At 65.2% G+C, this 54,951-nt stretch carries 57 protein-coding genes, 2 tRNA genes, 1 other RNA gene and 1 pseudogene (1 of these 61 only partly in view); 27 read left to right on the top strand and 34 right to left on the bottom strand.

The window, feature by feature from the left end:
* The 4 genes from J7I79_RS21675 to J7I79_RS21660 form a co-directional block, all read left to right on the top strand.
* Positions 1–419 carry the 3' portion of a helix-turn-helix domain-containing protein gene (locus tag J7I79_RS21675; protein WP_214956909.1) on the top strand. The gene continues 13 nt to the left of window position 1, outside the view, so 419 of the gene's 432 nt are visible here — the last part of the coding sequence; the start codon falls outside the window, past its left edge; its stop codon occupies positions 417–419.
* Positions 420–706: 287 nt separating this feature from the next.
* Positions 707–1,294, top strand: coding sequence for a hypothetical protein (locus tag J7I79_RS21670; RefSeq protein ID WP_214956907.1), 588 nt, complete (start codon positions 707–709; stop codon positions 1,292–1,294).
* 27 nt (positions 1,295–1,321) lie between these two features.
* Positions 1,322–1,996: a hypothetical protein gene (locus J7I79_RS21665; RefSeq protein WP_214956905.1), complete on the top strand. Its 675-nt coding sequence runs from the start codon at positions 1,322–1,324 to the stop codon at positions 1,994–1,996.
* A gap of 201 nt (positions 1,997–2,197) precedes the next feature.
* Positions 2,198–3,652, top strand: coding sequence for a GDSL-type esterase/lipase family protein (locus J7I79_RS21660; protein WP_214956903.1), 1,455 nt, complete (start codon positions 2,198–2,200; stop codon positions 3,650–3,652).
* 71 nt (positions 3,653–3,723) lie between these two features.
* Here the strand turns inward: J7I79_RS21660 and J7I79_RS21655 are convergent, their stop codons facing one another.
* The 4 genes from J7I79_RS21655 to J7I79_RS21640 all read right to left on the bottom strand — a co-directional run bounded on the left by J7I79_RS21655 (position 3,724) and on the right by J7I79_RS21640 (position 6,341).
* Complete coding sequence (locus J7I79_RS21655) at positions 3,724–4,218, bottom strand: hypothetical protein (RefSeq protein ID WP_214956901.1); 495 nt, start codon at positions 4,216–4,218, stop codon at positions 3,724–3,726.
* A 207-nt stretch (positions 4,219–4,425) separates the two neighbouring features.
* Entirely contained in the window at positions 4,426–5,100 is a 675-nt protein-coding gene (locus tag J7I79_RS21650) for a DUF3800 domain-containing protein (protein WP_214956899.1), read from the bottom strand.
* 424 nt (positions 5,101–5,524) lie between these two features.
* The gene (locus J7I79_RS21645) at positions 5,525–5,905 is read right to left on the bottom strand and encodes a hypothetical protein (RefSeq protein WP_214956897.1); all 381 of its coding nucleotides are present in this window, start codon (positions 5,903–5,905) and stop codon (positions 5,525–5,527) included.
* Positions 5,906–5,909: 4 nt separating this feature from the next.
* Positions 5,910–6,341 (bottom strand): DUF732 domain-containing protein, encoded by a 432-nt coding sequence (locus tag J7I79_RS21640; protein ID WP_214956895.1) that lies wholly within the window; start codon positions 6,339–6,341, stop codon positions 5,910–5,912.
* Between the two features lie 275 nt (positions 6,342–6,616).
* Here J7I79_RS21640 and J7I79_RS21635 point away from each other — a divergent pair, with 275 nt between their 5' ends.
* Both J7I79_RS21635 and J7I79_RS21630 read left to right on the top strand, forming a co-directional pair.
* Positions 6,617–6,991, top strand: coding sequence for an HK97-gp10 family putative phage morphogenesis protein (locus J7I79_RS21635; protein WP_214956893.1), 375 nt, complete (start codon positions 6,617–6,619; stop codon positions 6,989–6,991).
* The gene (locus J7I79_RS21630) at positions 6,988–10,005 is read left to right on the top strand and encodes a phage tail tape measure protein (protein ID WP_214956890.1); all 3,018 of its coding nucleotides are present in this window, start codon (positions 6,988–6,990) and stop codon (positions 10,003–10,005) included. Before J7I79_RS21635 ends, J7I79_RS21630 begins: the two co-directional genes overlap by 4 nt.
* On the opposite strand, the gene J7I79_RS21625 is transcribed toward J7I79_RS21630, so the two are convergent.
* Positions 10,002–10,418, bottom strand: coding sequence for a hypothetical protein (locus tag J7I79_RS21625; RefSeq protein ID WP_214956889.1), 417 nt, complete (start codon positions 10,416–10,418; stop codon positions 10,002–10,004). The genes J7I79_RS21630 and J7I79_RS21625 overlap by 4 nt on opposite strands.
* Before the next feature lie 133 nt (positions 10,419–10,551).
* On the opposite strand from J7I79_RS21625, the gene J7I79_RS21620 reads away from it, so the two are divergent.
* A complete protein-coding gene (locus J7I79_RS21620; protein WP_214956887.1) occupies positions 10,552–10,728 on the top strand; it encodes a helix-turn-helix domain-containing protein in 177 nt (58 codons plus the stop codon).
* 405 nt (positions 10,729–11,133) lie between these two features.
* A complete protein-coding gene (locus tag J7I79_RS21615; protein ID WP_214956885.1) occupies positions 11,134–11,535 on the top strand; it encodes a lipopolysaccharide assembly LapA domain-containing protein in 402 nt (133 codons plus the stop codon).
* Between the two features lie 46 nt (positions 11,536–11,581).
* Here the strand turns inward: J7I79_RS21615 and J7I79_RS21610 are convergent, their stop codons facing one another.
* The 5 genes from J7I79_RS21610 to J7I79_RS21590 form a co-directional block, all read right to left on the bottom strand.
* Positions 11,582–11,758, bottom strand: coding sequence for a hypothetical protein (locus J7I79_RS21610; protein WP_181038806.1), 177 nt, complete (start codon positions 11,756–11,758; stop codon positions 11,582–11,584).
* An 82-nt stretch (positions 11,759–11,840) separates the two neighbouring features.
* Positions 11,841–12,272, bottom strand: a complete 432-nt coding sequence (locus tag J7I79_RS21605; protein WP_214956883.1) for an SRPBCC domain-containing protein — start codon at positions 12,270–12,272, stop codon at positions 11,841–11,843.
* Positions 12,273–12,483: 211 nt separating this feature from the next.
* A complete protein-coding gene (locus J7I79_RS21600) occupies positions 12,484–13,341 on the bottom strand; it encodes a sugar phosphate isomerase/epimerase (protein WP_214956881.1) in 858 nt (285 codons plus the stop codon).
* Positions 13,338–14,552, bottom strand: coding sequence for a dihydrodipicolinate synthase family protein (locus J7I79_RS21595; RefSeq protein ID WP_214956879.1), 1,215 nt, complete (start codon positions 14,550–14,552; stop codon positions 13,338–13,340). The genes J7I79_RS21600 and J7I79_RS21595 overlap by 4 nt, the downstream gene beginning before the upstream one ends.
* Positions 14,552–15,721, bottom strand: a complete 1,170-nt coding sequence (locus tag J7I79_RS21590) for a Gfo/Idh/MocA family protein (RefSeq protein ID WP_214956877.1) — start codon at positions 15,719–15,721, stop codon at positions 14,552–14,554. The genes J7I79_RS21595 and J7I79_RS21590 overlap by 1 nt, the downstream gene beginning before the upstream one ends.
* 161 nt (positions 15,722–15,882) lie before the next feature.
* Between J7I79_RS21590 and J7I79_RS21585 the strand changes: the two genes are divergently transcribed.
* From J7I79_RS21585 to J7I79_RS21575, 3 genes are all read left to right on the top strand, one after another.
* The gene (locus J7I79_RS21585; protein WP_214956875.1) at positions 15,883–16,977 is read left to right on the top strand and encodes a LacI family DNA-binding transcriptional regulator; all 1,095 of its coding nucleotides are present in this window, start codon (positions 15,883–15,885) and stop codon (positions 16,975–16,977) included.
* A gap of 14 nt (positions 16,978–16,991) precedes the next feature.
* Positions 16,992–17,729 (top strand): alpha/beta hydrolase, encoded by a 738-nt coding sequence (locus tag J7I79_RS21580; protein ID WP_214956914.1) that lies wholly within the window; start codon positions 16,992–16,994, stop codon positions 17,727–17,729.
* Positions 17,730–17,875: 146 nt separating this feature from the next.
* Positions 17,876–18,370: a GNAT family N-acetyltransferase gene (locus tag J7I79_RS21575; protein ID WP_251043137.1), complete on the top strand. Its 495-nt coding sequence runs from the start codon at positions 17,876–17,878 to the stop codon at positions 18,368–18,370.
* A 37-nt stretch (positions 18,371–18,407) separates the two neighbouring features.
* Here J7I79_RS21575 and J7I79_RS21570 read toward each other — a convergent pair whose 3' ends face one another.
* A complete protein-coding gene (locus J7I79_RS21570; RefSeq protein WP_214956868.1) occupies positions 18,408–19,646 on the bottom strand; it encodes an ROK family transcriptional regulator in 1,239 nt (412 codons plus the stop codon).
* 141 nt (positions 19,647–19,787) lie between these two features.
* On the opposite strand from J7I79_RS21570, the gene xylA reads away from it, so the two are divergent.
* Positions 19,788–20,975 carry a xylose isomerase gene (gene xylA / locus J7I79_RS21565; protein ID WP_214956866.1) on the top strand — a complete coding sequence of 396 codons (1,188 nt, stop codon included), beginning with the start codon at positions 19,788–19,790 and terminating at the stop codon, positions 20,973–20,975.
* A gap of 86 nt (positions 20,976–21,061) precedes the next feature.
* Positions 21,062–22,489, top strand: coding sequence for a xylulokinase (locus J7I79_RS21560; RefSeq protein WP_214956859.1), 1,428 nt, complete (start codon positions 21,062–21,064; stop codon positions 22,487–22,489).
* Positions 22,490–22,496: 7 nt separating this feature from the next.
* On the opposite strand, the gene J7I79_RS21555 is transcribed toward J7I79_RS21560, so the two are convergent.
* Positions 22,497–23,402, bottom strand: a complete 906-nt coding sequence (locus J7I79_RS21555) for an aldose 1-epimerase family protein (protein ID WP_214956858.1) — start codon at positions 23,400–23,402, stop codon at positions 22,497–22,499.
* 87 nt (positions 23,403–23,489) lie between these two features.
* Entirely contained in the window at positions 23,490–24,257 is a 768-nt protein-coding gene (gene map, locus J7I79_RS21550; RefSeq protein ID WP_214956856.1) for a type I methionyl aminopeptidase, read from the bottom strand.
* A gap of 129 nt (positions 24,258–24,386) precedes the next feature.
* On the opposite strand from map, the gene J7I79_RS21545 reads away from it, so the two are divergent.
* Entirely contained in the window at positions 24,387–25,076 is a 690-nt protein-coding gene (locus J7I79_RS21545; protein ID WP_214956854.1) for a DNA alkylation repair protein, read from the top strand.
* Positions 25,077–25,103: 27 nt separating this feature from the next.
* On the opposite strand, the gene mptB is transcribed toward J7I79_RS21545, so the two are convergent.
* Positions 25,104–26,660: a polyprenol phosphomannose-dependent alpha 1,6 mannosyltransferase MptB gene (gene mptB, locus J7I79_RS21540; protein ID WP_214956852.1), complete on the bottom strand. Its 1,557-nt coding sequence runs from the start codon at positions 26,658–26,660 to the stop codon at positions 25,104–25,106.
* Between the two features lie 157 nt (positions 26,661–26,817).
* On the opposite strand from mptB, the gene orn reads away from it, so the two are divergent.
* The 3 genes from orn to def all read left to right on the top strand — a co-directional run bounded on the left by orn (position 26,818) and on the right by def (position 28,389).
* A complete protein-coding gene (gene orn / locus J7I79_RS21535; protein WP_214956851.1) occupies positions 26,818–27,453 on the top strand; it encodes an oligoribonuclease in 636 nt (211 codons plus the stop codon).
* A 131-nt stretch (positions 27,454–27,584) separates the two neighbouring features.
* Positions 27,585–27,657: transfer RNA gene (locus J7I79_RS21530), tRNA-His, on the top strand.
* Positions 27,658–27,816: 159 nt separating this feature from the next.
* On the top strand, positions 27,817–28,389 hold the full coding sequence (def, locus tag J7I79_RS21525) for a peptide deformylase (protein ID WP_214956849.1): 573 nt from the start codon (positions 27,817–27,819) through the stop codon (positions 28,387–28,389).
* Between the two features lie 33 nt (positions 28,390–28,422).
* On the opposite strand, the gene J7I79_RS21520 is transcribed toward def, so the two are convergent.
* The 4 genes from J7I79_RS21520 to rnpB all read right to left on the bottom strand — a co-directional run bounded on the left by J7I79_RS21520 (position 28,423) and on the right by rnpB (position 31,755).
* A complete protein-coding gene (locus J7I79_RS21520) occupies positions 28,423–29,220 on the bottom strand; it encodes an HNH endonuclease family protein (protein WP_214956847.1) in 798 nt (265 codons plus the stop codon).
* Between the two features lie 92 nt (positions 29,221–29,312).
* Positions 29,313–29,522, bottom strand: coding sequence for a hypothetical protein (locus J7I79_RS21515; RefSeq protein ID WP_214956845.1), 210 nt, complete (start codon positions 29,520–29,522; stop codon positions 29,313–29,315).
* Positions 29,523–29,599: 77 nt separating this feature from the next.
* Positions 29,600–31,081, bottom strand: coding sequence for a glyceraldehyde-3-phosphate dehydrogenase (locus J7I79_RS21510; RefSeq protein ID WP_214956843.1), 1,482 nt, complete (start codon positions 31,079–31,081; stop codon positions 29,600–29,602).
* Positions 31,082–31,363: 282 nt separating this feature from the next.
* Positions 31,364–31,755: RNase P RNA component class A (gene rnpB, locus J7I79_RS21505), an RNA gene on the bottom strand.
* A 119-nt stretch (positions 31,756–31,874) separates the two neighbouring features.
* Between rnpB and J7I79_RS21500 the strand changes: the two genes are divergently transcribed.
* The 3 genes from J7I79_RS21500 (at position 31,875) to J7I79_RS21490 (ending at position 34,398) form a co-directional block, all read left to right on the top strand.
* Complete coding sequence (locus J7I79_RS21500) at positions 31,875–32,690, top strand: slipin family protein (RefSeq protein WP_214956842.1); 816 nt, start codon at positions 31,875–31,877, stop codon at positions 32,688–32,690.
* A 43-nt stretch (positions 32,691–32,733) separates the two neighbouring features.
* Positions 32,734–33,570, top strand: coding sequence for an alpha/beta hydrolase family protein (locus J7I79_RS21495; protein ID WP_214956840.1), 837 nt, complete (start codon positions 32,734–32,736; stop codon positions 33,568–33,570).
* Between the two features lie 63 nt (positions 33,571–33,633).
* Entirely contained in the window at positions 33,634–34,398 is a 765-nt protein-coding gene (locus tag J7I79_RS21490) for a YaaA family protein (protein ID WP_214956838.1), read from the top strand.
* 64 nt (positions 34,399–34,462) lie between these two features.
* Here J7I79_RS21490 and J7I79_RS21485 read toward each other — a convergent pair whose 3' ends face one another.
* Together J7I79_RS21485 and J7I79_RS21480 are read right to left on the bottom strand one after the other, a co-directional pair.
* Positions 34,463–35,200 carry a zinc ribbon domain-containing protein gene (locus J7I79_RS21485; RefSeq protein ID WP_214956836.1) on the bottom strand — a complete coding sequence of 246 codons (738 nt, stop codon included), beginning with the start codon at positions 35,198–35,200 and terminating at the stop codon, positions 34,463–34,465.
* 60 nt (positions 35,201–35,260) lie between these two features.
* Positions 35,261–36,193 (bottom strand): Nif3-like dinuclear metal center hexameric protein, encoded by a 933-nt coding sequence (locus J7I79_RS21480; protein ID WP_214956834.1) that lies wholly within the window; start codon positions 36,191–36,193, stop codon positions 35,261–35,263.
* A gap of 99 nt (positions 36,194–36,292) precedes the next feature.
* Between J7I79_RS21480 and msrA the strand changes: the two genes are divergently transcribed.
* The 3 genes from msrA to epsC all read left to right on the top strand — a co-directional run bounded on the left by msrA (position 36,293) and on the right by epsC (position 38,456).
* Positions 36,293–36,817, top strand: coding sequence for a peptide-methionine (S)-S-oxide reductase MsrA (gene msrA / locus J7I79_RS21475; RefSeq protein ID WP_214956823.1), 525 nt, complete (start codon positions 36,293–36,295; stop codon positions 36,815–36,817).
* Between the two features lie 77 nt (positions 36,818–36,894).
* On the top strand, positions 36,895–37,830 hold the full coding sequence (gene cysK / locus J7I79_RS21470) for a cysteine synthase A (RefSeq protein ID WP_104173157.1): 936 nt from the start codon (positions 36,895–36,897) through the stop codon (positions 37,828–37,830).
* A 41-nt stretch (positions 37,831–37,871) separates the two neighbouring features.
* Entirely contained in the window at positions 37,872–38,456 is a 585-nt protein-coding gene (gene epsC, locus J7I79_RS21465; protein WP_011692289.1) for a serine O-acetyltransferase EpsC, read from the top strand.
* Between the two features lie 13 nt (positions 38,457–38,469).
* Here epsC and J7I79_RS21460 read toward each other — a convergent pair whose 3' ends face one another.
* Positions 38,470–39,303 carry an oxidoreductase gene (locus J7I79_RS21460; protein ID WP_214956821.1) on the bottom strand — a complete coding sequence of 278 codons (834 nt, stop codon included), beginning with the start codon at positions 39,301–39,303 and terminating at the stop codon, positions 38,470–38,472.
* A gap of 133 nt (positions 39,304–39,436) precedes the next feature.
* A complete protein-coding gene (gene gndA / locus J7I79_RS21455; protein WP_028268949.1) occupies positions 39,437–40,873 on the bottom strand; it encodes an NADP-dependent phosphogluconate dehydrogenase in 1,437 nt (478 codons plus the stop codon).
* 262 nt (positions 40,874–41,135) lie between these two features.
* On the opposite strand from gndA, the gene J7I79_RS21450 reads away from it, so the two are divergent.
* Positions 41,136–41,864 (top strand): FadR/GntR family transcriptional regulator, encoded by a 729-nt coding sequence (locus tag J7I79_RS21450; protein ID WP_214956819.1) that lies wholly within the window; start codon positions 41,136–41,138, stop codon positions 41,862–41,864.
* A gap of 62 nt (positions 41,865–41,926) precedes the next feature.
* On the opposite strand, the gene J7I79_RS21445 is transcribed toward J7I79_RS21450, so the two are convergent.
* The 3 genes from J7I79_RS21445 to J7I79_RS21435 are packed head-to-tail and all read right to left on the bottom strand — an operon-like array spanning position 41,927 to position 44,725.
* Complete coding sequence (locus J7I79_RS21445) at positions 41,927–42,994, bottom strand: L-idonate 5-dehydrogenase (protein ID WP_214956818.1); 1,068 nt, start codon at positions 42,992–42,994, stop codon at positions 41,927–41,929.
* Complete coding sequence (locus J7I79_RS21440) at positions 42,994–43,764, bottom strand: SDR family oxidoreductase (protein ID WP_214956811.1); 771 nt, start codon at positions 43,762–43,764, stop codon at positions 42,994–42,996. The genes J7I79_RS21445 and J7I79_RS21440 overlap by 1 nt, the downstream gene beginning before the upstream one ends.
* Positions 43,765–43,777: 13 nt before the next feature.
* On the bottom strand, positions 43,778–44,725 hold the full coding sequence (locus tag J7I79_RS21435) for an NAD(P)-dependent oxidoreductase (protein WP_214956809.1): 948 nt from the start codon (positions 44,723–44,725) through the stop codon (positions 43,778–43,780).
* A 70-nt stretch (positions 44,726–44,795) separates the two neighbouring features.
* On the opposite strand from J7I79_RS21435, the gene J7I79_RS21430 reads away from it, so the two are divergent.
* Positions 44,796–45,860: a D-2-hydroxyacid dehydrogenase gene (locus tag J7I79_RS21430; RefSeq protein WP_214956807.1), complete on the top strand. Its 1,065-nt coding sequence runs from the start codon at positions 44,796–44,798 to the stop codon at positions 45,858–45,860.
* A 98-nt stretch (positions 45,861–45,958) separates the two neighbouring features.
* Here the strand turns inward: J7I79_RS21430 and J7I79_RS21425 are convergent, their stop codons facing one another.
* The gene (locus J7I79_RS21425) at positions 45,959–46,582 is read right to left on the bottom strand and encodes an FMN-binding negative transcriptional regulator (RefSeq protein WP_214956805.1); all 624 of its coding nucleotides are present in this window, start codon (positions 46,580–46,582) and stop codon (positions 45,959–45,961) included.
* 4 nt (positions 46,583–46,586) lie between these two features.
* The gene (locus tag J7I79_RS21420) at positions 46,587–47,564 is read right to left on the bottom strand and encodes a DMT family transporter (protein ID WP_214956803.1); all 978 of its coding nucleotides are present in this window, start codon (positions 47,562–47,564) and stop codon (positions 46,587–46,589) included.
* Here J7I79_RS21420 and J7I79_RS21415 point away from each other — a divergent pair.
* Positions 47,563–48,975 carry a PLP-dependent aminotransferase family protein gene (locus J7I79_RS21415; RefSeq protein ID WP_214956801.1) on the top strand — a complete coding sequence of 471 codons (1,413 nt, stop codon included), beginning with the start codon at positions 47,563–47,565 and terminating at the stop codon, positions 48,973–48,975. The two genes, J7I79_RS21420 and J7I79_RS21415, sit on opposite strands and share 2 nt — an antisense overlap.
* Positions 48,976–49,083: 108 nt before the next feature.
* On the opposite strand, the gene J7I79_RS21410 is transcribed toward J7I79_RS21415, so the two are convergent.
* The 7 genes from J7I79_RS21410 to J7I79_RS21380 all read right to left on the bottom strand — a co-directional run bounded on the left by J7I79_RS21410 (position 49,084) and on the right by J7I79_RS21380 (position 54,141).
* A complete protein-coding gene (locus J7I79_RS21410) occupies positions 49,084–50,439 on the bottom strand; it encodes an MFS transporter (protein WP_396020233.1) in 1,356 nt (451 codons plus the stop codon).
* A gap of 172 nt (positions 50,440–50,611) precedes the next feature.
* On the bottom strand, positions 50,612–51,412 hold the full coding sequence (locus J7I79_RS21405) for an IclR family transcriptional regulator (protein ID WP_104173168.1): 801 nt from the start codon (positions 51,410–51,412) through the stop codon (positions 50,612–50,614).
* Positions 51,413–51,714: 302 nt separating this feature from the next.
* Complete coding sequence (locus J7I79_RS21400) at positions 51,715–52,005, bottom strand: hypothetical protein (RefSeq protein WP_214956797.1); 291 nt, start codon at positions 52,003–52,005, stop codon at positions 51,715–51,717.
* A gap of 103 nt (positions 52,006–52,108) precedes the next feature.
* Positions 52,109–52,184, bottom strand: a tRNA-Val gene (locus J7I79_RS21395).
* 112 nt (positions 52,185–52,296) lie between these two features.
* Positions 52,297–53,217 carry an NAD-dependent protein deacetylase gene (locus tag J7I79_RS21390; RefSeq protein ID WP_214956795.1) on the bottom strand — a complete coding sequence of 307 codons (921 nt, stop codon included), beginning with the start codon at positions 53,215–53,217 and terminating at the stop codon, positions 52,297–52,299.
* A gap of 4 nt (positions 53,218–53,221) precedes the next feature.
* Positions 53,222–53,725, bottom strand: coding sequence for a peroxiredoxin (locus tag J7I79_RS21385; protein WP_214956793.1), 504 nt, complete (start codon positions 53,723–53,725; stop codon positions 53,222–53,224).
* Positions 53,722–54,141 (bottom strand): DUF3052 domain-containing protein, encoded by a 420-nt coding sequence (locus J7I79_RS21380; protein WP_214956791.1) that lies wholly within the window; start codon positions 54,139–54,141, stop codon positions 53,722–53,724. Before J7I79_RS21380 ends, J7I79_RS21385 begins: the two co-directional genes overlap by 4 nt.
* Positions 54,142–54,539: 398 nt before the next feature.
* On the opposite strand from J7I79_RS21380, the pseudogene J7I79_RS21375 reads away from it, so the two are divergent.
* Positions 54,540–54,951 (top strand): annotated as a pseudogene (locus J7I79_RS21375) (pyruvate dehydrogenase (acetyl-transferring), homodimeric type); the annotation flags it as partial.

The following is a 54,951-nucleotide window of genomic DNA, read 5'->3' as shown; positions in this document are numbered from 1 at the left end:
GGCCCCCGAGGTTCAGTGGACTCGGCGCGCACGTTTCCGGCGTCAGTGCGTGGGTGCTGATGGCGGTCCTGGAGCGGGGCCGGGCAGTCGACAGCATCCAGAGCCTTCCGGCTGAGCCGAGAGCGGAAGTCCTGGCAACGCTGGACACGCTGAAGGCGGCCGCTATCCATTGGAGCGATCAGACGAAGGCCGAGGGCTTCCCCGCCCGGGCCAAGCCCCAGAAGGACGCTCAGGCGACGGAGACGGCCACGGATGGGCGCAAGACGCCAGCGCAAGCTGCGCAGCTTCTGGGGTGCAGTGAGCGGCGCGTACGCCAACTGCTGGCAGCGGGGCGACTGAATGGGCAGATGGTGGCCGGTCGTTGGCTCGTGGACCCTGCAAGCGTCGAGGATTACCTGCTTGCCCGGGACGTCGCTTAGCGACTGAGAAGAGGCTGTTCTGAGGCCGGAGACGGCCTGATCCCTGCCAGCAAAGCGAAGGAGGCACCCAACCTGGTGCCTCCTTTCTGGCGTCCACCGCTTACCCACCGCCTATTCCTACTTCCGCCGCCGGAAACGCGGAAACCAGCAAGATGCGTGCGGGCAGAGACTGATGGTGGAAAGTTCCTCCGGGAACCCAGCCGGGTTGCACGAAACGCCTGGCCCGTCAGTGGAAAGCGGGCCAGGCGCGACCGGGCCCAACGAATTCCCATCACGAGGAGCCAACCATGGCACGCAACATTACAGACCAAGACATCGTAGAAGCGCTCAACGGCACTCCGGCCAGGTCGGCCCGCACGAATGACCGCGACGTCGTAGAAGTCCTGCGCACGGGAACAACGTCGGTGAAACGAAACATGGACACGGCAATCGTGGAAGCCCTCCACGGCAACCCGACCGGCCACATCGCCGCCGAGGGGGAGCTACCGCTGCAGCGTCGCGGGGACGACATAGAAGCCGTAGCCATCTGGGCATCGAAGGAAGCTGCCTCCACTGCAACGTCTGCACTGGCGCAGGCCCTCATGCGAGCCGATGGCAGCAAGGGCATCTACGCCGCTGAGTCAGAAGCCCGCGCCATTGCGGCGGAGGCCTACGCGGAGGTGGCCAAGACGAGCCCCTACGAAGACCACAGGCAGGAAGCCGTGAAACGAGCCGTCACGAAAATGGCAGACATCGTAACTCGGGATCGCAGTAGGGAATCCCGCGCCACACCTGCCGCCATGAAGCCCGCAAACGTCGCCGAGGCCAAACCGACGCTGACGCCGAGAGTCACCACCAGCAAAATGACCGGGCAACCCATCACTCACTACTCGTAGACCACCAGCAACCAGGAGCACATCAGCATGGCACTTTTCAGCAAGAGCATCGAATCAGCACAGAACGCGGTCACCAAGGCCGAGTCAGTAGTCAGTGAGTGGGAGGCCAAGGCGGCGGCCGCACGTGCCGAAGCGGCCCGCCTTGACGCGGAGTCCGGCGCAGCCATCCTGGAGGATGAATCGGCGGCCGAGCGCGTCACCCTCAACATCCAGGCGCACGAGCGAAGGGCCCGGGCGTTTGATGGTGCGGCCGCGGAGGCCCGGCAGAAGCTCCACAAGGCCCGGAAGGAAGCCCTGGAAGCTGAGGCGCGGGAAGAAGACAAAGAGTCGGCGACACTCCACAAGCAGTCCGAGGCTCATACCGCAAAGGTCGCTGTCCTGCAGAAACAGCTCGAAGACCTCGACGATTGCCCATGGGCTCGCGCTTCCCTCACCGACTCGGTAACCGGCCGGCAATATGGCGAGCACATGGGCCGCACGGGGTATCTCGACGCTGAGTCGGAGCGCCACGCCGTCCGCGCCGCTGTGATCCGGACCTTCATCGCAACTGGGAGCGTCCCCAATGACTACTACGACATCAACAACGCAGTTGGGACCAGCTTCAACGGCTTCGCCCGCAGCATCCACGACCGCGACAACATCCCCGCGTCGGTACTCGCCGCCCGTGACGCCGGCCTGAGTTTCGCGGCGGTCGAAGCGTGACCGGGCAGCAAAGCGGTGGGTATCCGGTGGATGGCGAGAACGCCGCTCCCCCACCGGCGGCCGCAGAGCCCGAGATTAAGGGCGCTGAGGTATTCGACCCTCAGAACCTTGGCTTAGCAAGCCCCGGAATCGAGACCTTCGACGGTGGAGATCCGGACAGCAATCACGACGACAAGCACAACATCGATGGAGGCATGCCAGATGGCCAATAGGATCCAACTGCGCCGCGGCACGGCCGCCGAGTGGACATCCAGCAACCCGGTACTTGGCCAGGGTGAGCCCGGTGTCGAGACGGACACGGGCAAGATCAAATTCGGTGATGGAGTCGGCACATGGACCAGCCGGCCCTACGCTTCCAAGGGCGACCAGGGCATCCCTGGCGTGGCCGATGACGCCTCCGTGGCGGACCTCGTCGCGACCCTGGGCACAGACACGCAGGTGGCGCTTTCTGCCACGATTGCTACGGGCATCGAGGATAGCGAATACCTGCCCGCAACCTTCGCGCCGCAGCCGGTAAACAGCATCATCCCCATTGGAACCTCATTCACCGAAGGCAACTACGGACCCGGCACGTCCAAGCCCCTCGGCTATCAGGCACGCGGATACTTTGTGTGGGCTGAGGCGTTCCTGGGGCAGCGGCTCAAGTGGGTACGGAATGCCGGCGTCCCCGGCAACACGACGGCTATGATGCTTGCCCGCATCGACGCCGACGTGATCGCCTACGCCCCCGGCTGGTGCCTGATCGAAGTCGGCCCGAACGACGCAACGACCAACGTCACCGCCGCAACGACTCAGGCCAACATCGCCGCGATGGTGGACAAACTCACCAAGGCCGGTATCCGTGCAGCCGTGACCACCCCCACCACCACAGTGGCACACACGACCGGGCAGCGACAGGCTGCACTTGCGGTGGGGGCGTGGCTCCGCACATGGGCTCAGACCCAGCCGAACGTCGTCCTTGCTGACTTCGCTTCCGTGTGGGTCAACCCCGCGGACGGCGCCCCAGTGACCAATCTTGCGGACGACGGAACGCACCCGTCACCGGATGGTGCCATCGCCCTAGGTAAGGTGCTGGCGGACGCGCTGGCACCACGTGTCCCTGCCATCCGTGACCTGCCAGTGTCCAACATCAGCACCGGTAACCTGCTCACCAACGGCATGGCAACCGGAAACGTGTCCGGTCTGGCAACGGGGTTCGGCGTCAATGGTTCCGGGGCCACCCCCGTCCACACGGCATCCAAGGTGACACGGACTGACGGTATCCCCGGGGAATGGCAGCAGCTCGCCATCGGTCCCGGCAACGTCGCGGGCCGGACGATGAACTGGCCCACGATCAGCACCGGCTTTGTAGTCGGTGACGTTGTCGAGGCCTTGGTCGAATGGAAGCGTGTCGCGGGGGCCGTTGTCGTCTACGGCACTACCCAGCAGTTCCTCCAGGCGAAACTCATTGCCATCGGAGGCTCAGCCGAAACCGTATGGTGCGACCGTATTTCTTCCGAGAAGGTCTGGACCGCGTGGCCGGAAGGTGGCGTCGCGAAAACCCCGCCGCTGACGATCCCTGCGGGGACGACATCCCTGGTTCTCCAGTTCACCGCCCAGGGCGTGGACACCATGACCTTGCAGTTCGGCGCGGCCGTCGTCCGCAAGGTCACATAAATCCGGAACTGCACCACCAGCAACAGGGCCCCGCGCTACCTGCTCCCAGGCCCAGCGCGGGGCTCTGATTGTCATGCCGCCCTGGGCCGTTTCTCCTTGGCTGGGGCCGTGGCCACTCCCGCTGGCGGGGTGATGTCTATGTCCTCGTAAGTGAAAAGCTGTGGGGCGCCAACGATGAGAAGGGCGCCGCCGAAGAAGCCGACAATGCCGACAAATATGTAGGCTGGCCACCAGATGATCCCCCACGCGATGAGCGGATACAAGATGCCGGCGGTGACAACGGCGATCATGATGAAAGCCGCCCAACTGCTGGCGTTTGGTTTCCGGCTGGTCTTACGCATCCGGGACTGTGCGTACTTGGCCGCCTCGTAATTGATCAGCTGGCTAATGGAGTCGCGTGCTGCTTCGGGAAGCGCTTCATACAGCTTGGCATGCTGCTTCATGACCCGGATCGCGGCAGGGTCTTGCCTATCGTTCCTAAGTTTGATCCAGAGTGTGCTGAGCGGGATCAGCAGGGAGCCGACGAGCGGTGCGAACTTCTGCAACCAGTCAATAATTTCATTCACCGAAAGATTTTACCGGTGGGTAAGCGGTGGATCATGCCAAGAGAGGGCCGGGTGAGCCACGTCCATCCGGGGATTTCCCCATCTGAACAGTGACAGTCTGGGAGTAATAAGCACTACCTCTGTTGACACCGCGAGGAACATTCGGTTGTATGGGGAGTGCCGGTGACAAGACATCCCAGGGAAGTCTTCCGCGTAGGATAGCCGGCACTAAACTTCTTGGTCACTCCTTGCGCGCCTTCCCCATGGGTGAAATTCCGTTATAAGTGTTGGTTGAATGTACGGTTCCAGCCACCTGCAACTCTTACCCTCCAGCCTGCGTTGCACGGCCCACAACCCGTAGTCAGCCACTTGAAGGCCCCATGAGGACGACGACTTCCACACGCAGAGCTTGATATCTCGGTTTACCTGTCGACACACATCCTCAAGCGCCATTTTCGCTGCCGTTTGCCGAGCTGCTGTCCCAAAGGTTCCCGCCACGACATACAGCGTGTCCCCACGGTTGGTCACTTGTAGTGCCACCTCTTTGAGGTGCAGAAACCAAGCCATCTTATAGAGGTAATTTTGGCCCTTGCGCTTGACTGAATCGTATGCTTGGGCTTTGTAAAGAAACGTGCTGTCAAAGCGCGGCGCCTGGTCGCCAATCAACTGGAAAACCTGATTCTTCGTGTGGATCTTGTCGTTGACGGCGTGGAAGCCCTCGGGGAGATAAATGCCCGAACTCGATATTTCTGCCCTGAGTCTCATTCCTCCGAAAAGAGCATCAGCGTGGTCCCCATTGAATACTGCGGTACCGAAGCCGAAGTAAGTAGACGCGCCACTCTTACCCTCGCCGTCGTAATCTAGGTTCCCCGTCTCGTCTGCGTACAGGAACACCTCGGCCATACCTATTTCTTTCTCCCGGCAAATATGAACTTCCACAGCCTAGCGCCCAGGCCGTCGCCGGCGGGGGCGGTCGAGGTCTGCAGCGGTGGCATTCCCGAGGACGGCTGCCCAGGGCGGGAACACTAGGGAATGCCCGAACGGGAACATTTGTGTCCATATGGAGTATTTACGTTGCCATCGGACACGAAACGTCCCATATGGGTTCCAGAGGTGGTCCCGGAGTGTTCCCCGAGATTGGCGGACATTTGTCGTAGACATGCACGCAACAAAGAGCCACACTGCCGTAACAATGTCTTTCCCGGTGGGTAAGCGGTGGGCCGGACAGATTTTCCGGCCGATTTTTCCTCCGCTGGTCAAAACCGACGCCGTTCTCGTCACGAGCGACCTTAGAACCATCAGTTAGCAGCCCTCTGGATGGGCTCCGCTACTGCTTGGGCGGAACGAATCGCTTAACCGGTCCCTTGCTTTCCCCGCGATGGGATACCCAGGAGATCACGAGTTGCGAAGAGCCCCTCCGGATCCCCATAAACGTATCCACTTGCCCGACTTCCAACTCAGTGGGGAATGTCGCTTGGACGAGCTGAAACGCCTCGGTGTCAAACTCCAGTTTCGTTGCTGCCGCCGTGCCAACGTTCTTTATCGACCAGGTGTCGCCTGCCTCCCACTTGACCTCAAAATCGGCAGTTTTTGCAGCTTCGACGTCGGCGGCCTTCCGTCTGCGCTCAAGCAAAACTGCGCCCTGGCCTCCACCAAATCCCAAGCCCGCGGCGAGCAGCAGCTTACTGACCTCCCAGATCCACTCCATCGCGCTACAGACCCATCTTTTCTATGTGTTCGGGGCAGTACGCGCCGACCGCGGCCCCGTGCACGGCCACGAGCTGCTTCACGGTGTAAGCCCATCCGGCGGCCGTAAGGATGTAGTTGTTGATGTCGCTACCCTTGGCCCCGCCGTCGTACATGTCGCAGAAGCCTTGGCCAATGGCGACCAGGTCTTCGCCCGCGCCGGCGCTTCGCAGAGCAGGCTCCGACTCGTAGATGCCGTCGAGGTAGATCTTCTTTATCTGTTCCTCGCGGCTGGGAGTCTTCGTTGCTGCTGCGGCCGCCGTGGGCGCCTTGGAAGCCGCCGAGGGGCTAACATTCCCGGCTGTGGCTGTTGGAGCCGCCTCGGGATTGGAAGTGGCCGCGGAACAACCTGTGAGTACAAGCGCGGACAGCGCGAGTAGCGCTAAAGACTTATTCATGTGTTCCCCCAAGTAGTGCGACCGGATCCCCTGCCCGGCGTCAGTTCCCTGAGTATAGGACCCTCGGTGAACGCCGGTGGTACATGACAAGCGAGGGACCGCGCTCTGAAGGTTCTACTTGTTCGGCTGCCGCCAGATTTTCGGCTCCTTCACGCGCCAGAGAAGTTTTAGCTTGTATTTGAGCACCTGTCATTCTGGTGACAAGTAAAACCACAGATCTTCCGCCAACGGAAACCCGGAAGCCGCACCGGTGCCGGCCGTCATAGCCTCAAGGCATGACCAGCTTTGAGATCGACGCCAGCGAGCTACGAGCCTTCGCGGCCGGGCTCGAACGCAAGGCGGAGGCCGCCACGTTCCTGATCCGGGGAGCTGTCCGCAAAACAACTGCGGACATCGCAGCCGACGCCAAGCGGCTCGCGCCCGTCGATACGGGTTTCCTGCGGAGCAGCATCCAGACATCCTCAGCCGGCTCGAACGCCAACGTTGCCCAGGGAACAGTCCAAGCACAATCGGAATACTCGAAGTACGTCGAATTTGGTACGTCCAGGACGGCGCCACAGCCGTTCATGGGGCCGGCCGCTGACGGGCAGGAACAAAATCTACAACAGGCTGTCTCCCAAATCCTAGGGCAGCTAGGAGAAGGACTATGAGCGACAAATTCCTGACCATCCGGCTACGCGCCGAGGTAGCCGACTTTCAGAGGCGGATGGCCGAGGTATCGAAGCTGACACGTGACACGGCGATGACCTCGGAAGAGGCCGCTTCCAAGACGTCCAAGGCTTCCGAAAAGTCGGCGGAAGCGTCGAAGAAGGACGCTCAGGCGAAGGCTGAACAGGCCGCAGCAGCTGAGAAAGCCGGCGCAACACTCATGACCTTCGGGACTGCCGCTGTGGCCGGGCTGGGCCTCGCTGGTAAGGCCGCCATGGATTGGGAGTCCGCATGGGCTGGCGTGACCAAGACCGTCGACGGCACCCCGGAGCAGATGAACGCCCTGGAGGAATCCTTGCGCGGCTTGGCCACGACATTGCCGGCAACGCACGAGGAAATCGCTGGAGTGGCCGAGGCCGCTGGTCAGCTGGGTGTGAAGCGTGAAGACGTTGTCGGCTTCACTGAGACGATGATCGCCCTTGGCGAGACGACGAACCTGACCGCTGATGATGCAGCCACGGCGATTGCTCAGATCAGCAACGTCATGGGCACGATGGAACGGGACGGTTCCGAAGGCGTGGAGAGGTTCTCAGCAACGCTTGTGGCACTGGGCAACGCGGGGGCCTCTACTGAGGCCGAGATTGTGTCCATGGCGCAACGGCTGGCTGGTGCTGGCAAGCTGATCGGCGCATCGGAGTCTGATGTCCTGGCGCTGGCCAACGCGATGGCGTCCGTTGGTATCGAAGCGCAGCTCGGCGGCGGCGTGATGTCCCGCGTCATGCAGCGCATGTACGGGGACGTCATGAAGGGCGGCGAAGGCCTTGAGAACCTGGCCAAGGTCGCCGGCGTCAGCTCCAAGGACTTCGCCGCGGCGTTTGAGAATGACCCCGTCCGCGCCGTCGACATGATGGTCCAGGGCTTGTCCCGGGTGAAGGACGAGGGTGGCAACGTCATGGACACCATGGACGGCCTCGGCATCAAAGGCACGGAAGAAACCTCCGTGATCCTCCGACTGGCCGGCGCTGGGGATCTCCTGTCCGACTCGCTGAAACTCGGCGATGAGGCATGGAAGTCCAACTCCGCACTCGCTGCGGAAGCCGCCAAAAGGTATGAGACGACCGAAGCGAAAGTCCAGATCGCGTGGAACAACATCAAGGACGCTGCCATCGACGCCGGCGCCGTGCTGCTGCCTCTCATAGCCGGAGCAGCTGAGGGAGCTGCTGATCTGGCGCAGGCCTTCGGGTCCCTCCCCGACCCAGTTAAGGGCGCATTGACGGTGCTCGGCGGGGTGGGCGGAGTTGCCGCCCTTGGAGCGGGCGCGTTCCTTACCCTCACGCCGAAGGTCCTCGACGCGATGCAGGCCTTCGACAAGCTCGCCCCCGCAGGTGGCCGTGCCCGCGGCGCCCTGGTAGGCGTCGGCAAGGCGGCCGGCGGGGCAATGACCCTCGTGGCCCTGACCACAATCCTTGCGAAGCTCGCCGAATCTGACTACATGTCCAAGATCGACACTGGCATGGGCAAGGTCGCAGACGTCCTCGCCGACGTAACCGCTAACGGGCCGGGCGCTGCAGCCTCACTGGACTCCCTGTTCCAAGACCGCGACGGCGGGAACCTGATCCAGGGCGTTGAAGACCTCAACACCGCAATGCAGCGCACCTTCAACAAGAACAAGGACCAAGAGTTCAACGACTGGGCCGAGGGCATCATCGGCGCGATAGTGCCGGTAAAGGGCTCCTCACACATACTTGCCGATTCGTTCGACCGGATTGATCAGAGCTTTGCCGACATGGTCTCAAGCGGGAAACCGGAGGACGCGGCAAAGGTCTTCGCCAAAATCGAAGCCGCCGCCAAGATCCAAGGCGCCACCGTTGAGGAATTGGCCGCCAAGTTCCCCCAGTACGGGGACGCCCTGCGAGCCGCCTCCGCGGATGCGAAGAACGCGGCCGCGGAAGGCGACAACGTCAAGGGTTCCATCGAGGGGGCAGGCAATGCTGCTGAGGTTTCGGCAGCCCAAGCGGAAGAGATTGAGACAGCCCTTGAAGACGTGGGCCTTGCCGCCGACGGAACCGTAACAGACCTTGTCAAATTTACCGACGCGCTGATCAATGCAGGACTGTTGCAGCTGAGCGCTAGGGACGCGGCTCGAGGCTTCGAGGAAGCCATCGATAATATGTCGGAGTCGCTGGCTACTAACGGTAGAACCTTGGATACTACGACAGCCGCCGGCCGCGCCAACGAGGCGGCGCTTGACGCTATTGCCGGTGCTGGGTTCCGCTCAGCCGGGGCGATGGCGGCAAACGGCGCGAGCCACGAGGCATTGCAGGGCAATCTAAGGACCACCTACGACCGGCTTGTGGAGTCCGCCCGAGCATTTACAGACACGGACGAGGAAGCTATCGCGCTGGCTCGGGACATTATGAAGGTCCCGCCCGGGGTAAACATCGACTCCTGGATGGACGACGAAGCCAAGAGGATGGCTGAGGCCACCGCTGGGGCGCTGGACAAGATCGACGGCCGAGTGGTTCGCACTTACACGACGAACTTCATCGACACGGTACGTTCCGATTCGGTCCAGCCCGGCACGGGCGCGAAGCGTTCCGGTGAGCGTGACGCGTTCGCTGTTGGTGGTGAGATCCGCGGGCCTGGCACCGGCACGAGCGACAGTGTCCCGATCCTGGCGTCCAACGGCGAGCATATGCTCACCGCCCAAGAGGTCAGGATCATGGGCGGGCACGATTCCGTCTACCAGTTCCGAGCAGATCTTCGCGGTGGGCGGAAGATACCCGGATACGCCCAGGGCGGCGCAATTGGTGCATCCGTCTCAGCTACTGAGATCATGATGCAGCACCCGACCGCGGCCCCATCCGTGAGCCTTGATGGGCTTGCGGTCTACGTCACAAACCCCTTCACCGGGGAGCAGGTGCGGGGCGTGGTGTCATCCATCGCAAGGCAGGAAGCAAATGGCGCAATCACCGCCGCCGACGCCCAGTCTCGCTTTAGGCGGCCGGGACGCTAAGCGGACCGCGGGACGGCCTCAGCGGGTATCCGATCGCCAAAGGCGTGAACTACCCATCCACCGCAGTCGGGCCGCCAGACAAGGGTGATGTAGAGCGGATCCTCAAGGCGCGTACCCTTCGGAACGTACCCTGTGTTCACGCCGCGGTGCACGCCGACGTAGGCAATGTGTGGCTTCCCGGGAGCATATGCAACCTTCTGCGAGATGCCCGGCCGCTCGATAGTCCGGAACAGCGCCGCGGCCATATCGACTCTCCCCTCGGCAGCCAGCGATTCGGGCGTCATCAGGAACTGAAACTCCCCGGCGCTTTCCGGGTGCCAGTGCATCGCCGTGAAGAACATCCGGGCAATCTGGAAGGGGTCGGCGCTCATCTGCCGGCCGGCCTCGAGTTCTTCTAGCTCGTCGTCATTCATAATCCAAAGGTACGCGGATGCCGCTGCCCGGCGTTAGAACGTTTCCGGCAAGGAAAGCCTGCGCTAGCGTGCCTTCATGACACCTTCACCTTCACCTTGGAACGATGTCCGGACGCCGTCTGGACTCCCCCGGATGGCATTTACGATCCAGGAGGTGGCCGAGATGTTGGCCGAACCTGAGACGACCATCAAGCGGCACTGCCAGACGCAGGCCCTCCGCGGCGCATACAAGACGGGCGGGAAGACGAGCCCGTGGCGGATCCCGCGCAAGGCGATTGACTACTATCAGGCGACACGCAGTAATCAGTAGAGCCCACCGCTTACCCACCGGAAACACTGAAAACCAACCATTTACGTTGAAAAGCTGACGTGGAGGAAACCCCGCATATTGCCCGGAATCTAGCGGCCAATCGCGGGTCATGAAAAACGATGAAAACCAGCATCCCCTAATCCGCCGGTCGGGGGTTCGATTCCCTCCTGGGGCACAAAGGAAGCGGCTCCCGCCTGCGCCAACGCAGAGGGAGCCGCTTCTGTCTTTCCACGCGGCCGCCGCCGGAGGACAGTGTTAACTGACCCGCGGGAAACGGAACAACGCAATCCTCCATCACTTTAACGCTAAGCATGCTTATGATTTGAAGGTGGCGCCGACTCGTTGAAGTGGCGTCGGCGCCACAATCTGCCGCCACGGCGGATCACCTCGAAGAGGATGGACCGAATGACTCATCAATCGCCCGACTACGATCCGAACGAGCCAGCCCCGGCGTCAGGGCAGGTTCAACCCGGCAACGCAGAGCGCCCGATTCCGCCCGGCGCAACGCCTGCGCAGCCCCCGCCGCCTGCACCGGAGGACCGGCGTGTGACACGAGCCGGCATGGTCTGGGCGGCCGTCGCCACCGCCTTGGCGGTGATGGTTCTGCTCATCGTCTTTATCCTGCAGAACCAGGATTATGTGCAGGTCAGATACTTCGGGCTGGAGGGGGCCGTGCCACTGGGCATTGCGCTGTTCATCGCCGCAGTGGGCGGCGGCATCCTGGTGGCGGTTGCGGGCGCAGCCAGGATTATTCAGCTTCGCGCGGCGGCCCATCGGAGGAAGGTCCTGACGCAGCGCGTCCGGTAGAGGCACGCCGGGTAGCACCGGCTGCCTAGCGCCGACTGGCCGTGTGTCACCCGCGTTCGTCACCGCCCGGGTGCCCTTCGGGAGTGTCATCCATCCCGGCGATATCGGGGTCAATTGTTGCGGCCAGGTCGCCGGCCACGGAGTCCCGCGCGGCCTCGTCCACGGGCCGCGACATCCCGTCGTCGCCGCGAGCGGTACCGTTTTCGTCTGGAATCTCAGTCATGGGGCCAAGCTAAACCCGTTCCGGGTGCTTGTCGAGGGCCCGCATCTCCGGCGGCAAAGCCGCTCCGGAAGAGCCGGGACAGTCAGCGCTCCAACAGTTCCTTCAGGTTTCCCAGCACCATTTCCCAGAGTTTGGCAGACTCCTCCACCTCGGAATCGCTTTTGTTGTTACCTTGCGTGATGGTGACCTGGGTGCCTTCCGGCTTCTCGTCCAGCCGGTATTCCACCGTGTGATAATTCTCCGGCACGTCCGGCAATCCCGTCAGCGGGCTGTAGTGGGTGATGCGGAGCAGCTCCTGGTGCCGGTTTTCCAGCACGATGCCTTTGTCTTCGTAGCTCTTGCCTTTCCATTCACCGGCGAAGGTCACCGGGTCGCCTTCCTGCCAGGTGGTGGTCACATTCGTGCCAAGGAAATACTGTTTGACAATTTCCGGATCGGTGAGTGCCTTCCACACCCGGTTCCGCGGGGCTTCTACGAGGATGGACGCTTCCGCGTCCTTGATCTGATCGTTCATCGCTGTTCCTCCTGCGCCTCAGGATACGCGCGGCGGTGGACGGTGGTAAGAGACAAATGCGCTGGCACCAAAACGAGTGCACCCATGGCAACGGCCCGGCACCGCAATGCGGTACCGGGCCGTCAGGTGGGGCGCAGGCCCCGGCCGTGACGAAGCAGGGGCCCGCGGTCTGGTCAGGAATCATGCCGTCGCAGGAACGCGGCGGTACCGGTCAGGCGTAGGGCAGGACAAGTCCCGCGTAGCGCTCCTTCATGGTCGCCAGGACGCTGTCGCCGTCGGCGTCCCAGATTTCCTGATTGAAAATTTCCACTTCGATGTCGCCGGTGTAGCCGGCATCGCGGACCCAGGTGCCGATGGTCGCGAAGTCGATGACGCCGTCGCCCATCATGCCCCGGGACAACAGTGCGTCGGCGGCGATGGGCAGGTTGAAGTCGCACACCTGGTAGGAGGCAATGCGGTTCTCCCGGCCGGCCCGTTCGATCTGCGCCTTCAGTTCCGGATCCCACCACACGTGGAAGGTGTCGACGGCGACGCCGACGGCCTTCGCATCGTACGGTGCCGCCAGGTCCAGGGCCTGGCCGAGGGTGGAGATCAGGGCGCGGTCGGCGGCGTACATCGGGTGCAGCGGCTCCAGCACCAGCCGGACGCCGTTCTCAACGGCGAACGGAACCAGGTCCGCGAGGCGGTCGGCGACGCGCTGGCGGGCAGCCACCACGTCCTTCTCCCCCCGGGCGAGGCCGCCGACCACCAGGAACAGTTCCCGGGTGTCCAGCGCCACGGCTTCCAGGATGGCGGCACGGTTGTCAGCGAGCGCCGCCGCCTCTCCCTCGGCGTCGGCCGCCGTCAGGAAGCCGCCGCGGCAGAGCGAGGACACCCGCAGGCCTGCGTCCCTGATGAGTTTGGCGGCTTTGTCGAGGCCCGCTTCGTGCACGCGGTCACGCCACGGGCCGATTGCGGGGATGCCGGCGCGGGCGCAGCCGTCGACGGCCTCGGCCAGGCTCCATTTCTTGGTGGTGGCGCTGTTGAGGGAAAGTCGTGAAAAAGGGGATGGTCCCGAACTAATTGTCATACTCCCACTCCGTTGATGCGAAGGTAGTCGGACATCCGAAACGCGGCCAGTGCCGGGTCCTTCAGTAGTCCCGCCTGGTCGGCCAGTTCGAAGGTCTTCGCCAGATGCACCACGGAGCGGCCAGAATGCAGTCCGCCCACCATTTGGAAGCCCGGTTGTTTGCCGTTGAGCCAGGACATGAACGCGATGCCGGTCTTGTAGTAGAACGTGGGGGCGCTGAAGATGTGCTTGCCCAGTTCACGCGTGGAATCGAGGATGGCGCGGGCCCTGACGGCGTCGCCGGCGTCGTAGCTTTGCAGCGCCGCCGATGCTGCCGGGTAGATGGCAGCGAAGATGCCCAGCAGGGCGTCCGAGTGGTGCGTGCCGTCGCCGTCGATCAGTTCCGGGTAGTTGAAGTCGTCGCCGGTGTACAGCCGGACGCCTTCGGGGAGTTCCGCCCGCAGTGCCACTTCGTGGCTGGCATCGAGGAGCGAGACCTTGACGCCGTCCACCTTGTCCGCGTGCTCGCGGATCAGGGACAGGAACGTGTCAGTGGCCGTGGCGACGTCGTCGGAGCCCCAGTAGCCGGCCAGCGCGGGATCGAACATGGTACCGAGCCAGTGCAGGATGACGGGCTGCTCGGCTTCCTGCAGCAGCGTCGAGTAGACGTGCAGGTAGTCATCCGGCCCGCTGGCCACCTTCGCCAAAGCGCGTGAGGCCATCAGGATGACTTTGGGACCGGCCTCGGACACGACGGCGACCTGCTCGCGGTAGGCGTCGAGGACGGCCTGGATGCCGGCGGCGCCTGCAGGCAGCGTGGCCGGATCCAGCTGGTCGGTGCCGGCGCCGCAGGACACCAGGTCGCGGACGGACTTGCCGGCCGTGGCGGCGTTGCGGGAGGAGACCACGGATGCAGCCTCCACACCGGTGCGCTTGATGAGCTGCTGAGTGGCAGCCCAGTCCAGGCCCATGCCGCGCTGGGCGGTGTCCATGGCATCTGCCACGCCGAGGCCGTAGGACCAGAGCTCGTGCCGGTACGCCAGGGTGGCGTCCCAGTCGAGGCGCGCCGGTGCGCCCGGGGTGTTGTCGGCAGTGACTTCCGGGATGACGTGGGCGGCGGCGTAGGCGTGACGCGTGGTGATGGGGGCCGAGGGCCGGGACCAGGCAGGGGCGGACTGGAGCCGGTATTCGCGGGTTCCGCCGTCGTGGGTGGGAAGGATCAGCGATGTCATCAGAGCGTGATCTCCGGGATGTCGATAGTGCGGCGTTCGTCGTTGGACTGGAGTCCGAGCTCGGCGAGCTGCACGCCGCGGGCAGCGGAGAGCAGGCCGAAGCGGTGTTCGCGGCCGGCAACGACGTCGCGCAGGAATTCTTCCCACTGCAGCTTGAAGCCGTTGTCCAGTTCAGCGTTGGCGGGGACTTCCTGCCACTGGCTGCGGAAGGATTCCGTGACGGGCAGGTCCGGGTTCCAGACCGGCTTGGGCGTGTGGGCGCGCTGCTGGGCAACGCACTTGTTCAGGCCGGCGACGGCGGAACCGTGCGTGCCGTCGATCTGGAACTCGACCAGTTCGTCGCGGTAGACGCGGACGGCCCAGGAGGAGTTGATCTGGCCGATGACCGGCTCGCCCGCCTGCGTTTCGAGTTCGAAGATGCCGTAGGAGGCGTCATCGGCGGTGGCCTTGTATTCCTTGCCGGCCTCGTCCCAGCGGGCCGGGATGTGGGTGGCGGTCTTGGCGTTGACGCTCTTGACCTTGCCGATGATGCCTTCGAGGACGTAGTTCCAGTGGCAGAACATGTCCGTGGTCATGCCGCCGCCGTCTTCCTTGCGGTAGTTCCAGGACGGGCGCTGTGCCGCCTGCACGTCGCCCTCGAACACCCAGTAGCCGAATTCGCCGCGGATGGACAGGATGCGGCCGAAGAAGCCCTCGTCAACCAGGCGGCGCAACTTGACCAGGCCCGGGAGGTACAGCTTGTCGTGCACAACGCCGGCGGTCACGCCGGCTTCCTTCCCGATGCGGGCCAGTTCGATGGCCTCTTCGAGGGTTTCAGCCGTGGGCTTCTCGGTGAAGATGTGCTTGCCGGCCAGCATGGCCTTCTTCAGTGTGGCGGCCCGGAGGCTTGTCATGGAGGCGTCGAAGATGATGTCCACGGTGGGGTCGTTGATCACGGAGTCGAGGTCCGTGGTCCACTCCGCCACCTTGTGGAGTTCGGCGAGTTCGCGGATCTTGGCTTCGTTGCGTCCCACCAGGATGGGTTCGACCTGGACCTTGGTGCCGTCCTCGAGGGTGAACCCGCCGGCGTCGCGGATGGGGAGGATGGAGCGCAGCAGGTGCTGGCGGTAGCCCATCCGGCCGGTGATGCCGTTCATGGCGATACGGATCGTCTTTGTTTCGAAGCCCATGTGTCCTCCACAGTTCGTAGCTCAGTGCGTGTCTTTGGGAAAGCGCATTCCCACTGCATTCATGATGCATCTTTCCGCGCCACATGGCAAGCGCTTTCCCGAAACTCGGTCAAACTGCCATAATGGCCAGTACGCGCACGTTGGCTGAACAGGAGATACCGGTGGCTGCAAGTACCCTTACCGAGGTGGCACGACTGGCGGGGGTTTCGCCGGCTACTGCATCACGCGTCCTCAACGGTTCCGCCCGCAAGCCGGGCCCGGGCGTGTCCGAGCGGGTGCGCCAGGCCGCTGAAACCCTCGGCTACATCCCCAATGCCCAGGCACAGGCGCTGGCAAAATCCAGCTCTGGCCTTGTGGGGCTGATTGTGCACGACATCGCGGATCCGTACTTCTCGGCCATAGCACGGGGCGTCCAGGAGGTGGCCCGCGAGCAGCACAAGATGGTGCTGCTGGCCACCACGGGCGGAACCCCGGCGGATGAGAAGGACGCCGTGGCCGCTTTCGCGGCCAGGCGGGCGGACGCCATTGTCATTGCCGGCTCACGGTCCCGCCGGCCGGAGGACGACAAGGGCAATGCTGACCTCGCCGCCGAACTGGACCGCTACTGCCGCAACGGCGGCCACGTCGGCGTCGTGGGGCAGGCAATCGTCGGCGCCGGCGCGCTGGACGGATACCACCTGGTGGAAGTGCCGAACGAGGAGCTGGCCGCGGAACTCGCCGGAAAGCTTGCTGCCGGCCATTCAGGCGAGTTTGTGATCGTCGGCGGCCCGGAGGGGCTGATCACCTCTGACGACCGGATCCGCGGTTTCCAGTCCGGCCTTGCCGCGGCCGACCGTTCCCCCGCCGAAGTGCTCCGTGCATCCTTCAACCGCGCCGGCGGCTACGAGGCGGGACTCGAGCTGGCTCGGCGGATCCGGGAGGCCCGTGCGTCCGGAGCGTCGAAAGAGGGCGAAAAGCCGGGACTGTGCATTTTCGCGGCAAACGATGTCATGGCCATCGGTGCCACGGCGGGGCTTCGTTCCCAGGGATTCAGAATCCCCCGCGACGCCCTGATCGCCGGGTTCGACGACATCGAGACCCTTCGGGACTTCCGCCCGGGGCTCTCTACAGTCCGCCTTCCGCTCGAGGAAATCGGCCGCCTGGCCACGCTGAGCACCTCGGGTCCTGAAGCTCCAGACGGGGACGGCCACCACGACGGCGGTCCCGCCGTGACGGGACAGGTGACGCTCAGGCGGAGCACTGAGTGGACGCCCTGACGGGCAGTCCCACGATGCCGGCCGGGCTCAGCGTCCTCCCGGCTGGAGGGGAACCGCTCGGGGAGTCGCCGGCAATCCTGGTCCTTCCCGGCGGAGGCTACGAACGCCACGCCGACCACGAGGCCGAGCCGGTGGCCGAATGGCTGGCCTCACTGGGCATCCATGCGTTCGTGCTGCGCTACCGGGTGGCTCCGCACCGCCACCCGGCACCCCTGCAGGATGCCAAGGCCGCGCTCGCCTGGATCCGGAGCGGAGGCCACGGGCTCGCCGTGGACGGCTCACGGGTCGGTGTCCTGGGGTTCTCAGCGGGCGGGCACCTTGCGGCCACCCTGGCCGCCGGTGTCCCCTGCGGCGAGGCCTCGCTCGACGTGCCTGGCTCGCGTCCCGACCTGTCCATCCTGTGCTACCCCGTGCTGTCCTTCAAAGCCGCAGTCCACCAGGGAAGCATCAACAACCTGCTCGGTACCTCGCCTTCGAATGAACTCCTGGCACGGCTGTCTGCAGAGCTTACTGCCACCGAAGACACTCCTCCGTCCTTTATCTGGCATACCTTTGACGACGGTGCCGTGGATGTCGAGCACAGCCTGCGGTATGCCCTCGCGCTGCGCCACGCTGCCGTGCCTGCCGAAGTGCATGTCTTTCCGCATGGCCGGCACGGGCTGGGCCTTGCAGCCGGCGTCTTCGGCGTGGAACGTTGGACGGAGCTGTGTGCCACGTGGCTTGCCGGGCTCGGCTGGCGCCTCGCCCGCTAAGGCGCGCCGGACAACCGGTGCCTGAGAGCAGGGGCTGCGGCGTTCCGTCGCAGCGGGCAACCGGTCTAGCCTGTTTCCACGACCGCCAAGCGATCCGACAGCCCCGTTCCGGTGACCGCAGCGCCCGTGACCACGGCGCCAGCCGAATGGCCCGACGTCGAACGCCTTTCGGAGTGCGCGGCGAGCCGTCGCGCTGCTGGTGCAGGTTCGTCGCCCTGACCGGGGCGGAATGGAATGACTCCGTTCCAGGGGACCGCAAAAACCAACTGCGGGAAAAGTTCGACGCCGGCACACCGGCACCCGGGGTCCTCGCCTTCAGGGATGGCCAGCCGGTGGGCTGGTGCGCGGTCGAACCGCGCGGCTGCTACCCGCGGATCCTGCGTTCACAGGTCCTGAAGGCGGCCGGGCCGGCCGCGTCCAGCCAAGTGGCTGCAGCGCTGCTTCAGGCCGCCGTCGGCCACGCCCTTGCTCACGGCGCCGGCGTCGTGGAAGGCTACCCCGTCATTCCTGAGCACCGGCCTAAAGCGGGTCCCGCCGACCTCTACCACGGAACCCCGAAGCTGTTCCTGGCCGCCGGCTTCGAGGAGGTCAGCCATGCGGTGCCGGGCCGGGCGGTGGTCCGGCTCGTCGCCCCATCCTGAACGCCGGGCAGTCCCGAACACCAGCCTGGCCTGAAAGCTATCCTGCCGGTGTCAGGCTGAATGGGGCGGCCAGGACAGCGCGCAGGGAACTCCCGGCCGCGCCGAGCAGGGCCGCGGACTGGCCGAGCTCCGAGACCGCCACCCTGGCGGGACTGACGACGCCGGGCGCATAGTCAGCCAGGCTCCGCACCACAGCTGGAGCAATCCACGGTCCCATCTGGGTGAAGTGGCCGCCGAGCACCACGGCGGACAGGTTCATCATCCGCGCCGTGGACGCCGCGGCAATCCCCAGGTAGCGGCCGGCCCGGGCCACGGCTGAAATGGCGGCCGCATCTCCGAACGCAAGTTGTTCGCCGAGCCTCGCGAGCCGCACGGATGCGGTGCCTGCCGGAATGCCGGCCTCGGTGAAGATGGCCTCCTGCCCGGCGAAGGTCTCCAGGCAGCCGTGGCCCCCACACGAACAGTCGGGGCCGGACGGTTCCACCACCATGTGGCCCACCTCGCCGGCCTGCCCCTGGGGCCCCGCGAACAGCTCGGAGCCGATCACCAGGCCGCCACCTACCCCCACCTCGCCGGAGACGAAAAGATAGTCCTGGAAATCCAGTCCGTGCCCGTACCAGAGTTCACCCAGCGCAGCGCAGTTGGCTTCGTTGTGCAGGACGGTGCCGAACGGTGCGTCGGGAAGTAACCGGTCAAGCTGCAGGGCAACCGCGTGCCAATGCAGGTTGGGAGCACTGGCAACGGTCCCCGACGCCGAGTCCACAAGTCCGGGAACAGCCAGCCCGCCGCCAAGAATCACGATTCCGGCCGCAGACGCCTCGGCGGCAATGTCGCTGACAAGCCGGGCCAGCAGGGCCATGACGGATTCAGGTGGCTGGCCGCGGTTGCCGCGTTCCAGTGTCCTCAGGATCCGCAGGGTCCCGCCGAGGTCCAGGAGCCCGGCGGAAATATAGTCCACATTGATTTCCATGCCCACCACGCCGCGGCGGGTGCTCAGCTCCAGGCCCACTCCCGGGCGGCCGCGTTCGCCGTCCCGGGAGGCGCCGGATTCCGCCACCAAACCGGCGTCCACGAGCTCGGCGACGAGGCTGGACACGGATGCCTTGGTCAATCCGGTCCGGGACGCCAAGTCAGCACGGGTGGGGTGCGGGTCCGGATCGGCGCGCGCCTGCGCCAGGGAAGCCAGGACCCGCACCAGGTTTCCGCGCCGGACATCCTCGACGCGGCCGGGCGCAGGACGGCCCGCACCGCCGTCGGCATTTTTTTCCAGTGACATTTCCGCCGCCTTCATCATTGACCTTAGTCAATCATGATGCATATAGTTCAGATTGAAAACTAATTGAGTCCCGGCCGTCCCCGCGGTGGCCGGTACCGCTAAACCACTCCCTGAACCCCATCTCTGAACCAAGGACGCTTCATGACTCTTCAGCCCACCCCCGCAGACCGTTTCACCTTTGGCCTTTGGACCGTCGGCTGGACCGGCGCCGACCCGTTCGGCGTCGCCACCCGCCCGGCCCTGGACCCCGTCGAGGCCGTCCACAAGCTCAGCGAGCTCGGCGCCTACGGCATCACCTTCCACGACAACGACCTGGTCCCGTTCGATGCCACGGCTTCCGAGCGCGAGCTGATCCTGAAAAACTTCAAGGCAGCCCTGGCCGAGACCGGCCTGAAGACCCCCATGGTCACCACCAACCTGTTCAGCCACCCGGTCTTCAAGGACGGCGGCTTCACCTCCAACGACCGGTCCGTCCGCCGGTTCGCGCTCAGCAAGGTCCTGCAGAACATCGACCTCGCAGCCGAGCTGGGCGCCGAAACCTTCGTGATGTGGGGCGGACGCGAAGGCAGCGAATATGACGGCTCGAAGGACCTCTCGGCCGCGTTGGACCGCATGAAGGAGGGCGTGGACACGGCCGCGGCCTACATCAAGGACAAGGGCTACGGCCTGCGGATCGCCCTGGAGCCCAAGCCCAACGAGCCCCGCGGCGACATCTTCCTGCCCACCGTGGGACACGGCCTGGCGTTCATCGCCCAGCTGGAACACGGCGACATCGTGGGCCTCAACCCGGAAACCGGCCACGAGCAGATGGCCGGTCTGAACTTCACCCACGGCATCGCCCAGGCGCTGTGGGCCGGGAAGCTCTTCCACATCGACCTCAACGGCCAGCGCGGCATCAAGTACGACCAGGACCTCGTCTTCGGGCACGGCGACCTGACCAGCGCGTTCTTCACGGTGGACCTCCTCGAAAACGGGTTCCCCAACGGCGGCCCCACGTACGACGGTCCGCGGCACTTCGACTACAAGCCCTCCCGCACCGACGGCTACGACGGCGTCTGGGAATCCGCGAAATCCAACATGTCCATGTACCTGCTGCTCAAGGAACGCGCCCTGGCCTTCCGTGCCGACCCTGACGTGCAGGAAGCGTTGAAGACCTCCGGTGTGTTCGAACTCGGGGAGCCCACGCTTTCTGCCGGTGAGAGCGCCGCGGACCTGCTCGCTGACGCGTCCGCTTTCGCGGAGTTCGACGCCGATGCCGCCGCCCAGCGCTCGTTCGCGTTTGTCCGCCTCAACCAGCTGGCCATCGAGCACCTGCTCGGCGCCCGCTAGGCCCGCTTTTTCCCAACCTACAAATACCGCTGCCGCCGGATCCGGACTACCGGGTCCGGCGGCAGACCTTGCAGAAAGAACCCGCCATGCCGCTGGTCGCAGGAATCGACAGCTCCACACAGTCATGCAAAGTGGTGATCCGCGACGCCGGCACGGGCGCGCTGGTCCGCCAAGGGCGTGCGGCCCACCCGGAAGGCAGCGAGGTACACCCCGACCACTGGTGGACCGCCCTCCAGGATGCCATCGCCCAGGCGGGCGGCCTCGACGACGTCGCCGCTGTTTCCGTCGGCGGCCAGCAGCACGGCATGGTGTGCCTGGATTCCTCCGGCGCGGTGATCCGACCGGCGCTGCTGTGGAACGACACACGCTCCGCCATCGACGCGGAGCAGCTCATCGCAGATGCTGGCGACGGCGATGCCGAGGCCGGTGCCGCCTTCTGGGCAGACGCGACCGGCACGGTCCCCGTCGCATCCCTCACCATCACCAAACTTCGCTGGCTGGCCCGGGAGGAACCGGACAATGCCCGCCGCGTGGCGGCCGTCTGCCTCCCGCACGACTGGCTGAGCTGGCGGCTGGCAGGCCACGGCCCGGGAACGGGCCCCTCGTCGCTTCAGCTGCTCCGGACGGACAGGTCCGACGCATCCGGCACAGGCTACTTCTCCACGGCCTCGGGAACCTACCTCCCCGGGATCCTGGAGAAGGTGCTGGGCCACGTGCCCGTGCTTCCCGCCGTCGCCGGTTCACTGGAGGCCGCAGGCAAGACGCCGGCCGGTGCGCTGATCGGCCCCGGAGCCGGCGACAACGCAGCTGCTGCTCTCGGTGTCGATGCGCGCCCCGGTGACGTTGTGGTGTCGCTGGGGACGTCAGGGACGGTATTCGCAGTCTGCGCGACCCCTGCCGCCGACGCCACGGGGCTCGTCGCCGGATTCGCGGATGCCACCGGTAACTTCCTCCCGCTGGCCTGCACGCTGAACGCAACGCGGATCTTCGATGCCACCGCCACGCTGCTCGGCGTGACCCTCGCCGGACTCACCGAACTCGCCCTCGACGCCCCGGCCGGATCCGGCGGCCTCACGCTCGTGCCGTATTTCGAAGGTGAACGTACACCCAACCTGCCGCACGCCACAGGCTCCCTCCACGGCGCCACCCTGGCCAGCTACACGCGGGCCAACCTGGCCCGGGCCGCCATCGAAGGAGTGGTGTGCTCCCTCGCGGGTGGCCTGGCCGCATTGCAGGCACAGGGCGTCACGGCCGGGCGGATCATCCTGGTGGGCGGCGGGGCGCAGTCCGCTGCGGTGCAGCAGATCGCCGCCTCCGTGTTCGCCCTCCCCGTGGTGGTGCCTGAGCCGGGGGAATACGTGGCCGACGGCGCCGCCCGCCAGGCAGCAGCCGTCCTCACGGGACGGTGGCCGGAGTGGGAATCGGCGCGGATGGAAGTGACGGCGCCCGACGGCGGGTCCCCGGACGTCCTCGCCCAGTACCGCCGGTACGCGGCGGCCTACCTCAACGACTGAGCGCCCCTCAGCGATTGAGCGCCCGGATGGTCCAGCTGGCCTGGTGGGACTCCCCCGGAGCCAGCCGGATCACGCCGGTACCGCTGTTGAACGCATCCGGCGGGCACGTCATGGGCTCAACCGCGAGGCCCAGCCGGGACGGCCCCGCGGGTTTGTCCGCGGTATGGATCTGCAGCCACGGCCAAGCAGTATCCCACTCCAGCTCGACGCCGGTCCCGGAGGGGTCGTAGGCCCGAACGGCCGCGAGGCCGTCCCCGTTGGTAATCAGGCCGGTGAAGGCGTGGTCGATTTCCACGGCGCCGAGGACTTTTTCAGTCCGGAAGTCGAAAGCGTGGCCCTGCACACCGGCCATGCCTTCGGGCAGCAACCGGTCGTCGGAGACCTCCATGAACTCGGTGGCCGGGATCTGCACGGTCCACTCATCTAGCGGGGCAGGTCCGGCGACGAGGTACGGGTGAGGGCAGACGCCGTAGGGCGCTGCGTCCGCGCCAATGTTTTCGGCGCGCACGGTGCAGCGCAGCCCGTCCGCCCGCAGCTCGTATTCAACGGAAACGTCAAGGCGCCCCGGATACCCCTCGCTCGGCTCAATGCGGGCGCCAAGGCGGACGGATGAAGCGGTCTGCTCCCGCAGCTCCCAAACTGCCCCGAACACGAGTCCGTGCAGGGCGGTCCCCCGCTCCTCCTCGTTGACCATCGCTTGGAAATCCCCGCCGTCGAAGCTGTAGCGGCCATCAGCCAGCCGGTTCGGCCACGGAGCACAGATAACACCGCGGTAGTCCGGGATACCGCCGTCGGCGCCGAAGCTGATTACCAGATCGCGGCCGCCGTGCCGGAGTTCGCGGAGCGCCCCTCCCCTGGCCGTGGCGATGGCGGTGTAGGGGCCGAAACTGATCTGGTGCTCGGTGGCGGTCATGTGGTTTCCATTACTGCTGGGAGAGACGTTGTTAGCGCTCACTATTGTAATCCACGGCCAACAGATTCCGCGGTTGGCAACGCGCCGTCAGGGCAGCGTGAGGATCACTGGGCCGTCCCCGGTGATGGCGACTGTGTGTTCGCTGTGGGCCGCCCGGCGGCCGTTGGCGGACCGCAGCGTCCACTCGTCGTCGTCGTGGTAGTAGTCGTCCTTGCCCCCGAGGATCAGCATGGGTTCAATGGCTATCACCAACCCCTCCGTCAGCTTGATGCCGCGGCCGGGACGGCCGTCATTCGGCACCGGAGGCTCGGCGTGCATCGTCCGGCCGATGCCGTGCCCGCCGTGATCCGCCAGCAGGCCGTAGCCGGCCCGGCGCGCCGCTCCGCCGATCGCATAGGCGAGATCGCCCATTTTGTTGCCGAGCCGGGCCATCTCGATGCCACGAGCCAGGGCCGCGTCGGTGGCAGCAATCAGCGCCAGGTCCACCGGATCCGCCGTTCCCACAACGAAGCTGACGGCGGCGTCTCCGCACCACCCCTCCAGGAATGCGCCGCAGTCCACGCTGAGCAGGTCCCCGTCCTGCAGGCGGTAGCCGTTCGGGATGCCGTGGACCACGGCGTCGTTGACGCTCGTGCAGATGACGCCAGGAAACGGCACCGAGGCCCACCGCGGGCGGTAGTTCAGGAAGGCGGGCGTGGCCCCAGCGGCCGATATCGACTCGGCGGCCAGCTCATCAAGCTCCTTCAGGGAAACACCCACCGCCGCCGCGTCCTTCACCGCGGCCAGGGTGTTTGCCACCACCCGGCCGGCCTCGCGCATCAGCGCAATCTGGTCTGGGCTCTTGATCATGGACATGCTGATACCTCCGGGATGCCGGCGCCGCCCGGCGGGATTGTTGCATCCTCCGGCGGACTGCTGTTCTGTCCTCCACTCTAGGGCCCGGGCGCCGGGTCCGCACGGGCCGCCTGTGGCTATGGTTGCTCCATGGGACACAGTGATCTGGTTGCGGCCATCCGGGCAAGGCTCACCGCCGCCGCGGACCCTGTGCGCGCCGCTGGCGCGCAGGCCTACCTGAAATCGGCCATGCCGCAGCTGGGCGTGCGGGTGCCCGAGGTGCGCAGGATCGTCAAAGCCGAGGTCGCAGCGGCGCCATTGGCGTCGGGCGATGAGCTGAGGTCGGCCGTGCTGGAGCTCTTCCGGACAGCTACCTACCGGGAGGAACGGTATGCCGCGATAGACCTGACGGCCTCGAAGCTTGTCAGGACGGATTTGGCCATGGTGCCTGTGTACGAGGAAATCATCCGCACCGGAGCATGGTGGGACCTGGTGGACGGCGTCGAAGACCGGTTGGGCCGGCTCCTGCAGGCACACCGGGACGTGCTGACACCAGTACTGCTGCAGTGGAGCACAGACCCCGATTTCTGGATCCGCAGGTCGTCCATCACCGCCCAGCTGGGGGCAAAGTCCAACACCGACACCGGGCTCCTGGCCACGGTCATCGAGGCCAATCTGGCGGACCGGGAGTTCTTCATCCGCAAGGCCATCGGCTGGGCGTTGCGCGAGTACGCAAAGACTGATCCCGCCTGGGTCAGGCAGTTCGCTGCGACGCACGGGGCCGCCCTCAGCCCGCTTTCACTCCGCGAGGCGCTCAGGAACCTGCCCGCAGAGGCCTAAACAGCCCGCTCTGGGTCCAGGTTCCGGTCAGATGACCGGGCGCGTGGTCACCGGCTCGTCCGGCTTGCTGAACAGCTGCTTCGTTTTGGGATCCAGGAAGATCAGGTACAGCGCGAACATCAGGGCGATGATGGCCGCGGCATTGCGTGCAAGGGCCAGGGGAAGGCCCAGGTCCTCGGTCTGCAGGTAGGGAAAGACTTCCAGCTGGTCCGAGATGGCGTAGACCATAAAGAAGGACACGATGAAGTACAGGGCCTTCACCTGCCAGTCGTCCCGGATGCCGGTGACGGCAAACAGCGGGATAAGCCACACCACATACCAGGACTGGATCATGGGGGCGAGCAGGACCACCGCCGCGAACGCCAGGGTGAGCCGGCGCATCAGCCGGTCATGGTCACCGCGGAAGATCTGCCAGGCGACAATACCGACGGCGAGCAGCTTGCCGGCGTCGTAAACCCATTTGGCCAGCCCCCAACCATCCAGCCCGAAGGCGTTGAAGATGGAGGCCACCACGAGCCCCAGCAGGCCAACCGGGGCGTACCAGATCCAGATGCTGCCGGGAGCGGACAACCCGTTCACCCAGCCGAAGCCGAAGCCGTTCACCAGGCTCATGCCGTACAGGAGGGCCAGGCTGATGCCCGCAGTAAGTCCCCAGAACACGAATTTCCGTGGCCAGCCTGCCTTCTTGCCGGCCCAGAGCAGCCCGATGAACGGCAGGAACACGATAGTGATCGGTTTGACGGAGATCGACAGCGTCACCAGCACCAGTCCGAACACCACACGCCTGGTGGCGCAATAGTAGAGCCCTGCCAGCGCGAGTCCGATCATCAGCGCATCGTTGTGGACGCTGGCGATGAAGTTGGTGAGGAACAGCGGATTGGCTGCAGTCAGCCACAGTGCCCGGTGCGGATTCACGCCGTGCAGCTCCGCCAGTTTGGGCACATAGACGATACACAGCACGACGCCGACGAGCGCCGCAAGCCGGAACAGCATGACGCTGGCTTCCGGGTGCACGTTCGTGGTCCACACCACGAGCTGTTCAATCCACAGGAACAGCTGGCCGTACGGAACCGGCGCCTCAGTCCACATTTTGTCGGCACCGAGCTGGAAATAGTTGGACAGCGCCGAGATGCCGTTTTCGTAAGGGTTGAATCCTTCGACCATCAGGCGGCCCTGCCCGATATAGGCGTAGACGTCCCGGCTGAAGAGCGGCACGGAGAACATCATGGGCAGCCCCCACAACGCGACTGCCTGCAGGGTGGCCTTGCGGGCACCTGCGCCCCAGACCCGGACCCTCTGGCCAAGGCGAAGCCAGGCACGGACCAGGAGCATGCCGCCCACGGCCAGCAGCACGATGGACAGTGCAACGCCGACGGCTTCGGTGCGCATCCAGATGAACAGCGGCAGGCGGCGAAGCTCGGAGACGGGGGCGAGCCAGCCAACCCCCAGCGAGCCGATCGCCATGAACATTGAACCTGCGAACCCCGAGAGGAGGGGCGAGAGGGCGTTGTCCACTTCAGCCGCGGCCGGCTCCGGTGACGTACCGGCAGCCACATTTCCCACCGCGGGTACAGGCGCCGTCATCTCAGGATCGTCCAATCTGTTGTGGGGCATATTTCACCCGGTGGCAGCCGGGCAGGCCGGCGGAAGCGGGGCCGCAGCAGTGAAAAAAGGGCACCGCCACGTACCCGAAATCCTAGCATCGGACAGCTCTCGAGCAGTGAAACGGTAGGCTGGGCGGGTGCCTATAACTAACGAACGCATTGTCTGGATCGACTGCGAGATGACCGGCCTCGACCCCAAGAACGACGCCCTCATTGAGGTTGCCGCCCTGGTGACGGACTCTGAACTCAACATTCTTGGCGACGGTGTCGACGTCGTCATCCGTCCCGACGATGCCGCACTGGCCCAGATGAACGACTTCGTCCGGGACATGCACACGCGCTCCGGCCTGCTCGAGGAGCTCCCGCACGGCAAAACCATGGCCGAAGCGGAAGCCGTCATTATGGAGTACATAGCGAAATGGGTGCCGGACCCCCGCAAGGCTCCACTGGGCGGCAACTCCGTGGGCACGGACCGCGTGTTCCTTGCCCGGGACATGCCCGCCGTGGTGGAGCACCTGCACTACCGGGTCATTGACGTGAGCACCATCAAGGAACTGTCGCGGCGCTGGTTCGCCCGCGCCTACTTCCAGGCTCCGGCCAAGCACGGCGGACATCGGGCACTCGGGGACATCAAGGATTCCATCGATGAGCTGCGGTACTACCGCGAGGCAGTTTTTGTTCCGGCGCCGGGTCCGGACAGTGCCACAGCCCAGCGCATTTCAAAGTCCGTCATGGCCTCTGCCGGGTCCCTCGCGGAGTCTTCGGAAAAGTGATCTGCGCCACGTTTGGCTAAAATTTCCACTAAACGGGCAAAAGTGGCAAAAACACCTCCACGGAACAGGTAGGCTATATGACGTTGCCTTTCAAGACAGCCGGATAGCCGGACGGTCTCGCAGGGCACATGGTGGGCGTAGCTCAGTTGGCAGAGCGCCTGGTTGTGGTCCAGGAGGTCGCGGGTTCAACCCCCGTCGCTCACCCTCATGAAGGGCAGGATTGTCCGCCCTTACGTAAAGGCCGCACCGGTTATCCGGTGCGGCCTTTATTTGTTTCCTGGAAAAGTCCAAGGCCCCGCCGGTCGCTGCGGGCCGGACTGTTCCCGGACTTGATCCCGCACTGCATCAAAGGAACAACCTGAAATGACCGTTCTGCCGATCACCATCTGGGGCGAGCCGGTTCTGCACCGCCGGGCCGCGGAAGTGGAAGTCTTCGACGCCGAACTCCGCACGCTCATCGCCGACATGTTCGAGACGAATGACGCCGCCAACGGAGTGGGGCTTGCCGCACCCCAGGTGGGCGTGGGCAAGCGCATCTTTGTGTACAAGTTCGCCAATGACGACGATGTTCCTCCTGTGGGCGTCCTGGTGAACCCCGTCCTCACGCTGTCCAAGGTTTCCGGCGCTCTTCCGGACCCGGATGAGGAAGTGGAGGGCTGCCTGTCGTTTCCCGGCGGCCAGTACCCGCTCAAACGCGCCGAGTGGGCGCGCGTCCAGGGGTTTGACGGCGACGGGAACCCGGTGGACTTTGAAGCCACGGACTGGTTCGCCCGGATCATCCAGCATGAGTATGACCACCTGGACGGCAAGCTCTATGTGAACCGGCTGATGGACCGCTACGCCCGGAAGGCCATGAAGCAGGCCAAGCGGAGCGGCTGGGGAGTTCCCGGCCTGACCTGGATGCCCGGCGTCGACCCCGACCCGTTCGGGCACTGAGCCCAAAGGCGCCGCCCCATTCGGCCCGGCCCGTTATCGCGGAATGACCGTCTGCTGCTGCGGACACGATGCCAGCACGCGCTTCATGGCATCCTTTTCCGCCGGGGTCACCCACAGTGCGTAGGCGGCCTTCACGGAGATCTGGCGGGCTACGTAGTGGCATCTGAATGCCTTGTTCTTCGGCAACCAGCCGGCGGCGTCTGACGCGCTCTTTTCCTGGTTGGCCGGACCGTCCGCGGCCACAAGGTTAAGGGGATCGTTGGCGAGGCTCTGGCGCTGTTGCGGCGTCAACTGCTGGGCGCCCTTCTGCCAGGCATCCCCCAGCGCCACCACATGGTCGATCTGGACGGCTTTGCTGCTCTCCGCTCCCCTTGTGAATGTCACCACCGCGCCGGTGTACGGCTCATGGAACTGGCCGGCTGCCACGCGGCAGCGCGATCCCTCAGTGAACTGCGCGCCGGACAGGTCGCGCCGCAGGATGTCGTTGCGGGTATCGCAGCCGTTGCGGTCCACGTCCAGCCACGCCTGGCCGAATGCCGTGCGCTCGTAGTTGTCGTTGGCGGCCCGGCCCTTCACAGCGAGGGTTTCCAGTGCCGCGGCGGCACTGCCTTCGAGCACAGGCCGGACCGGGGGGACCGCTTTCATCCACGAGGGGTCCAGCACCGGAGCTTCGCTGGGACCGGTGACCGTAGGCTCTGCTGCGGCGAACTGGCCAGCGGTGAAAAACCAGGCAAGGGCGGAAACCAGTCCCACGGCCAGCACAATCAGGACTGCCCAGGCCTGACGGGAGCGGCGCCGGGCGCGGCGGTACGCCGTCCAGCTGATGGTCATGGCTGATGGGTCCGGTGAGGATTCCTATGCACGCCAAGAGCCTAGGCCAGCGCACTGACACCCTGGCCGATATCCACAGTGTGGAGGAGCGGTTACTGCTCCTTGATCACACGCTTGAGATCTTCCGTGGCGATGTCCAGCAGGTCCTCGAGCTGTTTGACCCTGCTTTCCGGAATCTCTCCCGCAGCACGCGCCACGCGCGCATGGTCAAGGAGACGGGTGGCTTCCTTATGATTCGTCCGCGCTACGTCGAGCGCGTGTTCCAGCGTGGTTTCATGTTCGAGAGTCGATTCCTGTTCCATGACACCATTCTGTGTCGGTTTCCCGGCTGATGCCAGAGCACCCGCCGGGAAACCGCAGACCTGAAACTTCGGGCGCGCTAGACGGCCGCGATCGCTGCCAGCGCGGCAGCCGGCTCCTTGACGGGGAATGACGGCGGGTTGACGCCTGCCATTTCCTCCATCACGCGCACTACCTGGCAGCTGTAGCCGAACTCGTTGTCGTACCAGACGTAGAGGACCAGGTTCTTGTCATTGGAGATGGTGGCCAGGCCATCAACAATTCCGGCGCGGCGTGAGCCGACGAAGTCTGTGGAAACCACCTCGGGCGAATCAATGTAATCGATCTGCTTGCGCAGGTCCGAGTGCAGGGACATCTGCCGCAGGTAGTCGTTGACCTCGTCCTTGGTGGTGCCGTGTTCCAGGCTCAGGTTCAGGATGGCCAGGGACACGTCCGGGGTGGGAACGCGGATGGAGCTGCCGGTGAGCTTGCCCAGGAGTTCGGGCAGCGCCTTGGCCACGGCCTTGGCGGCACCCGTTTCGGTGATCACCATGTTCAGCGCGGCAGAGCGCCCGCGGCGGTCACCCTTGTGGAAGTTGTCGATCAGGTTCTGGTCGTTGGTGAAGGAGTGGACCGTCTCGACGTGGCCGTGGACCACGCCGAACTTGTCGTTGATGGCCTTCAGGACCGGAGTGATGGCGTTGGTGGTGCAGGACGCGGCCGTGACGATCTTGTCCGAATCCAGGATGGTGCCGTGGTTGATGCCGTGGACGATGTTCTTGAGATCGCCCTTGCCCGGTGCCGTGAGCAGGACACGCGAAACGCCCTTGCTCAGGAGGTGCTGGGACAAGCCTTCGGCGTCGCGCCAGCGTCCCGTGTTGTCCACCACGAGCGCATCCTTGATGCCGTAGGCCGTGTAATCCACCGTGGAGGGGTTGTCCGAGTAGATGACCTGGACCTGCACGCCGTTGGCCGTGATGGTGTTGTTCTCGGTGTCGAGTTTGATGGTGCCCTCGAACGAACCGTGAACGGAGTCGCGGCGAAGCAGGCTGGCCCGCTTGGCAAGGTCGTTGTCCGAGCCGCGGCGCACCACTATGGCGCGGAGCCGGAGGCCGTGACCTCCGCCGGCCTTTTCGATCAGGAGGCGCGCCAGCAGGCGTCCGATGCGGCCGAAGCCGTAGAGCACGACGTCGGTGCTGGTGCGGTCATCGCCGCCCCGCTTCCCGACGATGTCGGCAAGTTCGGCGCGCAGGAATTCATCCAGGCTCGCACCGTTGGCCTCGGTCTTGTACTTCTGGTTCAGGCGGGCAATGTCGATTGCCGCAGCGCCAAGTTCCAGCCCGGCGAGGGCATCCAGCAGCGGTGCCGTCTCTTCCAAGAGCAGCTCGTCCTTGCTCATCCGACGCGCGAAACGGTGCGCCTTCAGGATGTTCATGGTGGACTTGTTGATCAGGCTGCGGCCGTGGATGGAGGTCACCACGTTGTTCTCGCGGTACAGCCGGCCGATCACTGGGATCATGGCCTCGGCAAGTGCCTCACGGCCCATCCACGTATCAAGACAAGAATCTGACGTCTGGCTCACAGAACTACCTTCCTTGGGTCAACCACATACGTCTTCGTATGCAGATGGCGGCCACCGGAGGTATTCCGGGGCACAGGCATCAGCGGGGATTCGGTCCACCCCGGACACCTTCGAGAAGCGCAAAGAAAAACCGCCGGCTGCGAACGCAGACCCGGCGGCAGAACTTCTACGTTCGCTATCCATTCTAGGGCGGCAAAGCCCCCTGCACCGCCCCGAAAAGCGTGAAGTCACTCACACGGCCCGGCTGGCGGGTTGGCCGCCCGGCCCGCTGAGGGCTTGTGGTGGATGGGTTGACCGATACGCCGGGTTCTGTGTTCCCGTACCGTTGCCGGAGCGGGAATAGCGGCCATCCATCTACGGACGCCGTTGCCGACGCCCTCCAGCGGCCTACCCGGACACTCGGGCGAGCAGCCCTCGAACGTGCCCTGTCTGGCCTTGCTCCGGGTGGGGTTTACCTAGCCTTCCCGGTCACCCGGGAAGCTGGTGGTCTCTTACACCACCGTTTCACCCTTACCTGTTCACGGCCCGTGCGGACACGGACCGCGGCAGGCGGTCTGTTCTCTGTGGCACTGGCCTGCGGGTTACCCCGAGTGGGCGTTACCCACCACCCTGCTCTGCGGAGCCCGGACGTTCCTCGAGCCACTTGCGTGACGCGCGGCCGCCTGGTCAACCCATCCGCGTTTCATTCTACGTGCTGCACCGGGCTGCCGGTTTCGCAACGGGTAGGGCGCCGGATCAGGGAGCGGTGGGAGAATTAATCAAGGTCATCTCCGGAGCGAAGGAGGGGATCCAGATGGACCCCACTAGCCTAACCATCGTGATAATCCTCGCTGTGCTGATGTTCATTGCCGCGAAGATGTCAGTCCGGATTGTGCGTCAGTACGAGCAGGGCGTGCTGTTCCGGCTTGGCAGGGTCATCGGAGTCCGGATGCCCGGGCTGCGGTTCATCATCCCGTTCGTCGACCACCTTCCGTTGGTCAGCCTTCGGATCGTGACCATGCCCATCCAGTCGCAGGGCATCATTACCCAAGACAATGTGAGCGTCGATATTTCCGCGGTGGCCTACTACCGCGTGGTCGATGCCGTGAAATCCGTCGTGGCAATAGAGAACGTGGCGGCAGCCATCGACCAGATCGCCCAGACCACGCTGCGGAAGGTCGTCGGCCGGCACAGCCTGGACCAGACGCTGTCTGAAACCGAGCGCATCAATACCGACATCCGGGAAATCCTGGATGCACTGACACTGGAGTGGGGTGTGGAGGTGACGTTGGTGGAGCTGAAGGACATCCAGCTTCCGGACAGCATGAAACGGGCCATGGCCCGCCAGGCGGAGGCGGAACGGGAGAAGCGCGCCAAGATCATCGCCGCTGAAGGCGAGGCCATCTCGGCGGCGGCTCTTGGCGACGCGTCAGACACCATGATGGCGCACCCGTTGGCGCTGCAGCTGAGGAACCTCCAGTCCCTCGTCGAAATCGGCGTGGACAGGAACACAACGGTCGTGTTCCCGGCGCCGCTGATGAGCACCATCGGCGAGCTTTCCGCCTTCCTGGCCCGCGAGAACCAGGCGGCCTCGGCTTCCACGGGAAAATCTCCGGTCAAGGCGGCCTGAGCTGCGGGTCGGTACAAGGAGCCTCCACGTCTATGATCGGCGTATGGAATTCCCAACGCTCGGACGCCGGCGGTTACTGGAACTCGGTGCCGGCGGCGTGACTGTCGCGGTGCTGGCCGCATGTGCGCCGGCCACCGACGGTCCCGAGCCTTCGACCGGGGAAGTGCGCAGCGGATCCTTCACGTCGCGGTTCCGCGCGGACACGGGCACGAACTGGTCCTTGGCGATCCCGGCCCGCGGCGCCAACAGCGATCAGCCGCCCCTCCCCGTGGCAGTCTTCCTGCACGGGACAGGAGCGGACCACCGCATGATCTTCGACGAACTCCGTGCGGGCGACGTCCTGTCACAACACGCCGCCCGCGGCGGGACGCCGTTCGCACTCGCTGCCGTGGATGGCGGCGAAAGCTGGTGGCACCGCCGCGCAACGGGCACGGACACACAGGCCATGGTCGTCGAGGAATTCATCCCGCTCCTGGCCGGCCAGGGCCTGGACACCGGCAGGCTCGCCGTTTTCGGCCTGTCGATGGGCGGATTTGGCGCCCTGCTCCTCGCCTCGCAGCACCGGATTCCCGGACTCCGCGCCGTCGCAGCGATGAGCCCGGCAGTCTGGAGCCTGCACGACGCCGCACGGACGGACAACTTTGACAGCGCCGAGGATTTCGCGGCCAACGACATCTTTGCCCTCCGGCCCGAGCTTGGGGCGCTGCCGAAGAGAATCGACTGCGGCACGTCGGACAACCTGCACTACAGCGTGAAGGACTACGTGAGCGGCCTGCCCGGTGAACATGAGGGCGGATTCCAGGACGGCGGCCATGACGGCGGCTACTGGCGCTCCATCCTCCCTGACGTGTTCTCGTTCCTTGGCCGTAACCTGGCCTGAGGCCTGCTGCGCAGCGTGCCGCCGGCTGAGCGTCCGCGTTGCGCGCGCCGGTAAGATCGTACGGTGCTGATTCTGCTGCCGCCGTCCGAAGGCAAGACCCCCGCTCCCAACGGTGACGCCGTCGACTGGACCGCCCTGAGCTTTCCCGCTTTGAACACGTACCGCGCGAAGGTGCTCGAAGCGCTGGGAAACGTCAGCGCCCACCGTGACGCCCTCGCGCTGCTGGGCGTCGGCGCCTCGCTGAGTGCCGACGTCGAACGCAATACCCGGCTGCAGACGGAACCGGCGGCTCCGGCGCACCAGGTCTATTCCGGGGTCCTGTACGACGCGCTGGGCTACCAGTCGCTGACGGCGGCGCAGCGCCGGAAGGCCGATGAATCGGTACTGGTCATTTCCGCCCTCTGGGGCGCCATCCGCTTTGCCGACCGGGTGCCCGCCTACCGGCTGTCAATGGGGACGTCACTGCCCGACGTCGGCCGCCTTGCCTCGTTCTGGAAGCCGCAGATTTCGGAGGCACTGGCGGCCGAAGCGGAAGGGTCACTGTTAGTGGACTGCCGCTCCAGCACCTATGCGGCCGCCTGGGCTCCCCCGCCGGCGCAGACCGTTGCCGTCAACGTCTTCACGGAGGTGAACGGCGTCCGCAAGGTGGTCAGCCACTTCGCCAAGCACACCCGCGGCGAGCTGGCACGCCACCTGCTGACGCGTCGGGGTGCAGTTCCCCGCACGCCAGCTCAGCTGCTCAAGGCGGCCCGGGAGAAGTGGGATGCCGAGCTGGTCGAAGGCACCGCGCGCAAGGCGCACGCCCTCAACATCATCCTGCCCAACTAGGTAGCACTTGATGTCGTTCTGAGCGCTCAAAACGACACCTGCTGCTACCCAGTTGGGGAAGTGCTTAGACCCACTCTCCCGAGCGGACCAGGATGCAGCCGGAATCCGGGCAAAAGACAACATCGTCCTCGGCTGCTGCCTTGATCTCGGCAAGGTCACCCGGGCTGAGCTGCATTCCCGAGCCTTCGGACTTGCCGTGGAACAGCCTGGCCGCCCCGACTCCGCGCTTGGCAAGGGTCTTTTCGTAGACAGCCAGCAGGCCCGCGTCGAGGCCCGCCGCGAACTCCGAGCGCTTGCCGCCGACCTCTCCCGCCTCGGCGGCAATCTCGGCCAGGGCCGCGTCCAGCTCGGCGCGGATCACACCAAAGGAGCCCTGGACATCGTCCACGATCTGCTGCTGGGCTGCCTGGCGTTCGCGGAGTCCCTCGAGGCGCTCCATGACTTCGAGTTCAACGTCTTCAAGGGCCGCACGCCGCTTGTTCAGCGAGGCAATGTCGCTTTGCAGGGCGACGAGGTCCTTCGACAGGCCGGTGCCGCTGTTCAGCCGCGCTTCGTCCCGTTCGATCCGGGAGGCCACCTGCTCAACGTCCGCTTCCGAGCGCTTGAGCTCAGCTTCGGCGTCGTGGACCGCCATTTTTGCGGCTCCGAGCTCGCCGTTGGCCACGGACAGCGCAGCTTCAAGGTCGCTGATCCGGGGATCGCTTTCGATGGTCCGGCGGCGGTTGGACAGCGATTTGAGCCTGGCGTCGAGTCCCTGCAGTTCGAGCAATTTCAACTGTTCCGCCGGTGCTGCCTTGGCCACTATTACCTCCGCTTGTTCCTACCGGCCGCAGCCGGGCACCGGACCGGCGCAGTTTAGACTCTAGTCCCCGCCCGGAGTCAGAATGAAGTCCCAGGGATCGCTGTTGGTGGTGCTGACGCGGATGTCCACGTCGTGGCCCTGGTCGCTGAGGACATTTCCCAGCGCGTCGGCCGCAGCGGGCAGCCACAGCCATTCGCTGGCGAAGTGCGAGACATCGATGAGGTAGGGCCGGTCGTTCACGGCGTTCTCCCGGGCCTCGGACGCCGGGTGGTGGCGAAGGTCCGCCGTCACGAAGATATCGGCGTTGCTTGCCCGGACCTCGTTAAACAGGGAGTCGCCCGCGCCGCCGCAGACGGCCACGCGCCGGACCAGCCCGTCCTTGTCCCCGGACACACGGACGCCACCGGCCACGGATGGAAGGATGCCGAAGACGCGGGCGGCGAAGTCCCCCAGCGTCATGACGTCCTCAAGGTCACCCACCCGGCCGATGCCTTCTTCGGGCAGGCCGTTCGGGGAGGGGGTAAGGGGAACCACGTCGTTGAGGCCAAGGGCGTCTGCCAGGACATCCGAGACGCCCCCGACGGCGGAGTCACCGTTGGTGTGAACGGTCAGCAGCCCGGTTCCGGATTCGATGAGGCGGTGGACCGCTTTGCCTTTTGCCGTTGTCGCCGCCACCGATGTGACTCCCTTAAGCAGCAGGGGGTGGTGCGTGATCAGCAACTCAGCTCCCCATTCGATGGCTTCCTCGATGACGTCGAGGGTGGGATCGACAGCGAACATGATCCTGCTGACCTCTGCTGACGGATGGCCGGCCACCAGGCCCACTTCGTCCCATTCCTCGGCGAGGGACTCCGGCCAGAGCTCTTCAACCGCCAACAGGATCTGGCCGAGCGTGGGCGCATCGGAGGACTCGGCTGCTTCAGTGGACTCCGCACCGGCGTGATCGGCAGTGGTAGGGGCGTCGTCTGCAACGTCGGTGTTCACAGGTTCCATACCCTCATTTTTACCCTATCCGCCGGCTTCGTCCGCACGTGTAACAGTCTCGTAAGGTGGTGGGGGAATCATCAGCGCGCTTCAACCATTGAAGAGGACATGAAAACTTTTGTGCTTGGCGGAGGCTGTTTCTGGTGCCTCGACGCCGTCTACCAAAAAACCAAAGGCGTCACGTCGGTCATTTCGGGGTACACCGGCGGCCATGACCGCCATCCGGACTATTACTCCGTCTGCTCGGGCACCACGGGCCATGCCGAAGTGGTTGCGGTGAATTTCGATGAGGACGTGATCCCCGCCGAGGTCATCCTGGACATGTTCTTCGCCCTCCACGACCCCACGACGCTCAACCGCCAGGGGTACGACGTCGGCACCCAGTACCGCTCGTCCATGTTCTACGAGACCACCGAGGAAAAGATCCTCTTCGAAGAGGCGATCGAACGGAACCAGGAATTGTGGGCACATCCAATCGTCACCGAGGTCAGCAGGCTGCCCGCGTTCCACGTGGCCGAGGATATCCACCAGGACTACTACGCCAAGCATCCGGAACAGGGCTATTGCCAGGTGATCATCAACCCAAAGCTGGCCAAGGCTCGGAAATATTACTCTGCATGGCTTAATGCTTAGCAGCGTTCCGGCTGCCCTCGTTAGGCTGACCTCAGTATTCGCTGTTCAGAGAACTCTTCAGAGATAGGCACAAATACATGGCACGGATCTACGACGACGTCACCCAGCTTGTCGGCGGCACTCCGCTGGTCAGGCTCAACCGCCTGACCGAGGGCCTGGACGCCCAGGTGGCCGTCAAGCTCGAGTTCTACAACCCGGCCAACAGCGTCAAGGACCGTATCGGCGTTGCCATTGTTGACGCCGCGGAGAAGTCCGGCGCGCTCAAGCCCGGCGGAACCATCGTCGAAGGAACGTCCGGCAACACCGGCATCGCACTGGCCATGGTAGGTGCCGCCCGCGGCTACAAGGTCATCCTGACCATGCCCGAGACCATGTCCACGGAACGCCGTGTCATGCTCCGTGCGTTCGGCGCGGAGATCGTGCTGACCCCGGGCTCCGAAGGCATGCGCGGCGCCGTGGAGAAGGCGCAGGAGATCGTGGCCAACACGGAGAACTCCATCTGGGCCCAGCAGTTCGCCAACGAAGCCAACCCCGAGATCCACCGCACCACCACGGCCGAGGAGATCTGGACCGACACCGACGGCAAGGTGGACATCTTTGTCTCCGGCATCGGTACCGGCGGAACCATCACCGGCGTCGGCCAGGTCCTGAAGGAACGCAAGCCGGATGTCCAGATTGTCGCGATCGAACCGAAGGATTCCGCAATCCTGAACGGCGGCGCTCCCGGCCCGCACAAGATCCAGGGCATCGGCGCCAACTTCATCCCTGAAATCCTGGACACGAACGTCTACGACGAAGTCCTGGACGCCACCCTGGAGGATTCAGTCCGCGTGGCCCGCGACCTCGGGGTCAAGGAAGGCATCCTGGGCGGCATTTCCTCCGGCGCAATCGTCTGGGGTGCCCTCGAACTCGCCAAGCGCCCGGAGAACGCCGGCAAGCTCATCGTCGCGGTTGTCTGCGACTTCGGCGAGCGTTACATCTCCACCGTGCTCTATGACGACATCCGAGGCTAAGTCTTAGCCCGCCATTCCCTGTTTCCTGTAGAAAGGTCTTTGTGAGCTTTTTCGCAAGACTTAAGGAAGACCTCGACGCCGCCCGGTCGCATGACCCGGCGGCTCGAGGTTCTTTTGAGAACTTTTTTGCCTACTCCGGCCTGCATGCCATCTGGGCGCACCGCCTGACGCATAAGCTCTGGCAGAATCCCTCGCTACGCTTTCCGGCGCGCCTGATTTCGCAGTTGGCTCGGTTCCTGACCGGGATCGAGATCCATCCGGGCGCCACCATCGGCAAGCGGTTCTTCATCGATCACGGCATGGGTGTGGTTATCGGTGAGACGGCGGAAATCGGCGAGGACGTCATGATCTACCACGGCGTCACGCTCGGTGGACGGTCCCTTGCCAAGGTCAAGCGGCACCCCACCATCGGGGACCGGGTGACCATCGGTGCCGGCGCCAAGATCCTGGGCCCCATCACCATCGGGCGCGACAGTGCCGTCGGGGCCAATGCTGTGGTGGTCAAGGACGCCCCGCCGGAGTCCATCATCACCGGTGTCCCGGCAACGTGGCGCCACCGTGACGCCCAGCGCGAAACCAAGCCTGCCGTGGACCCGGCCGAGTACTACATCGAGTACCGGATCTAGCGGCGTACCGGATCTAGCGGCCGACCCGCTGGTAGACGGCCCAGAAAACCGCGTCGAACGCACGGTCCGGCAGGAGCCGACGCAGTGTCACGATGGCCCGGGCACCTTTGCCTACCGGATAACGTGTCTTTGGCCGGGCGGCCGTGGCGGCGTGGGCGATTGCGTCGGCGATGACTTCCGGGTGCGTTGACATGCCCGCGCCCGCGGTGGAGGCCAACGCGGCCGCGACGATTTTTGCCTGGTCCCCGTAAGGACCGTGCCCGGAGGTTGCCAGCAGGCTCTCGCCGGAGATGCCGCCCCATTCCGTCTGGGTGCCTGCCGGTTCGATAATGGACACCTTGATGCCGTGGGGCTTGAGTTCCAGGCGCAGGGAGTCGCTGAGCCCTTCGACGGCGAACTTCGTGGCGTGGTACCAGGCGCCCAGGGGCTCGTACATCTTGCCGCCGATGGAGGACACGTTAATGATCCTCCCCTGCGCCGCGGCCCGCATGGCGGGCAGCACCAGCTGGGTCATGCGGGCCAGGCCGAAGACGTTGACGTCGAACTGCCGCCGGCCTTCCGCCGGCTCCACCTCTTCCAGGGATCCGTACGACCCATAGCCGGCGTTGTTGACGAGGACATCGATCCTGCCGTGCGCTTCGAGGATCGTGCCCACGGCTGCTGCCATCGATGCATCATCCGTGACATCCAGGTCCAGCACCTTCACGCCGAAAGCTTTCAGCGGTTCCATTTTCCCGACCCGCCGCGCCCCCGCGTACACCGTGAAGCCGTGTTCGCTGAGCTTTTTGGCGGCCTCGAACCCAATGCCGGTGGACGCACCGGTGACAAGCGCGACTGGTTGGGACATGTGCTGCACTCCTTGGTATCGGCAGGCATTGGCAACGCGGGCCTGTTAACGACAACGGCCGGCGCCTCCCAGAGTATCCGGGAAGCGCCGGCGCTCAATGTCACCGGTGGTGTGTGCCGGTGTGGCGTCGAGGCTAGTGGGTGTCCACTGCCTCGATTTCGGACTTGTCCTCGCCCCAGAGGGTGTGGAACGTGCCCTCGGCGTCAACACGGCCGTAGGTGTGCGCACCGAAGAGGTCGCGCTGTCCCTGGATCACGGCGGCCGGGAGGCGCTTGCGGCGCAGGCCGTCGTAGTAGGCCAGCGAGGAGGAGAAGACCGGGACGGGGATACCGAGCTGCACAGCCGTTGCAACAACGCGGCGCCAGGCCGGCAGGACCTCGGCGATGGCTTTGGTGAACGCCGGAGCGAACAGCAGGTTCGCCGGCTTTTCCTCCGCGGCGTAGGCCTTGGTGATTTCCTTCAGCAGTTCCGCACGGATGATGCAGCCGCCGCGCCACAGCGAGGCGATCTCATCCAGCTTCAGGTCCCAGCCGTATTCCTTGGCGGCCGAGGTCAGCATGTCCAGGCCCTGGGCGTAGGAGACCAGCTTGGAGGCGTACAGCGCCTGGCGGACGTCCTCGACGAACGTCTCCGGGACCTCGACGGCGATTTCCTCGCCGGCGAGCAGTTCCTGGGCCAGCTTGCGCTGTTCGGCCTGCGACGAAAGTGCACGTGCGAACACGGATTCGGCGATGCCCGACGTCGGGGATCCCAGCTCGAGTGCGGAGATGACCGTCCAGCGTCCGGTGCCCTTCTGGCCTGCTGCGTCTACAACGACGTCGACGAACGGCTTGCCCGTGCGGGTGTCGACGTGGCCGAGGACCTCGGCGGAGATTTCGATCAGGAAGGAGGCGAGCTCGCCCTTGTTCCACTCGGCGAAGATCTTGGACTGCTCTGCCGGTTCGATGCCGGCACCGGAGCGCAGCAGGTCGAAGGCTTCGCCGATGACCTGCATGTCGGCGTATTCGATGCCGTTGTGGACCATCTTGACGAAGTGGCCGGCGCCGTCGGTGCCGATCCAGGCGCAGCAGGGCTGGCCGTCGACGTTAGCGGCGATCTTTTCCAGCAGCGGCCCGAGGGCGTCGTAGGACTCCTTGGATCCGCCAGGCATGATGGACGGGCCGTTCAGGGCGCCTTCCTCACCGCCGGACACGCCGATGCCCACGAAGTGCAGGTCCTTCTTGGCGAGGGCGGCTTCGCGGCGGCGGGTGTCCTCGTAGTGCGAGTTGCCAGCGTCGATGATGATGTCCCCAGCCTCCAGCAGGGGCTCAAGCTGCTCGATCACGGAGTCGACCGGCTTGCCGGCCTTGACCATGATGAGCACGCGGCGGGGCTTTTCCAGGGAATCCACAAGCTCCTGGAGGGTTTCGGTACGCACGAAGTCGCCGTCGTGTCCGTGCTTTTCCAGCAGCGCGTCAGTCTTCTCAACAGACCTGTTGTGCAGGGCCACGGTGAAGCCGTTACGGGCCAGGTTGCGGGCGAGGTTGGCCCCCATCACCGCGAGGCCGGTGACACCGATGTGTGCTGACATCAAAACTCCAATTCATTTCTGTGCAACGTGTGCATTCTGTTCCGCACTTCCTGCGGAACACGCTTTAAGAACCAGTGGCTGTCAATAAACCATATGTATTTCCGCGGACAACGGGAAAGTTGCGCCCACGTTTTGGAAGGCGGCGCGTCATAAAACAGTCTAAGATGCCGCCAGCGTGAGGCCCGGGCGGCGGCCGCCCCGGGCCCCGTCATGGGTTGGGCCCGCGCCGGACGGCGGCGCCGGCACGATTATGCTTACCACTATGTCAACCAGCCTCCATCATCGCGCCATCGAACACCTGGGAACCCGTATCGTGAGCGGCGCGCTGCCCACGGGGCATGTGATGCTGGCTGAGCAACTCGAGGATGAGCTGAAGGTTTCCCGCTCCGTGGTGCGGGAAGCCGTCCGGGTCCTGCAGTCCCTCGGCCTGGTGGAAACCATCAAGCGCGTGGGGATCCGGGTGCTTCCGGCCAGCCGCTGGAATCCGTTCGATCCCCTGGTCATCCGCTGGCGCCTGGCCGGCGAGGGCCGCGGTGCCCAGCTCAGGTCCCTTGCGGAGCTGCGCTCCGCCGTCGAACCCGTCGCCGCCGAACTGGCCGCCACCAACGCCCCGCAGGACCTCCGGAAGGAACTGCTGGACGTGTCGCTGGCCATGCGCGACGCCGGCCGGGCCGGCAACGTGGCGGAGTTCCTGCAGCTGGACATCCGCTTCCATTCCTTGCTCCTCACCGGCTCCGGTAACGAAATGTTCGCCAACCTTGTAGGCCAGGTGGCGGAAACCCTGACCGGCCGGACCATCCACGGCCTCATGCCGGACCACCCCCGCGAGGCCGCCCTGCAGTGGCATGTGGACGTGGCGGAGGCCATTGCCGCAGGGGACGCCGCCGGGGCCCGGGAGGCCTCCAGCCGGATCATGAGGGAGACGATCACCGAAATGGAGGCTGACTGGCGGGACCAGCCCAGGGTCTTCGTCCCCCTGCCGCAGGCCTGACCGCGGCCTGCCGCCCTGCTGACGGACCAGCCGCGCCGGCCGGGCGAGGCGTAGCCCCGTCCCTACTCCCCCGGCGCCAGGCTGAAGTCCAGCAGCACTTTCCCGGATTCAGCGGAGTTCCTGGCCACTTCAAAGGCCTCGAGTCCGCGGGCCAGCGGGAATTCGTGGGTGACCACGGGGTCCACGAACAGCGTGCCGTCCGCAAGCGCTGCAATGACCTCGTCGATTTCGGCGTTGAACCGGAAGGAACCCATCAGCTCCAGCTCGCGCGTGATGGCCAGGGAGATCAGCACGGGCTGCGGCCCGGAAGGCAGCAGGCCCACCATCACCACCTTGCCGCCGCGGACGGCGCCCTTGATGGCTGAGGCGAGTCCGTGGTGGCTGCCGGATGACTCGATGACCACGTCCGCCTCCACCGCGGCGATGGCCTCGGCTTCATCGCCTTTCAGGACCTCGTCGGCGCCGACGGCCCGGGCGATTTCCAGCGGCTTGGGGTGCATGTCCACGGCGACGATCCGCCGGGCACCCGCGCGTTTGAGGACGGCCACGGCCAGGGCGCCGATGGGTCCGCTGCCGATCACCAGGGCCGTCTTCCCCTTGACGTCACCGGCGCGGGCCACAGCATGCCAGGCAACAGCAGCCGGCTCGGCCAGGGCAGCTGTCCGCAGGCTGAGGCCTTCCGGCAGCGGACGGAGCATCCGGGCAGGCAGGGTGGCATACCGGCTGAAGGCGCCGTCGGTGTGCGGGAAGCGGGCGGCGCTCCCCAGATAGGTGCAGCCCGGCGACAGGTTGGGGCGGTCTTCGGGGTACCGTGCGGCACCGGGGCCCGGTGTGGCCGGGTGGACGGCGACGGCGGTCCCCGCCGCAGGTCCGGTGCCGTCTGCTGCCGCCTGCAGGACGGTGCCCACAATTTCGTGCCCCAGGACCAGGGGGGCCCGGAGGATCGATTCACCGGCGGCACCGTGCAGCCAGTAGTGGAGGTCAGAGCCGCAGATGCCGCCATAGGCTATTTCCACCACCGCTTCATCGGGACCGGGAACGGCGACAGGCACCTCCTCGATCCGGAGGTCGCCGGCTGCATGGGCCATCACCGCGGCCGTGGTGGCAGGGAGTTCGTGGATGCCGGGCATCAGACCACCACCGTCATTCCGCCGTCGATGAAGATGGTCTGTCCGTTCACGAAGTTGGAGCCGTCCGAGGCAAGCCAGACCGCCGGGCCGGCCAGGTCCTGGACCGTCCCCCAGCGGTGGGCCGGCGTGCGGCCCAGTATCCAGGAGTTGAACTGCTCGTCGTCCACGAGGTTCTGCGTCATTTCGGTGTGGATATAGCCCGGGGCGATGCCGTTGATCTGCAGCCCCGAAGCCGCCCATTCCGCGGTCATTGCCCTGGTGAGGTTGCGGAGTCCGCCCTTGGCCGCGATATAGGGGGCGATGGTGGGGCGCGCGAGGTCGGTCTGCACCGAGCAGATGTTGATGATCTTGCCGTGTCCGCGCGGGATCATGTGCCGCGCCGCTTCCCGACCCACCAGGAAGGCGCTGGTCAGGTCCGTGGAGATGACGCGTTCCCAGTCGCTGACTTCCAGGTCCAGCATGGGGACGCGGTGCTGGATGCCGGCGTTGTTCACGAGGATCTCGAGCGGCCCCACGTTTTCTTCCACCCAGGCGACGCCGCGGGCGGCCTCGGTGTCCTTGGTGACGTCGAAGGCGCAGCTGTGCACGCGCCCCGGCGGGTAGTCGGCCGCCATGGCGGCCTCGGCGGCTTTGAGCCGCTCGGGGTTGATGCCGTTGAGCACCACGGTGCCGCCGGCGTCGGCCAGGGCGCGCGCCAGGGCATTGCCGATTCCCCGGCTGGAGCCCGTGACCAGCGCGGTCCGGCCTGTCAGGTCAAAAAGTGAACTCATTGTTTCCTGTTCCTCAATTGGTCTTGACTGCATTGTTGTCGCTGAGATTCGAGATGGTCTGCCGGACGGCCGCGAGGTCGAGGTCCCCCAGCCCCTGGCGCTTCAGTTCGGCGTAAAGTTCGACGCCGGCCGTCGCCATGGGCACGGCGGCCTCCAAGGCTGCGGCGCTTTCCAGGACGAAGGACAGGTCCTTGTGCATGAATTTTGCCGGCCCGGTGGGTTCGTAGTCCTTGGCGGCAAGGCGGGGCCCGACGATGTCCAGGACCCGGCTGCCGGCCAGCCCGCCGGACAGCACCTCATACAGTGCCCCGACGTCCATGCCGGAGCGTTCGGCGAGCTCAGCGGCTTCTGCGAGCGCCGCCGTCGTGGTTCCCACGATCAGCTGGTTGCAGGCCTTGGCCAGCGAGCCCGAGCCGAGGGGCCCCAGCCGGCGGACTGTGCCGCCCATGGCGTTGAAGAGGGGTAGGAGCCGCCGGAAGTCCGTTTCCTCCGCGCCCGCCATGATGGCCAGGGTTCCGTCCCGGGCACCCTTGGTGCCGCCGCTGACCGGTGCATCAACGACGACGGCGTTTCCGCGGCTCGCGGCGGACACCCGCGCCCCGAAGTCCCGCACGGCTGCCGGGGAGACACTGCTCATGACCACAACGGCGGTACCGGGGCGGGGCGGGCTTTGGGACCAGCCGGCAAGGAGTCCGGCTGCCGCTTCCTCGATGTAGCCCAGGTCCGGGAGCATAAAAACAATGACCGGTTCGTCGCGCAGCGCGGCAACGTCGGCGGCGCGGGCGCCGCCGCGGGCCGTAAAGTCGTCCAGGGCGGCCGCTGACCTGTTCCAGCCTGTGACGTTCCAGCCTGCTTTCAGCAGGTTGGCTGCCATGTGGCCGCCCATCAGGCCCAGCCCGACGAAACCGGCCCTCTTTTCCCGCGAATTTTCAGTCAAATCGTGGTCTGTCTGCGCATCCATCGGCGGCGGTACCTCACTTCATCGTGGTTAATGGAGGGGAGTCTGTTCAATATCCTAGCCTCCATTCAGTATGATGAACACTATGACGACTCAAACCACCGTCGCAATCGCCGTCCCGCTCGAAGCTGAGCTGGTTGAGCGCATCCGCGCCGTAGATCCCGCCGTGACCGTCCTCTATGAGCCCGACCTCCTCCCGCCCGAGAGGTTCCCCGCGGACCACTCCGGCGATCCGGACTTTAAACGCACTCCGGAACAGGAGGAGCGGTACTGGGACATGCTGAACAAGGCCGACGTCCTGTACGGCTTCCCCAACGAGAATCCCGCCGGGCTTGCCCGCATTGCCGGAAGCAACCCCCGGCTCCAGTGGATCCACGCAATGGCGGCAGGTGCCGGCGGAGCGGTCAAGGCATCCGGCCTGGACCAGGAAACCCTGCAGAAGTTCAAGGTCACCACCTCCGCCGGAGTGCATGCCCTCCCGCTGGCGGAATTCGCCGCGCTGGGTATCCTCAACGGTTTCAAGCGCAGCGCCGAGCTCGCCGTGGACCAGGCCGCCAAGGTCTGGCCGGAACTGCGCACCCCGACGCGCCTGGTGAACGGCTCCACCCTCGTCGTGACGGGCCTCGGCGAGATCGGTCTGGAAACAGCCCGCATCGCCCGGGCACTCGGCATGAAGGTCAGCGGCACCAAGCGGAACGTTGAGCCGATCGAGGGCATCGACAAGGTGGCCGGCAACGACGGCCTGGCGGGGCTGCTCGCCTCGGCGGACGCCGTCGTGAACACCCTGCCCGGCACGCCGTACACGGAGAAGCTGTTCAACCGTGAGGTGTTCGCCGCCATGAAGCCGGGAACGGTGTTCGTCAACGTTGGCCGCGGCACCGTGGTGGATGAAGACGCCCTGCTGGAGGCGCTCAACAACGGCCAGGTGGGCTTCGCCTGCCTCGACGTATTCGCCGTCGAACCCCTGCCGCAGGACAGCCCGCTCTGGAACCACCCGAAGGTCATGGTGTCCCCGCACACCTCGGCGCTGAGCGCGGCGGAGAACCGGCTGATCGCAGAACGCTTCAGCAGCAACCTGCGCACGTTCCTCGACGGCGGGGAACTCCCCCACCTCGTGGACACCGTGCACTTCTACTAAGCCGCACTACAGCAGGGTCCACCGGCCCGCGCGGCACACCCGCAGGCCAGGGCGGCCCCTCCGGCAACGGAGGGGCCGCCCTTTTGTGGGTTCCGGGACTATTGCCGCCTTGCCCGCTCGACGTCGGCCGCGCTCTTAGCCTGCCCCCGGGCGGCAAGACCTGCCACCACACCGCCAATGTCGGCATCTGGCCGGTTCTGGCTGAGCTTGGCCTTGGCCTCGATCCGGGTAATAACAAGTTCCAGGCCCACGATGGCGCGCAGCTGCCCGGAAATGTAGCGCTCCGGTGCATCATCGACGCTCCACGGGTGGTCGAAGCCTGCTTCGTTGACGTCTGTCAGCCGCCTGACCTGGCCGGCGAGCCAGGCCGGATCGTCGTGGACCACCAGGTTGCCGTATACATGCGCCGTTGAGTAGTTCCAGGTGGGGACAACACGCCCGTGCTCGGCCTTCGAGGCGTACCAGGACGGCGAGATGTAGGCGTCCGCGCCCTGGAGGATGGCGAGTGCTTCTCCGGTCACCGGCTCGGACCACTGCGCGTTGTTCCGGGCAACGTGGGTGAGCAGGGCACCGCGTTCGCCGATCGAGGGGTCGTAGACGAACGGAAGCAGCGTTGCGAGCAGGCCCTGCGGTGTCATCGTGACCAGATTGGCTGCGGCGGGCCGGGTGAGGAGGTCGCTGAGGGCGTCGGATCCGGCTTCGAAGTGGGCTGGTGTGTACATGGTGCTAATCCTTTGCAGGCTGGAGGGATCTTGTGGAGTGCGGGACGGCATGCTGTGCGGGGGGCTGCCTGAGTCGGGCCCGGACGGCTGCGCCGGCGCAGAGGATGACGGCGACGCCGCCGATGATGGTGGTCCAGGTCAGGGCCTCGCCCAGCAGGAGGCCGGCCCAGCAGATGCTCAGCACTGGCTGGATGAGCTGGACCTGGCTGACCTGGGCCATGGGGCCGACCGCCAGGCCCCGGTACCAGGCAAAGAAGCCCAGGAACATACTCACCACCCCGAGGTAGGCGAACGCCGCCCACTGGACCGGAGTGGCTGACGCCGGCTGCTGGGCCAGGGAGAGCATCATGAGGAACACCATGAGCGGCGACGCCAGCACCAACGCCCACGACACGGTCTGCCAGGAACCGAGCTCGCGGGCCAGCAGGCCACCCTCCGCATAGCCGATCGCCGCTGCCACCACGGCGCCAAGGAGCAACAGGTCCGCCGAGTGCAGCTGCCCGAATCCGCCGGACTGCATGGAGGCGAAGGCGATGGCCGCCAGCGCGCCCACACCGGTGATGAGCCAGAACGCCAGGGGTGGACGCTCGCGCCCCCTCAGGACAGCCGCCGTCGCCGTCGCAGCCGGGAGCAGGGCAATGACCACCGCGCCGTGACTGGCCGGCGTGGTGGTGAGCGCGAAGGACGTAAGCAAGGGAAATCCAATCACAATGCCGGCGGCCACCACCGCGAGCCTGGCCCACTGCACGCCGCGGGGAAGCTTCTGCCGCGCCAGTGCAAGGGCGGAAGCGGCCAGGACCCCGGCCACCACCGCTCGGCCGGACCCGATGAACAGCGGCGAGAGCCCCGCGACGGCGATCTTGGTGAACGGAACCGTGAACGAGAACGCCGCTACTCCGAGGAGACCCCACCACAGTCCGGAAGGGGTACGGGAGAGTACCACTGGTCGAATTAACCTAGTAGCGCTACTATTATCTCTCATGAACAACGATAGCAGTTCCCGGATTGCGACGCGACTACGGGAATGGATCGCCAAAGCCGCCCCCGGATCAAGGCTGCCGTCCACACGGTCCCTGGTGGCTGAGTACCAGGCAAGTCCAGTGACCGTGCAGAAGGCACTGCAGTCCCTTACTGCGCAGGGCCTGATCGAGAGCCGGCCCGGCGTCGGAACATTCGTGCGGGCCGTCCGGAGTGCCCGCCCCTCGGACTATGGCTGGCAGACGGCGGCACTGCGGTCGCCGCTGGCACCGCTTCCGTCAGCCTCCACCACCATGCGCGACGTGGCAAACGACGCCATCGCGTTCCACTCCGGCTACCCGGACCGGGAACTCCTGCCCGAGCGCCTCGTCCGGGCGGCACTCACACGGGCAGCCCGGGGCGACGCAGCGTTGTCCCGGCCGCCGGCAGCGGGCCTGCCGGAACTGCAATCGTGGTTCGCGCATGAACTCGGCGCCTCGACGCCGGCCGGAACCACACCGCCGAACCCGAGCGACGTCGTCGTACTCCCGGGAAGCCAGAGCGGGCTAAGCTCCATCTTCAGCGCGCTCGCGGGCCGCGGGCAGCCGCTGCTGATGGAGTCACCAACCTACTGGGGCGCCATCCTGGCGGCGGCACAGGCAGGCGTCCGCGTTGTCCCGGTGCCCAGCGGACCGGACGGTCCGGACCCGGCGGAACTGGCCCGGGCCTTTGACGAAACCGGTGCGCGCCTGTTCTACGCCCAACCGAACTACGCGAACCCCACCGGTGCGCAGTGGGCGGCAGGGCGGGGTGAAGAGGTCCTGGACGTGGTGCGGGCGAAGGGTGCGTTCCTGGTGGAGGACGACTGGGCCCACGATTTCGGCATCACCACCAGTCCTGTGCCCGTCGCCTCCCGCGACGACTCCGGCCATGTGGTGTACCTGCGTTCCCTGACCAAAAGTGTGTCCCCGGCCATCCGCATTGCGGCCGTGATCGCGCGCGGCCCGGCACGTGAGCGCATCCTCGCGGACCGGGCAGCCGAGTCGATGTATGTCAGCGGCCTGCTCCAGGCCGCGGCGCTCGACGTCGTGACCCAGCCCGGGTGGCAGACGCACCTGCGCAGCCTCCGGCACCAGCTCCAGTCCCGCCGCGACCTCCTGGTCACCAGCATGCGCGAGTACGCCCCGCAGGCGCACATCGAGCAGGTGCCCAAGGGAGGCCTGAACCTCTGGGCGCGCCTTCCCGACGGCACAGACCTTGAACGGCTGACCCGCGACTGCGAAAGCGCCGGGGTCATCATTGCCGCCGGGCGGGAGTGGTTCCCGGCCGAACCCGCGGGCGCTTTCATCCGCCTCAACTACTCAGGGGCCAACCCGGGAGCCTTCCCGGAAGGGGCCCGGATCATCGGCCAGGCACTGGAACGCAACAACTCCTAGCAGCCGGCAGGCACGAACGGGCATTGGCGCAGCGAAGGCTGTGGCCCCCTCCTTGCGGAAGGGGCCACAGCCGTTGTGTTGGAGTGCAGTTCCGGTGCTGCGGGAGTGCTAGCTCGCGTCCTCCGTGAGGACGAGGTCACGGGCCACGGTCTCCGGAGTGAAGAACGTGGTGACGAAGGAGATGAGCGCGAGTACCAGCGAGTAGATGGCAAGCACCAGCCAGGAGTGATTCGTTGCCGCCAGCAGCGACGCGCCAACGAGGGGAACAAGACCACCGGCCATAACGGCGGAGAGTTCGCGGCTCATGGCAACACCGGTGAAACGGTACTGGGAACCGAACAGCTCCGGCAGGAGCGGGCACTGCGGACCGAGCATGGACTGGACGCCGATGGCGATACCCACCACCATGACCACCCAGACCAGGGTCACGTTGCCCAGCGTCACCAGGTAGAACGCCGGAAGCGCGATGACGGCCTGGAACAGTGCTCCGTAGCGGTATACCGGCACACGGCCAAAGCGGTCGGACAGGGCCCCAAAGGTGACCACCATAACGGCGGCGAAGCCGGCGGCAATGAGCAGGCCAACGGGTCCGATGAACTTGTCGCCCGGGAAAACCCCGTCCTTGGCTGCCAGGAAGGCGATGAGGAGTGCCGAGTAGATCGACGAGTTGCCGTTCTCACCCATGCGCAGGCCGATGCCGATCAGCACGTTCTTCTTCGAGTGCTTCCAGAGCTGGCCGATGGGGTTCTTGACCACGTTCTTGTGCTTTTCCAGCTCCTGGAAAACCGGAGTTTCCTTGAGCCGGAGCCGGATGAAGATCGCCACGGCAATCAGGAGGATGCTGGCCAGGAAAGGCACACGCCACAGCCAGCCTTCCAGGACCGCCTTGTCAGCCATGGCAATCAGGGCGAACGTGCCGGCACCGAGCAGGGTGCCCAGCTGGATGCCGACAAACGGCAGGGAAGCGAAGAATCCACGACGACGGCGCGGCGCGACTTCGGAAATCAAGGTGGTGGCGCCCGCCTGCTCAGCGCCGGCGCCGAGGCCCTGAAGGATTCGCAGCGTGACGAGGAGGACCGCGCCCAGCATTCCCGCCTGCTCGAACGTCGGCAGCAGGCCGATTGCGAAGCTTGCCGTGCCCATCAGGCCGATCGTAAGGATCAGGACCATTTTGCGTCCGAACCTGTCGCCGATGTAACCGAAGATGACTCCGCCGAAGGGGCGGGCCGCAAACCCAACGCCATAGGTGGCGAATGATGCGATCAGGGCGCCGTCTTCGCCGAGCGGCTTGAAGAAGAGCGGCCCGAAAATGAGGGCCGAAGCCAGGCCATAAATGTAGAAATCGTAGTACTCCAGAGCGGAGCCTACGGAGCTGGCAAGAGTTGCCCTCCGCAGTTGTTCCGGTTCGACGACGGCGTCGTCCACATCGGCAAGCGGTGAATTAGTACGAGTTGTCACTAGCACTCCCTTAAGAACACTCCAGACCCCCGTTGGTCTGGTGGGATAGTGACGACACCGGTGGCATCGATCACTATAGTGAACACAGTACAGCAAGCTGAACGGATAGCCAATGATGAAATCCGTTATATTTTTTCCTGAGTCAGTGTCCGCCTTTTGCGCCGCTTCAGGGGCGGTTCTAGCCCATGGGATTGCCCAGGGATCGGGCCAGTTCCTTCAGTTCTTTCACCATCATGGCGCCCTGCTCCGCGGAATAGGTGGCCTTCAGGGCAGTGACGGACAGCCCCAGGCTTGGCCCGTGGGCTCCCCTGGTCGGGACCGAGACAGCGAGGCAAACAACTCCGGTGGTGGACTCCTCGTCCTCGAAGGCATAGCCCTGTTCCCGGATGACAGGCAGTTGCTTCTTGAAGTCGGCGCCGGTCCGGAGGGATTTCGGCGTGAGCACCGGGAGTTCCGTGTCGTCAGGGAACATCTCCTCGATGTCGTGGTCGTGCAGCCGCGCGATGAGCGCCTTGCCGACAGCGCACAGCGACACCGGCATTTTGTCGCCGATATTCGAGGTGAGCCGGACCGCAGGGTGGCCCTCGTAACGGGCCAGGTAGATGACATTGGTTCCGTCCAGCATGGCGATACGGACCGTTTCACCCGACAGGGTGGGGGCCTGTTCGCAGAAGCGGTAGAACTCCTGGACCTCATCCAGCCGGCTGAGGTATGCGGCGCCAAGTTCCACGAGTTTGCGCCCGAGCGTGAAGTCCGCCCCCTGGCGGTTGATGAGGCGGGCCTCTTCGAGGGCCAGCAGGAGATTCGAGGTTGACGACTTGGGGATGCCGAGTTCCCTCGAAAGGTCACTCAGCGTGAGCCTGCCCGTCGAAGAGGCGGCAAGCGCCTCCAGCACGGCGGCGGCACGCGTCACGGCCGGCGCGGGGGACGCACTCCCCAGTCCGTCAGAGGAGGTGCGGGGAGCTCGGGAATCGGCCATGATTCTCCTTCAGGTAAAGCGCGTCCATTCAGCGCCATTCAAATCAAAGGTGTGTTCATTCAGCTGAACAGTAACCATCATAATGTGTGGAGGTGGGATCCGCTCCCAGGAACCGGGCATCGGCCTTCGGGCCCGGCGCGGGCTGGACCGCAGGCACCGAAAACCCGGCGCGCCCCCGCCCGCCTTGTTTCACATTTCGAAAAATTCACTGTATATTCATTTCAAGCCTTCCACCGCGGCATCCCCCAATAGCCGCGGTGGAAGGCTTTTCCAATTCCCCGGCAGAATCGCCGTTCCGGGAATCAGGCAGCGTCGGCCACGGCCTCCCTCAGCCGCCAGCCCCCGCCGAGTCCGTCGCGGATCAGTTCCATGGTGGTGAGGGCCGAGTTGGCGTTCCTGCCCAGCCGCGCCTGGACCTGCCAGACCTCAATGTCCACCCGGCCAAGGCCCTTCGGCATCCTCCGCTCGGCCTCCCACCAGCTGACGCGCTCAAACCAGCGGACCGGTTCTGCGCCGATGGTCCATTCCCGGCCGCCGCGAACAACGGACAGCGGCCGGCCGTCCGCTGCCATCCTCATCAAAACGTGTTCCATGCCGGCAACACTATGGACAGGGTCCGACAGTTTTTGTCCATGGCAGCAAACACAAAAAACCCCGTCATTGCTGACCTTTCGGCCGGCAATGACGGGGTTCCGTTGGTGGGTCCTACCGGGATCGAACCGATGACATCCACGGTGTAAACGTGGCGCTCTACCAGCTGAGCTAAAGACCCTAAAACCGAGATTTCCGCGCCTCAGCGCTTCAACCAACGAACAGCAACTGTACCGGATAAATCCCGCAGAACGCCAATCGGCATCCGCCTTCACACTGGAGTGAGCCCTACATCACACATCCGGCAGTTCTCTGGCCAGCCAGGTGAGCGATTCGCTGACACCGGCTTCCAGCTTGATCGTGGCCAAGTCATCGCCCCTGGTGGCTCCCCTGTTGATGATGACCACGGGCTTCTGCTGCTTGGCGGCATGCCGGACGAAACGGAGGCCGCTCATGACCGTCAGTGAGGATCCGGCAACAACCAGGGCGCCGGCATCATCGACCATGGCGTACGAGCGTTCGACCCGGTCCCTGGGAACATTCTCGCCAAAGTACACAAAGTCCGGCTTGAGGGTGCCGCCGCATGCCGGGCAGTGTGCCACGACGAAACTGCGAATGAGGGCCGAATCCTCCACTGTCGCGTCGGCGTCGGGCGCCATTTCCACAACGCCGTCTTCCAGGGCCCGTTCGAGGAATCCGGGGTTCAGTTCCTCCAGTACCCCGGCCAGCAAGGTTCTGCTGTAGCGCCGCGCGCAGGCAAGGCAGGCCACGCGGTCGAAACGGCCATGGAGGTCCACCACGTTCACGCTGCCGGCATCCTCGTGGAGCCGGTCCACATTTTGGGTGATGAGGCCGGTCAGAAGGCCACGTTGTTCGAGCCTGGCCGCTGCCACATGGCCGTCATTCGGATCGGCCCGGCGCAGGTGTGACCAGCCGATGTGATTGCGCGCCCAGTACCGTTGGCGGTTGTCCGGGTGGCCGATGAACTCCTGATAGGTCATGGGTGCCCGTGGTGCGGCACCGGGTCCCCGGTAGTCCGGGATGCCCGAGTCGGTACTGAGACCGGCTCCGGTGAGGAGTGCGAAGCGTCTTCCCGCCAAGGCGTCCCGGATGCCCCGAAGGACTCCGATGACGCCGGGTGCAGGGGTGGCGGCGCTGACCGGCGGCAGGCTGGCGAACCCAGTCATGCCAAGCCCGGGGCGCCGCTCCCTCATTCCGTCAGCTCCCGCCGAGCTCCGCAAGGGCGGCACGATATCCGGCCAGGTCACGGGCCTGGCCGCGCGGATTCACCACGACGTAGCGGACGATGCCGTCCGCATCGATGATGAACGTTCCCCGCTGCGCCATCCCGCTGTCGGGATCGAACACGCCGTACAGCGACGCAACCCCGCCGTGCGGCCAGAAGTCGGCCAGCAGATCAAATCCATAGCCTTCCTTCTCTGCGTAGGCACGCAGCGTGAACTTGCTATCCACGGAAACGGCGAGGACAGTCGCGTTAGCATCCGCAAACACCGACAGATTGTCGCGGATTTCACAGAGCTCGCCGGTACAGATCCCGGAAAAGGCGAACGGATAAAAAACGACGACGACGTTGCGCCCCCGAAGTTCCGATAGCCGGACGGGCTCGCCGTACTGATTGACAAGTTCAAAGTCAGGAGCTGTGCTGCCGATTTCCGGAAGAACGCCGACCGCCGCGGCGGTCTGTACCGGCGGTGGGGTCACTTGTTCTTCCTGGTGACCAGGCGCGTGGCGCTCCAGTCCTTGGATACACCTGGCGATGTCGTGAGGTGGAGCCCCGCCGTGGGCGCAGCTTCCTGGATCTCCGCGGGGGACACGTAACCAGGCCTCCCCGACTTTGGCGTCAGTACCCAGACCACACCGTTCTCACTCAGGGTGGTCAGTGAATCCATGAGCGTGTCCACCAGGTCCCCGTCGCCGTCGCGCCACCAGAATATGACGGCATCAACTACGTCGTGGTCGTCTTCATCAAGGAGTTCCGAGCCCGTGAGGTCTTCAATATCGTCACGCAAGTCGAAGTCGACGTCGTCGTCGTAACCGAACTCCTGAATCAGATCCCCGTTTTTGAAACCCAATTTTTCCGCCACATTTACCGAAGTGGCGGCGTCGGCCTCGCTCACGTGTTCCTCCAATGCTTAGTCATTTTCATAAATCTAGTGATTTCCATTACTACAAGCCAACACCCTTTGTGCCTGCTCTTCAAGCTGTTGCCCCCGCGATCCCACTTATTCTGCGTCACACCGGGGGCTGACGTCCGTCCGCCGAGGCGGCCTTCCGTCACACAACCAGTATGACGTCAAATGCGACGGGGTCGTCAGGCAGCGGCTACGCATCGGATAGCTCGCACAGCTAGAGTGGCTGATGACTACTATGCCGGCGGGGCGATCGCCCTGGATTTATACGGTCATAGAAGTGATAGGACCCCCTGCCCGGCGCACATGACCGGGCTGTTGTAACCGATACGTCGCACACGTCGCGTTCACGCCAGGCAGTTACCCTGCCGGACCTGAGGGCGCCGATGCATGCGCGCAAAGAGAGGTTGGACGTGGCTGCAGGAGAAGATACCTCCCATATCCTCAGCGGGTTGACTAACCAGCTGCCTGATCGTGATCCGGAAGAGACCGCCGAATGGATTGAGTCCCTGGATACGCTGATCAGGGAACAGGGCACCGAGCGTGCCCAGTACATCATGCGCAGTCTCCTGCAGCGTGCCGGCGCCCAGAGCGTCGGGGTCCCGATGGTCACCACCACGGACTATGTGAACACGATTCCCGCGGACCAGGAAGCGCCGTTCCCGGGGAACGAGGAGTACGAGCGCCGGTACCGGGCGTACATGCGCTGGAACGCCGCGGTGATGGTGCACCGGTCCCAGCGGCCGAACATCGGCGTGGGCGGGCACATCTCCACCTACGCCGGGGCCGCGACCCTGT

The organism is Arthrobacter sp. ISL-69 (assembly GCF_018613775.1).
In the GTDB taxonomy this organism is placed as follows: Bacteria; Actinomycetota; Actinomycetes; order Actinomycetales; family Micrococcaceae; genus Arthrobacter.
This window is presented reverse-complemented; position numbering and strand designations above follow the sequence as displayed.

Coding starts and splice junctions, on each gene's coding strand:
- J7I79_RS21670 (WP_214956907.1), top strand. CDS start 707: ATGGCACGCAACATTACAGACCAAGACATCGTAGAAGCGCTCAACGGC.
- J7I79_RS21665 (WP_214956905.1), top strand. CDS start 1,322: ATGGCACTTTTCAGCAAGAGCATCGAATCAGCACAGAACGCGGTCACC.
- J7I79_RS21660 (WP_214956903.1), top strand. CDS start 2,198: ATGGCCAATAGGATCCAACTGCGCCGCGGCACGGCCGCCGAGTGGACA.
- J7I79_RS21650 (WP_214956899.1), bottom strand. CDS start 5,100: ATGGCCGAGGTGTTCCTGTACGCAGACGAGACGGGGAACCTAGATTAC.
- J7I79_RS21645 (WP_214956897.1), bottom strand. CDS start 5,905: ATGGAGTGGATCTGGGAGGTCAGTAAGCTGCTGCTCGCCGCGGGCTTG.
- J7I79_RS21640 (WP_214956895.1), bottom strand. CDS start 6,341: ATGAATAAGTCTTTAGCGCTACTCGCGCTGTCCGCGCTTGTACTCACA.
- J7I79_RS21635 (WP_214956893.1), top strand. CDS start 6,617: ATGACCAGCTTTGAGATCGACGCCAGCGAGCTACGAGCCTTCGCGGCC.
- J7I79_RS21630 (WP_214956890.1), top strand. CDS start 6,988: ATGAGCGACAAATTCCTGACCATCCGGCTACGCGCCGAGGTAGCCGAC.
- J7I79_RS21625 (WP_214956889.1), bottom strand. CDS start 10,418: ATGAATGACGACGAGCTAGAAGAACTCGAGGCCGGCCGGCAGATGAGC.
- J7I79_RS21620 (WP_214956887.1), top strand. CDS start 10,552: ATGGCATTTACGATCCAGGAGGTGGCCGAGATGTTGGCCGAACCTGAG.
- J7I79_RS21615 (WP_214956885.1), top strand. CDS start 11,134: ATGACTCATCAATCGCCCGACTACGATCCGAACGAGCCAGCCCCGGCG.
- J7I79_RS21610 (WP_181038806.1), bottom strand. CDS start 11,758: ATGACTGAGATTCCAGACGAAAACGGTACCGCTCGCGGCGACGACGGG.
- J7I79_RS21605 (WP_214956883.1), bottom strand. CDS start 12,272: ATGAACGATCAGATCAAGGACGCGGAAGCGTCCATCCTCGTAGAAGCC.
- J7I79_RS21600 (WP_214956881.1), bottom strand. CDS start 13,341: ATGACAATTAGTTCGGGACCATCCCCTTTTTCACGACTTTCCCTCAAC.
- J7I79_RS21595 (WP_214956879.1), bottom strand. CDS start 14,552: ATGACATCGCTGATCCTTCCCACCCACGACGGCGGAACCCGCGAATAC.
- J7I79_RS21590 (WP_214956877.1), bottom strand. CDS start 15,721: ATGGGCTTCGAAACAAAGACGATCCGTATCGCCATGAACGGCATCACC.
- J7I79_RS21580 (WP_214956914.1), top strand. CDS start 16,992: ATGCCGGCCGGGCTCAGCGTCCTCCCGGCTGGAGGGGAACCGCTCGGG.
- J7I79_RS21575 (WP_251043137.1), top strand. CDS start 17,876: ATGGCCCGACGTCGAACGCCTTTCGGAGTGCGCGGCGAGCCGTCGCGC.
- J7I79_RS21570 (WP_214956868.1), bottom strand. CDS start 19,646: ATGTCACTGGAAAAAAATGCCGACGGCGGTGCGGGCCGTCCTGCGCCC.
- xylA (WP_214956866.1), top strand. CDS start 19,788: ATGACTCTTCAGCCCACCCCCGCAGACCGTTTCACCTTTGGCCTTTGG.
- J7I79_RS21560 (WP_214956859.1), top strand. CDS start 21,062: ATGCCGCTGGTCGCAGGAATCGACAGCTCCACACAGTCATGCAAAGTG.
- J7I79_RS21555 (WP_214956858.1), bottom strand. CDS start 23,402: ATGACCGCCACCGAGCACCAGATCAGTTTCGGCCCCTACACCGCCATC.
- map (WP_214956856.1), bottom strand. CDS start 24,257: ATGTCCATGATCAAGAGCCCAGACCAGATTGCGCTGATGCGCGAGGCC.
- J7I79_RS21545 (WP_214956854.1), top strand. CDS start 24,387: ATGGGACACAGTGATCTGGTTGCGGCCATCCGGGCAAGGCTCACCGCC.
- mptB (WP_214956852.1), bottom strand. CDS start 26,660: ATGACGGCGCCTGTACCCGCGGTGGGAAATGTGGCTGCCGGTACGTCA.
- def (WP_214956849.1), top strand. CDS start 27,817: ATGACCGTTCTGCCGATCACCATCTGGGGCGAGCCGGTTCTGCACCGC.
- J7I79_RS21520 (WP_214956847.1), bottom strand. CDS start 29,220: ATGACCATCAGCTGGACGGCGTACCGCCGCGCCCGGCGCCGCTCCCGT.
- J7I79_RS21515 (WP_214956845.1), bottom strand. CDS start 29,522: ATGGAACAGGAATCGACTCTCGAACATGAAACCACGCTGGAACACGCG.
- J7I79_RS21500 (WP_214956842.1), top strand. CDS start 31,875: ATGGACCCCACTAGCCTAACCATCGTGATAATCCTCGCTGTGCTGATG.
- J7I79_RS21495 (WP_214956840.1), top strand. CDS start 32,734: ATGGAATTCCCAACGCTCGGACGCCGGCGGTTACTGGAACTCGGTGCC.
- J7I79_RS21480 (WP_214956834.1), bottom strand. CDS start 36,193: ATGGAACCTGTGAACACCGACGTTGCAGACGACGCCCCTACCACTGCC.
- msrA (WP_214956823.1), top strand. CDS start 36,293: ATGAAAACTTTTGTGCTTGGCGGAGGCTGTTTCTGGTGCCTCGACGCC.
- cysK (WP_104173157.1), top strand. CDS start 36,895: ATGGCACGGATCTACGACGACGTCACCCAGCTTGTCGGCGGCACTCCG.
- J7I79_RS21460 (WP_214956821.1), bottom strand. CDS start 39,303: ATGTCCCAACCAGTCGCGCTTGTCACCGGTGCGTCCACCGGCATTGGG.
- gndA (WP_028268949.1), bottom strand. CDS start 40,873: ATGTCAGCACACATCGGTGTCACCGGCCTCGCGGTGATGGGGGCCAAC.
- J7I79_RS21450 (WP_214956819.1), top strand. CDS start 41,136: ATGTCAACCAGCCTCCATCATCGCGCCATCGAACACCTGGGAACCCGT.
- J7I79_RS21445 (WP_214956818.1), bottom strand. CDS start 42,994: ATGCCCGGCATCCACGAACTCCCTGCCACCACGGCCGCGGTGATGGCC.
- J7I79_RS21440 (WP_214956811.1), bottom strand. CDS start 43,764: ATGAGTTCACTTTTTGACCTGACAGGCCGGACCGCGCTGGTCACGGGC.
- J7I79_RS21435 (WP_214956809.1), bottom strand. CDS start 44,725: ATGGATGCGCAGACAGACCACGATTTGACTGAAAATTCGCGGGAAAAG.
- J7I79_RS21430 (WP_214956807.1), top strand. CDS start 44,796: ATGATGAACACTATGACGACTCAAACCACCGTCGCAATCGCCGTCCCG.
- J7I79_RS21425 (WP_214956805.1), bottom strand. CDS start 46,582: ATGTACACACCAGCCCACTTCGAAGCCGGATCCGACGCCCTCAGCGAC.
- J7I79_RS21415 (WP_214956801.1), top strand. CDS start 47,563: ATGAACAACGATAGCAGTTCCCGGATTGCGACGCGACTACGGGAATGG.
- J7I79_RS21420 (WP_214956803.1), bottom strand. CDS start 47,564: ATGAGAGATAATAGTAGCGCTACTAGGTTAATTCGACCAGTGGTACTC.
- J7I79_RS21405 (WP_104173168.1), bottom strand. CDS start 51,412: ATGGCCGATTCCCGAGCTCCCCGCACCTCCTCTGACGGACTGGGGAGT.
- J7I79_RS21400 (WP_214956797.1), bottom strand. CDS start 52,005: ATGGAACACGTTTTGATGAGGATGGCAGCGGACGGCCGGCCGCTGTCC.
- J7I79_RS21390 (WP_214956795.1), bottom strand. CDS start 53,217: ATGAGGGAGCGGCGCCCCGGGCTTGGCATGACTGGGTTCGCCAGCCTG.